General features: G+C 45.4%; 56 protein-coding genes and 1 tRNA gene (2 of these 57 cut by a window edge). 25 read left to right on the forward strand and 32 right to left on the reverse strand.

The genetic code is table 11. The features are described 5' to 3' along the window. On the forward strand, nucleotides 1-15 hold the end of the coding sequence (locus HGH91_RS21580; RefSeq protein WP_168740874.1) for an RICIN domain-containing protein. The gene continues 1,305 nt to the left of window position 1, outside the view; only the last 15 of its 1,320 coding nucleotides appear in the window; the start codon falls outside the window, past its left edge; its stop codon occupies nucleotides 13-15. A 174-nt stretch (nucleotides 16-189) separates the two neighbouring features. On the opposite strand, the gene HGH91_RS21585 is transcribed toward HGH91_RS21580, so the two are convergent. Beyond that, nucleotides 190-263, reverse strand: a tRNA-Arg gene (locus HGH91_RS21585). A gap of 137 nt (nucleotides 264-400) precedes the next feature. Between HGH91_RS21585 and ung the strand changes: the two genes are divergently transcribed. Next, on the forward strand, nucleotides 401-1,072 hold the full coding sequence (ung, locus tag HGH91_RS21590; RefSeq protein ID WP_168740875.1) for a uracil-DNA glycosylase: 672 nt from the start codon (nucleotides 401-403) through the stop codon (nucleotides 1,070-1,072). Between the two features lie 13 nt (nucleotides 1,073-1,085). Continuing rightward, on the forward strand, nucleotides 1,086-1,823 hold the full coding sequence (locus HGH91_RS21595; protein ID WP_168740876.1) for a lysophospholipid acyltransferase family protein: 738 nt from the start codon (nucleotides 1,086-1,088) through the stop codon (nucleotides 1,821-1,823). Nucleotides 1,824-1,892: 69 nt separating this feature from the next. On the opposite strand, the gene HGH91_RS21600 is transcribed toward HGH91_RS21595, so the two are convergent. Next, nucleotides 1,893-4,526: a putative LPS assembly protein LptD gene (locus HGH91_RS21600; RefSeq protein WP_168740877.1), complete on the reverse strand. Its 2,634-nt coding sequence runs from the start codon at nucleotides 4,524-4,526 to the stop codon at nucleotides 1,893-1,895. Between the two features lie 329 nt (nucleotides 4,527-4,855). Here HGH91_RS21600 and HGH91_RS21605 point away from each other — a divergent pair, with 329 nt between their 5' ends. The 8 genes from HGH91_RS21605 (at nucleotide 4,856) to HGH91_RS21640 (ending at nucleotide 15,959) form a co-directional block, all read left to right on the forward strand. Continuing rightward, the gene (locus HGH91_RS21605; RefSeq protein ID WP_168740878.1) at nucleotides 4,856-6,082 is read left to right on the forward strand and encodes an N-acetylmuramoyl-L-alanine amidase; all 1,227 of its coding nucleotides are present in this window, start codon (nucleotides 4,856-4,858) and stop codon (nucleotides 6,080-6,082) included. A 128-nt stretch (nucleotides 6,083-6,210) separates the two neighbouring features. Next, nucleotides 6,211-7,209: an MlaD family protein gene (locus HGH91_RS21610; RefSeq protein WP_168740879.1), complete on the forward strand. Its 999-nt coding sequence runs from the start codon at nucleotides 6,211-6,213 to the stop codon at nucleotides 7,207-7,209. 9 nt (nucleotides 7,210-7,218) lie between these two features. Further along, on the forward strand, nucleotides 7,219-9,108 hold the full coding sequence (locus tag HGH91_RS21615; protein WP_168740880.1) for an OstA-like protein: 1,890 nt from the start codon (nucleotides 7,219-7,221) through the stop codon (nucleotides 9,106-9,108). A gap of 73 nt (nucleotides 9,109-9,181) precedes the next feature. Further along, complete coding sequence (gene nhaA / locus HGH91_RS21620) at nucleotides 9,182-10,393, forward strand: Na+/H+ antiporter NhaA (RefSeq protein ID WP_317166847.1); 1,212 nt, start codon at nucleotides 9,182-9,184, stop codon at nucleotides 10,391-10,393. Between the two features lie 82 nt (nucleotides 10,394-10,475). After that, entirely contained in the window at nucleotides 10,476-11,000 is a 525-nt protein-coding gene (locus tag HGH91_RS21625; RefSeq protein ID WP_145674966.1) for a hypothetical protein, read from the forward strand. 86 nt (nucleotides 11,001-11,086) lie between these two features. After that, entirely contained in the window at nucleotides 11,087-12,604 is a 1,518-nt protein-coding gene (locus HGH91_RS21630; protein WP_168740881.1) for an NAD(P)H-hydrate dehydratase, read from the forward strand. Between the two features lie 247 nt (nucleotides 12,605-12,851). Beyond that, nucleotides 12,852-15,062 (forward strand): sodium-translocating pyrophosphatase, encoded by a 2,211-nt coding sequence (locus tag HGH91_RS21635; RefSeq protein ID WP_168740882.1) that lies wholly within the window; start codon nucleotides 12,852-12,854, stop codon nucleotides 15,060-15,062. Between the two features lie 267 nt (nucleotides 15,063-15,329). Next, a complete protein-coding gene (locus tag HGH91_RS21640) occupies nucleotides 15,330-15,959 on the forward strand; it encodes an NAD(P)-dependent oxidoreductase (protein WP_168740883.1) in 630 nt (209 codons plus the stop codon). Between the two features lie 33 nt (nucleotides 15,960-15,992). Here the strand turns inward: HGH91_RS21640 and HGH91_RS21645 are convergent, their stop codons facing one another. Then, complete coding sequence (locus tag HGH91_RS21645; RefSeq protein ID WP_168740884.1) at nucleotides 15,993-16,991, reverse strand: helix-turn-helix transcriptional regulator; 999 nt, start codon at nucleotides 16,989-16,991, stop codon at nucleotides 15,993-15,995. Between the two features lie 108 nt (nucleotides 16,992-17,099). Between HGH91_RS21645 and HGH91_RS21650 the strand changes: the two genes are divergently transcribed. The 7 genes from HGH91_RS21650 to HGH91_RS21680 all read left to right on the forward strand — a co-directional run bounded on the left by HGH91_RS21650 (nucleotide 17,100) and on the right by HGH91_RS21680 (nucleotide 25,965). Next, complete coding sequence (locus tag HGH91_RS21650) at nucleotides 17,100-17,312, forward strand: hypothetical protein (protein WP_145674960.1); 213 nt, start codon at nucleotides 17,100-17,102, stop codon at nucleotides 17,310-17,312. A gap of 183 nt (nucleotides 17,313-17,495) precedes the next feature. Continuing rightward, on the forward strand, nucleotides 17,496-19,877 hold the full coding sequence (locus HGH91_RS21655) for a TonB-dependent receptor (RefSeq protein WP_168740885.1): 2,382 nt from the start codon (nucleotides 17,496-17,498) through the stop codon (nucleotides 19,875-19,877). Between the two features lie 21 nt (nucleotides 19,878-19,898). Next, nucleotides 19,899-20,765, forward strand: a complete 867-nt coding sequence (locus HGH91_RS21660) for a DUF4249 domain-containing protein (RefSeq protein ID WP_168740886.1) — start codon at nucleotides 19,899-19,901, stop codon at nucleotides 20,763-20,765. A 101-nt stretch (nucleotides 20,766-20,866) separates the two neighbouring features. Next, the gene (locus HGH91_RS21665; RefSeq protein ID WP_168740887.1) at nucleotides 20,867-21,739 is read left to right on the forward strand and encodes a sterol desaturase family protein; all 873 of its coding nucleotides are present in this window, start codon (nucleotides 20,867-20,869) and stop codon (nucleotides 21,737-21,739) included. 97 nt (nucleotides 21,740-21,836) lie between these two features. Further along, nucleotides 21,837-22,226, forward strand: coding sequence for a BlaI/MecI/CopY family transcriptional regulator (locus HGH91_RS21670; RefSeq protein WP_211092384.1), 390 nt, complete (start codon nucleotides 21,837-21,839; stop codon nucleotides 22,224-22,226). A 10-nt stretch (nucleotides 22,227-22,236) separates the two neighbouring features. Further along, nucleotides 22,237-24,702 (forward strand): M56 family metallopeptidase, encoded by a 2,466-nt coding sequence (locus HGH91_RS21675; protein WP_168740888.1) that lies wholly within the window; start codon nucleotides 22,237-22,239, stop codon nucleotides 24,700-24,702. A 132-nt stretch (nucleotides 24,703-24,834) separates the two neighbouring features. Next, nucleotides 24,835-25,965 (forward strand): C1 family peptidase, encoded by a 1,131-nt coding sequence (locus HGH91_RS21680; protein WP_168740889.1) that lies wholly within the window; start codon nucleotides 24,835-24,837, stop codon nucleotides 25,963-25,965. A 166-nt stretch (nucleotides 25,966-26,131) separates the two neighbouring features. Here the strand turns inward: HGH91_RS21680 and HGH91_RS21685 are convergent, their stop codons facing one another. The 15 genes from HGH91_RS21685 to HGH91_RS21755 form a co-directional block, all read right to left on the reverse strand. Further along, nucleotides 26,132-26,419, reverse strand: a complete 288-nt coding sequence (locus HGH91_RS21685) for an acylphosphatase (protein ID WP_247651805.1) — start codon at nucleotides 26,417-26,419, stop codon at nucleotides 26,132-26,134. 524 nt (nucleotides 26,420-26,943) lie between these two features. Further along, on the reverse strand, nucleotides 26,944-27,540 hold the full coding sequence (locus HGH91_RS21690; RefSeq protein ID WP_168740890.1) for a 2'-5' RNA ligase family protein: 597 nt from the start codon (nucleotides 27,538-27,540) through the stop codon (nucleotides 26,944-26,946). Between the two features lie 135 nt (nucleotides 27,541-27,675). Then, on the reverse strand, nucleotides 27,676-28,437 hold the full coding sequence (gene tpiA / locus HGH91_RS21695; protein WP_168740891.1) for a triose-phosphate isomerase: 762 nt from the start codon (nucleotides 28,435-28,437) through the stop codon (nucleotides 27,676-27,678). A gap of 13 nt (nucleotides 28,438-28,450) precedes the next feature. Beyond that, nucleotides 28,451-29,629: a putative sugar nucleotidyl transferase gene (locus HGH91_RS21700; protein WP_168740892.1), complete on the reverse strand. Its 1,179-nt coding sequence runs from the start codon at nucleotides 29,627-29,629 to the stop codon at nucleotides 28,451-28,453. A 69-nt stretch (nucleotides 29,630-29,698) separates the two neighbouring features. Then, entirely contained in the window at nucleotides 29,699-29,950 is a 252-nt protein-coding gene (locus HGH91_RS21705; protein WP_145674946.1) for a type B 50S ribosomal protein L31, read from the reverse strand. Between the two features lie 73 nt (nucleotides 29,951-30,023). Then, the gene (locus HGH91_RS21710; protein WP_168740893.1) at nucleotides 30,024-30,515 is read right to left on the reverse strand and encodes a YajQ family cyclic di-GMP-binding protein; all 492 of its coding nucleotides are present in this window, start codon (nucleotides 30,513-30,515) and stop codon (nucleotides 30,024-30,026) included. Between the two features lie 93 nt (nucleotides 30,516-30,608). Then, entirely contained in the window at nucleotides 30,609-31,343 is a 735-nt protein-coding gene (locus tag HGH91_RS21715) for a head GIN domain-containing protein (protein WP_168740894.1), read from the reverse strand. A gap of 43 nt (nucleotides 31,344-31,386) precedes the next feature. After that, entirely contained in the window at nucleotides 31,387-32,469 is a 1,083-nt protein-coding gene (locus HGH91_RS21720; RefSeq protein WP_168740895.1) for a DUF4097 family beta strand repeat-containing protein, read from the reverse strand. Then, nucleotides 32,453-33,010: a hypothetical protein gene (locus HGH91_RS21725; protein WP_168740896.1), complete on the reverse strand. Its 558-nt coding sequence runs from the start codon at nucleotides 33,008-33,010 to the stop codon at nucleotides 32,453-32,455. The genes HGH91_RS21720 and HGH91_RS21725 overlap by 17 nt, the downstream gene beginning before the upstream one ends. After that, nucleotides 33,010-33,576 (reverse strand): RNA polymerase sigma factor, encoded by a 567-nt coding sequence (locus HGH91_RS21730; RefSeq protein ID WP_168740897.1) that lies wholly within the window; start codon nucleotides 33,574-33,576, stop codon nucleotides 33,010-33,012. The genes HGH91_RS21725 and HGH91_RS21730 overlap by 1 nt, the downstream gene beginning before the upstream one ends. Nucleotides 33,577-33,895: 319 nt before the next feature. Then, nucleotides 33,896-36,370, reverse strand: coding sequence for an outer membrane beta-barrel family protein (locus tag HGH91_RS21735; RefSeq protein WP_168740898.1), 2,475 nt, complete (start codon nucleotides 36,368-36,370; stop codon nucleotides 33,896-33,898). A gap of 342 nt (nucleotides 36,371-36,712) precedes the next feature. Then, nucleotides 36,713-37,645, reverse strand: coding sequence for a DUF2167 domain-containing protein (locus HGH91_RS21740; protein ID WP_168740899.1), 933 nt, complete (start codon nucleotides 37,643-37,645; stop codon nucleotides 36,713-36,715). A gap of 166 nt (nucleotides 37,646-37,811) precedes the next feature. Beyond that, nucleotides 37,812-38,243: a hemerythrin domain-containing protein gene (locus tag HGH91_RS21745; RefSeq protein ID WP_168740900.1), complete on the reverse strand. Its 432-nt coding sequence runs from the start codon at nucleotides 38,241-38,243 to the stop codon at nucleotides 37,812-37,814. A gap of 9 nt (nucleotides 38,244-38,252) precedes the next feature. Next, nucleotides 38,253-39,554 carry a prolipoprotein diacylglyceryl transferase gene (locus HGH91_RS21750; RefSeq protein WP_168740901.1) on the reverse strand — a complete coding sequence of 434 codons (1,302 nt, stop codon included), beginning with the start codon at nucleotides 39,552-39,554 and terminating at the stop codon, nucleotides 38,253-38,255. Between the two features lie 127 nt (nucleotides 39,555-39,681). Further along, nucleotides 39,682-40,095, reverse strand: coding sequence for a BrxA/BrxB family bacilliredoxin (locus HGH91_RS21755; RefSeq protein ID WP_168740902.1), 414 nt, complete (start codon nucleotides 40,093-40,095; stop codon nucleotides 39,682-39,684). Nucleotides 40,096-40,334: 239 nt separating this feature from the next. Here HGH91_RS21755 and HGH91_RS21760 point away from each other — a divergent pair, with 239 nt between their 5' ends. Further along, entirely contained in the window at nucleotides 40,335-40,787 is a 453-nt protein-coding gene (locus tag HGH91_RS21760; protein WP_168740903.1) for an Hsp20/alpha crystallin family protein, read from the forward strand. Between the two features lie 184 nt (nucleotides 40,788-40,971). After that, complete coding sequence (locus HGH91_RS21765) at nucleotides 40,972-41,805, forward strand: hypothetical protein (RefSeq protein WP_168740904.1); 834 nt, start codon at nucleotides 40,972-40,974, stop codon at nucleotides 41,803-41,805. 377 nt (nucleotides 41,806-42,182) lie between these two features. On the opposite strand, the gene HGH91_RS21770 is transcribed toward HGH91_RS21765, so the two are convergent. Together HGH91_RS21770 and HGH91_RS21775 are read right to left on the reverse strand one after the other, a co-directional pair. Then, the gene (locus HGH91_RS21770) at nucleotides 42,183-43,589 is read right to left on the reverse strand and encodes an arginine decarboxylase (protein WP_145674920.1); all 1,407 of its coding nucleotides are present in this window, start codon (nucleotides 43,587-43,589) and stop codon (nucleotides 42,183-42,185) included. Between the two features lie 252 nt (nucleotides 43,590-43,841). Beyond that, nucleotides 43,842-44,480: a WbqC family protein gene (locus HGH91_RS21775; RefSeq protein WP_168740905.1), complete on the reverse strand. Its 639-nt coding sequence runs from the start codon at nucleotides 44,478-44,480 to the stop codon at nucleotides 43,842-43,844. A gap of 414 nt (nucleotides 44,481-44,894) precedes the next feature. Here HGH91_RS21775 and HGH91_RS21780 point away from each other — a divergent pair, with 414 nt between their 5' ends. Further along, nucleotides 44,895-45,350, forward strand: coding sequence for an LEA type 2 family protein (locus tag HGH91_RS21780; protein ID WP_168740906.1), 456 nt, complete (start codon nucleotides 44,895-44,897; stop codon nucleotides 45,348-45,350). On the opposite strand, the gene HGH91_RS21785 is transcribed toward HGH91_RS21780, so the two are convergent. Genes HGH91_RS21785 through pyrE form a run of 3 tightly spaced genes read right to left on the reverse strand, consistent with a single transcriptional unit; the run spans nucleotide 45,336 to nucleotide 47,020 of the window. Then, the gene (locus tag HGH91_RS21785; protein ID WP_168740907.1) at nucleotides 45,336-46,028 is read right to left on the reverse strand and encodes a hypothetical protein; all 693 of its coding nucleotides are present in this window, start codon (nucleotides 46,026-46,028) and stop codon (nucleotides 45,336-45,338) included. The genes HGH91_RS21780 and HGH91_RS21785 overlap by 15 nt on opposite strands. Further along, a complete protein-coding gene (locus tag HGH91_RS21790) occupies nucleotides 45,958-46,335 on the reverse strand; it encodes a heavy-metal-associated domain-containing protein (RefSeq protein WP_145674912.1) in 378 nt (125 codons plus the stop codon). The genes HGH91_RS21785 and HGH91_RS21790 overlap by 71 nt, the downstream gene beginning before the upstream one ends. Before the next feature lie 49 nt (nucleotides 46,336-46,384). Continuing rightward, complete coding sequence (pyrE, locus tag HGH91_RS21795; protein WP_168740908.1) at nucleotides 46,385-47,020, reverse strand: orotate phosphoribosyltransferase; 636 nt, start codon at nucleotides 47,018-47,020, stop codon at nucleotides 46,385-46,387. Between the two features lie 256 nt (nucleotides 47,021-47,276). Between pyrE and HGH91_RS21800 the strand changes: the two genes are divergently transcribed. After that, entirely contained in the window at nucleotides 47,277-47,894 is a 618-nt protein-coding gene (locus HGH91_RS21800; protein WP_168740909.1) for an NUDIX hydrolase, read from the forward strand. Between the two features lie 50 nt (nucleotides 47,895-47,944). On the opposite strand, the gene HGH91_RS21805 is transcribed toward HGH91_RS21800, so the two are convergent. The 4 genes from HGH91_RS21805 to HGH91_RS21820 are packed head-to-tail and all read right to left on the reverse strand — an operon-like array spanning nucleotide 47,945 to nucleotide 50,319. Beyond that, nucleotides 47,945-48,376, reverse strand: coding sequence for a hotdog fold thioesterase (locus tag HGH91_RS21805; RefSeq protein WP_168740910.1), 432 nt, complete (start codon nucleotides 48,374-48,376; stop codon nucleotides 47,945-47,947). A gap of 16 nt (nucleotides 48,377-48,392) precedes the next feature. Then, complete coding sequence (gene coaD / locus HGH91_RS21810) at nucleotides 48,393-48,869, reverse strand: pantetheine-phosphate adenylyltransferase (protein WP_168740911.1); 477 nt, start codon at nucleotides 48,867-48,869, stop codon at nucleotides 48,393-48,395. 29 nt (nucleotides 48,870-48,898) lie between these two features. Continuing rightward, a complete protein-coding gene (locus HGH91_RS21815) occupies nucleotides 48,899-49,453 on the reverse strand; it encodes an RsmD family RNA methyltransferase (protein WP_168740912.1) in 555 nt (184 codons plus the stop codon). Beyond that, nucleotides 49,444-50,319 (reverse strand): DUF3822 family protein, encoded by an 876-nt coding sequence (locus HGH91_RS21820; RefSeq protein WP_168740913.1) that lies wholly within the window; start codon nucleotides 50,317-50,319, stop codon nucleotides 49,444-49,446. Before HGH91_RS21820 ends, HGH91_RS21815 begins: the two co-directional genes overlap by 10 nt. A gap of 133 nt (nucleotides 50,320-50,452) precedes the next feature. Between HGH91_RS21820 and HGH91_RS21825 the strand changes: the two genes are divergently transcribed. Further along, nucleotides 50,453-51,784 (forward strand): MATE family efflux transporter, encoded by a 1,332-nt coding sequence (locus tag HGH91_RS21825; RefSeq protein WP_168740914.1) that lies wholly within the window; start codon nucleotides 50,453-50,455, stop codon nucleotides 51,782-51,784. Nucleotides 51,785-51,791: 7 nt separating this feature from the next. Here HGH91_RS21825 and HGH91_RS21830 read toward each other — a convergent pair whose 3' ends face one another. From HGH91_RS21830 to HGH91_RS21850, 5 genes are all read right to left on the reverse strand, one after another. Continuing rightward, on the reverse strand, nucleotides 51,792-52,547 hold the full coding sequence (locus tag HGH91_RS21830) for a hypothetical protein (RefSeq protein WP_168740915.1): 756 nt from the start codon (nucleotides 52,545-52,547) through the stop codon (nucleotides 51,792-51,794). A 91-nt stretch (nucleotides 52,548-52,638) separates the two neighbouring features. Then, a complete protein-coding gene (locus tag HGH91_RS21835) occupies nucleotides 52,639-52,989 on the reverse strand; it encodes a dihydroneopterin aldolase (RefSeq protein ID WP_168740916.1) in 351 nt (116 codons plus the stop codon). An 89-nt stretch (nucleotides 52,990-53,078) separates the two neighbouring features. Then, nucleotides 53,079-54,029, reverse strand: a complete 951-nt coding sequence (gene trxB, locus HGH91_RS21840) for a thioredoxin-disulfide reductase (RefSeq protein WP_168740917.1) — start codon at nucleotides 54,027-54,029, stop codon at nucleotides 53,079-53,081. An 18-nt stretch (nucleotides 54,030-54,047) separates the two neighbouring features. Continuing rightward, nucleotides 54,048-54,929 (reverse strand): DUF4249 domain-containing protein, encoded by an 882-nt coding sequence (locus tag HGH91_RS21845; RefSeq protein ID WP_168740918.1) that lies wholly within the window; start codon nucleotides 54,927-54,929, stop codon nucleotides 54,048-54,050. A gap of 147 nt (nucleotides 54,930-55,076) precedes the next feature. Then, complete coding sequence (locus tag HGH91_RS21850) at nucleotides 55,077-55,934, reverse strand: RNA polymerase sigma factor RpoD/SigA (protein WP_012793808.1); 858 nt, start codon at nucleotides 55,932-55,934, stop codon at nucleotides 55,077-55,079. A gap of 330 nt (nucleotides 55,935-56,264) precedes the next feature. On the opposite strand from HGH91_RS21850, the gene HGH91_RS21855 reads away from it, so the two are divergent. Together HGH91_RS21855 and HGH91_RS21860 are read left to right on the forward strand one after the other, a co-directional pair. Next, nucleotides 56,265-57,281: a threonine aldolase family protein gene (locus HGH91_RS21855; RefSeq protein WP_168740919.1), complete on the forward strand. Its 1,017-nt coding sequence runs from the start codon at nucleotides 56,265-56,267 to the stop codon at nucleotides 57,279-57,281. 80 nt (nucleotides 57,282-57,361) lie between these two features. Continuing rightward, nucleotides 57,362-57,671 carry the start of a valine--tRNA ligase gene (locus HGH91_RS21860; protein WP_168740920.1) on the forward strand. 2,342 nt of this gene lie beyond the right edge of the window, so only the first 310 of its 2,652 coding nucleotides appear in the window; the start codon lies at nucleotides 57,362-57,364; its stop codon lies off the right edge, out of view.

Raw genomic sequence — 57,671 nt, forward strand, 5'->3', positions numbered from 1 at the left:
ATTAGTCAGCAGTAATATTGCTGCAACTGGTATTGATAGATCGGCCGCCTCAGATTGAGGCGGCCGATTTGTTTGTTAAGTCTTTATTGATGGTAACATTAACGGATATACGAAAACAAACAGAAGGCAACGATATTCCTCAAAAAACAAAAAGGGAAAATTGCATACTGCAATTCTCCCTTTCCTTCGTGTCCCGGATTGGATTCGAACCAATGACCTACTGCTTAGAAGGCAGTTGCTCTATCCAGCTGAGCTACCGAGACTTATATGTTTCATTTTCCCTTGAAATGTGAAATAAATTGTTATATTTATCTCTCGTTTTGGGAGTGCAAATTTATGTAAATTTCTCTCAATAAATCAAATTTAATTTTAAATTTCTTTAAATATAGTTTTGATCACCATGGATGTACAAATTGAACCAAGTTGGAAGGAAGCGCTGAAAGATGAATTTACAAAATCGTATTTTGACCAGGTCGTCATGTTCCTCAAACATGAAAAAGCACTGGGAAAAGTGATCTATCCTGCAGGAAACCTCATCTTTAACGCCTTCGATAAAACCCCGATCGACAAAGTAAAAGTAGTGATCCTCGGGCAGGATCCCTATCACGGCGAAGGCCAGGCGCATGGACTCAGCTTCTCTGTACCAGATGGTGTAAAACCACCTCCTTCGCTGGTCAACATTTACAAGGAAATGAAAACGGACCTCGGCCTGGACATCCCTACCAGCGGCAATCTTACTAAATGGGCAGACCATGGCGTATTATTGCTCAACGCCTTTCTGACGGTAAGAGCCAGTGAACCTGCCTCCCATAGCAAAATAGGTTGGGGAGATTTTACCGATGCCGTTATCAAAACGATCTCCGAAAAAAGACAGGACGTTGTATTCCTGCTCTGGGGCCGCTTTGCACAGGATAAACAATACCTGATAGATGCTACTAAACATCATATATTGCAGGCAGCGCATCCCTCTCCCTTTAGCGCAGATAAAGGATTTTTCGGATGCAGGCATTTCTCAAGAACCAATGAAATATTAACGAAAGCAGGGATTGAGCCGGTAGACTGGAGACTCTAAAAGTGAACTACCTATGTTAAAAAATATACTCGGCCGGATGTTCGCGTTATGGTGCCTGCTGCTATTTGCCGGCACCATGTTGATCGTGTTTATTCCTATCTGGATTTTCTCCTTCTGGCCAGACCCCATAAAATCCAAAGGCTTCCTGGCCATTGGCAGGATATGGATGATCGTATATATGCCGCTGATAGGATGTCCTGTGAGAAGAAGAGGAACGGAATATTTTGCGCTGGGACAAACCTATGTGATCGTCTGCAACCACAACTCGCTGATCGATGTGCCAGTGACCACCGCTAAAATTCCCGGCGCCAACAAAACACTGGCAAAGTCTTCTATGGGCAAAATACCGCTCTTCGGCGTACTATACCGCATCGGCGGCATCATGGTAGACCGCAGCAGCGAAGCCAGCAGGAAGCAAAGTGTGATAGAAATGAAACATGCGCTGAGCCTGGGACTGCACATCCTGCTCTACCCGGAAGGTACCCGCAACCGTACCAAAGAACCACTGAAAGCCTTCTACGACGGCGCCTTCGCGCTGGCCATAGATACCCAGCTCCCACTGATGCCGTCTGTATTATTACATACCAGGAAAATAGTACCGGCAGAGAAAAAATTCTTTGCATGGCCGCACCGCATCGACTACCATTTCTTACCGCCCATCCCTACACAAGGGCTTACCCGGGATGATTTGCCGGCATTGAAAGAAAAAGTATTTAAACAGATGTGGGACTTTTATACCACGAATGAATAAAAGAAGAAAGCGAAGCAGGCACCTGCTTCGCTTTCTTCTTTTATCATACCGGCAGGATGAAATCCTGCCCTACAAATCGTAAAACTGCCTCGATCGGTTGATACGCAGATCCCGCAGGATACCGGCCTTGGGATTGATCGTAATACTGAACTGCCGGAAAGTACCAAACGGTATCAGGTTGATCGACATCTGCCAGCAGTGCAGGTCTCTCGATATATACATATTCGTATAGGCGATCTGCATATTGGTAAAGTCAAAGCCACTGTTCAAACCTATCTTCCATTTGGGCGTGAGACTAAAATCGCCGTTGAAACTAACATATTGGGTAATTCTCCTTACTACCCCACCGGAATCCGGAATAATAGTGTTCGTGTAGGCAAGGCTATAGGAGAGATCCACCCGCCACGGAATATCAAAATCCACGTACTCGCCGGGATTTGCACGTACCATGGCCAGCTGCCGCTGTTGCGCAGCAAACGCAGCGTCCTTGCTCTGTGCATTCTCTATAGAGTCGATGGTTTGTTCTTTCGCTTTGCTCTTCTTATCCTTCGACTGGAATGAAGTACTCATCGATATACTGGCGTTGGTTAAACGACCCAGGCTGATCTTCCCCTGCTGCCAGATGAGTTTATCGATCCGGCGGCCGCGGGCATCAGTCTGATAAGGATCCAGGTTACCGCTGGCGGAGATATTCAGTTTGTCGAACAGGTTAGTCCGGGCGTAAATAGCGAACGTTGACAGTTTAAAAGAATCGGCTACCAGGTTGTAGTTACCGTTGATACCGAAACCATCCAGCAACTTAACCTTCTTTTCGTGGTTGCCTGTAGTGTCTTTCCGGGAAAATACCTTCATCTCCAGGTTATTGTCCAACCCGAAGTTGATACCTCCAAAGGTTCCGGGACTCGGTACGCCTATGATTGCTCCATCGAAGTCTGACATCGGGGTTTTATCTCCCTGTTTATTATACTGTACCTGGCGGTAATAGCCGCTGGACAAGTCCGGGCGGTAGCTGGCACTCAGCGTAGGACGCATCACATGGCGGATGGCCTTCACCTTGGAATGCTTGGCAAACGTGTACATACCATACAGGGCAGTCGATAAAGACATACTGGCACTTACGTCTCGTGCGGTGAAGAAGCCGGCTTGGTAAGTGGTATCCAGGGCGCCCTTATCCCCCGTGCCCAGGTTAGGTTTGTTGGGATTCCAGTTACGGATAAATTTCTTGGCGTACCAGTATTCAGAATAGTTGATACCTGGCGATAAAGTAAATGTCTTAAATACAGGGATGGAGAACGAGATAGGCACGCTGTGCTGTATACCCGTTTGCATCGCATCGAACATCTGTTGCCGGCCAAACAGCGAATCCTTGAAGTTGGCCTGGTTGCGCAGCACGCCATTATAGGAAATCCCTATTTTCTCATACCACTTAGGCTTACCTACCATTTCCTTTGGTTGAAACGGATAGATGGTATTCACGGTGAAAGTCGCATCCGGGAAGGAAATCGACACATCACGGGTGCTCAGGTTCTGCGAATGGTTCAACCCCATCGTCAGGTTATAAGGCTTGCCTATCCAGCTTTTGGAGAAAGTGATGGAAGATCCGATGTTGTTATTTACACGCGTATTATAGTCGTATACGTTATAGCGGTTATAGGACGAGGTCCCAAAGTTAACAGCCGCGCCAAAGTTCACGCCAGGGCGGGCTTTACTATCCATACTATGATTCCAGGTAACCCGGAAGTCTTTGGAGGTGCTGAACTCCGACTTTACTGCCGGGTCGCCAAAGCGGGTGTTGGCGAAGCTGAGGTTCAGTCCACCATTGTATTTGTACCTTTTCCGGTACGTGGGGCTGGCCGTAAGGGCCCAGCTGCCGTACGAGTATACATCCCCCCGCATAGTAAGATCAAAATGCTCACCCAGGCCTATATAATATCCACCGTTTTCCAGCCCAATCCCTTTCTGCTGGTTCACCACATACTGCGGAGGCAGGATACCGGAGCGTTGCCCCTGGGTAATCGGGAAAATGGCAAAAGGGATGAATAATGGGGTGGGAATCCCTTCAATTTCCAGGTTTGCCGGCCCGGAAATCACTAATTTATCAGGGATAACCTTTATTTTACGTGCGCGAAAGCTAAAGTGGGGCGTATCCAGGTTACAGGTAGTATACCCGTTTTTAAACCCAAAAATGGTATTATCTGCCGCTTTTTTGGTTTGTGCACTGTGGATATAGCCTTCTCCGTATTGAGAACGGGTATTGTAGATCTTTGCCTTCTGGGAAGTAAAACTATATTTGAGGGTGTCCGACTCGAAGCTCTGTCCTCCATCGTTCATGATAGGGCCGCCAAACAGCTTACCAGCAGTATCTTTGGCGTTGGTAGCCTCGAGAATGCCGGTCTCCTGGTCGAAATTCATCTTTTCGGCCGTCAGGTCGATCGATTTATATTTGGTATTGGCGCTACCATATAAATAAAAGCGCTTATCCGGCACCATCAGGATGATAGAGTCCTTGGCCTTATAATGTACCGGGGCATCCAATGTATCCTTTGAAATCTTCGGTACAAACAGGGTATCTACCGTTGTCCCTTTACTGGTATCCGCATCCGGCGACAAGATGTTGGTATCTGCTCCAGGGGCCGTCACCGGAACAGGGCGTTTCACTTTGGAGCTATCCTTACGGACAACCGGCTGGATGGTATCTGCCAAATTTTTGTTAAAAAATGAAATAGCTTGCGGCCTGGAGCCTGCAACTGCATCTATAATAAAAGGAATGGCAATCAACATACCGGCAAAAACCAGGTATGTCTGTCGGAAAAACTTTTTATAATTATTTTTGTAGCTAGCGTTCATGTGTTACGGCGGCCACAAACCTACAAGATTTTATACAATTTATTACAAAAGGTAACTTGTAATGTTTGAAAACACTTATATTGAAAGGTAGTCGAAACTCGCATGGAGAGAGAAGATGATTAATTTAACAGATAAACTTATTTTTTTATTTTTTGTGAAAAACAGCACCCATTAAAATGAGAATCATGCGCTGGAACCGATTTTGGATTTTAGGACTGGGAACACTATTCACCTGTACCTTTTTTATTCAGGCCAAAAATAATCCCGTTACCAGGAAACAGGATAAGCCTATACGAACAATTATAATAGATGCCGGCCACGGCGGTGAAGACCCCGGCGCCAAAGGCAGCTATTCCACTGAAAAACAAGTCACCCTCGAAGTAGCCCTCAAACTGGGGAAAATCCTGGAGGAAAATATGCCCGATGTAAAGGTGGTGTATACACGAAAAACCGACCGTTTCGACGATCCCCGCAAAAAAGCCCAGATCGCCAACGACAACAAAGGGGAACTATTTGTATCCATCCACTGTAACTCTACCGGCAAAATCCGTAAAGTAACCGGGTATAAAACCGTATACCATAGAAAAGGGAAAAGGAAAATTGCATCCAAACAACCTATCTACGCCTATTATCCCAGCAATGCCAAAGGTACTGAAACCTATATCTGGGCTACCAGTAAAAACAACGCCAAAATGGAATCCCTCAAACAGAATTCCGTTATCGTACTGGATGCCAACTCCGAAGAAACAAAGCAGCTGATGGATGATACCGATCCTGAAACCTTTATCCTCTTAAATACCCTGAGAAACGCCTACTTCGACCAAAGCCTCCGCCTCTCTACCCTCATTGAAGATGAATTTACCAGGGTAGGCCGCATCAGCCGCGGCGCCAGGCAGAGAAATGAAAAAGGCATCTGGGTACTCTCCGCTACCGCCATGCCCAGCGTACTCGTGGAACTCGGCTTTATCAGCAACCCGGAAGAGGAAGACTACCTCAATTCCGGCAGCGGTCAGCAGGAACTGGCTAACTGCATCTATAAAGCTATTAAACGTTACCGCGAGGAACTCGACAGGTTTACTAACAACCGGAACAGCTCACCCGCTACCTCCCGGATCAATACCAGGAGCAACAGCAACGCCGCCATGCTGAAACCAGGTAAACCCACAAAGAACCAACCGGTTCCCAGCGATAGCTATTGCGTACAACTCATGATCACCGACAAACTTTATAAACCAGGAGCTTCCATTTTCAGGAAGCTCCCTGGTGATATCAACCGGCAGTCGGTTGTCATGAATAAAAAAAAAATGAACAAATATATGTGGGGACGCTTCAAAACAGATCAGCAAGCCTCCAACGCCCTGCGCAAAGCCCGCAAGCTAGGATTTAAAGGCGCTTTCGTGACCAACTGCTAATTATCCCCTTCTCCCCCATCCCCCACTATCATTTACCCCTTCCCCTACTTTTTTATTACCAACATTTTTACCCGACTACGCCCCGTGCATGCTTTTTGATTATTTTTGCGTGAACGTATACGAATCTCATGCTCAAATTATCTAATGAAACCAAAGTGGGTATACTGACGGTGCTGGGTATAACCTTACTTGTGCTGGGCTTTAATTTATTGAAAGGAAAAAGCCTGTTTTCACATAATAAAACCATTTATGCCGTATATAAGCAGGTGAATGGACTACAACCAGCCAATGCGGTACAGGTAAATGGACTGGTGGTAGGTAGCGTCACCAACCTCGAAGTAATGGGCAAAGATGCCTCCAGGATATTGGTTACCATTACCATCACCAAAAAAATTGATCTCCCGCGCAACTCTGTAGCCCGTATCAGCAGCGACCTGCTGGGGACCAAAACAGTACAGCTCGACCTGGGTAACGCCAGCGAATATCTGAAAAGCGGCGATACCCTCTACGCCGCAGTAGACGGCTCCATCACAGACGCTGTAAAAGAACAGCTCAGCCCCCTGGTTAAAAAACTGCAAGGGACCCTGTCCAATATGGACTCCGTATTGATGAACGTAAACGGTATCCTCGATACTACTGCTAAAGGCAACCTCCAGGAAGCCATCCGTGGCCTCAACACCACCATGCGCAACTTCTCACATACCTCCGCCTCCCTCAATAATATGCTGGATGCTGATAAAGGGAGTGTGTCCAAAACTTTCAATAACCTGGCATCCATTTCCGGTAACCTGAAAGACAATAACGCGAAAATTACCGGTATCCTCGACAACGCCCAGAAAGCTACCGACGCTCTGGCGAAAGGGAATATCGATAACACACTGCAACAACTGCAGCAAACCGTGAATCGCCTGAACCAGACCATCGGGAAACTCAATACCACCGACGGCACCGCTGGCCTGTTGCTCAATGATAAAAAGGTGTACAATAACCTCCAGTACTCACTGGGCAACCTGAATAAGCTGCTGGAAGACCTCCGCGTCAATCCAAAACGCTATGTTCATTTCTCCCTGTTTGGCAAAAAAGATAAAACGAAACCGCTTCCTTCTGATACAGCAGCGGCACAATAATAAGAATCAATGCATCGATACATAAAATCAGGGATCTTCCTGGCCGTCATCTGCTTCTTCGCAATGTCGGCCAGTGCCCAGTTTCCGGCTAAACCAGCGCCGAAAACCGGGTCCGTTATTGAAATTATTCACGCGGACACACTCATCATGTATGAACGCGACTCCGTAAGCCTCACCCGCTTCGTAGGCAGCGCCGTATTCAAACAGGGAACTACCCTTTTCAACTGCGACAGCGCCGTAAAAAATAATAAAACCAACATTATCGATGCTTATGGCAATATTCATATCAACCAGGCAGACAGCATCCACATCTACGGTAATTACCTGAACTATGATGCCAATACCCGCATCGCACTGCTTCGGGATAACGCCAGGCTCACAGATGGTAAAGTAACCATCACCGGCCCCGAACTGCAATATGATATGAACGCCAAAATTGGTTCGTATACACAGGGCGGACGCCTCGTGAACGGTAAAAGTGTACTCACCAGCGAACAAGGTTACTACTACACGGAAACAAAAGAGATGCATTTCATGCAGAATGTTTTGCTGGTAGACCCGGAATATACCCTCAGCACCAGCGAACTTCTCTATAACACCGGTACCAAAATAGCCACCATCATTGCCCCCACCACTATCAACAACAACGATAAAAGTACCATGTATGCCACCAGCGGCTACTATGATACCGATAAAGGATATGGCAATTTTGGTAACCGTCCTACAATCGAAGACAGCACCGGCACTATTACCGCCGACAACATAGAAATGGATAAACTCACCGGCATGGCCTACGCCACCGGTAACATGGTGTATAAGGATACTGCCCGCAAAATGTCGCTACTGGCCAACAGGGGCGTGGTAAACCAACGCGAAAAAACCATACTGGCTACCCAGAAGCCCCTGCTCATCATGGAAAAAAATAAAGATACGCTGTACATGGCCGCCGATACGCTGTTCTCCGGCGTAATCAAACCCGACGACAGCCTCTCTATTCCATCTGTGGCAGGTTTAAAACGGATTCCCGAATCACCCACCAAAAATCTGAGAAGCCTGCAAACAATCAGGCCTCCCGATAAATTTACCGCCACCATCTCCCCGCTCACAAAAGGCGATGCCATCGCCCGGAAACAGGAAAACAACAATATTGCACCCAACGTATCCGTGTTCATGGCCGACAGCGCACTTGCCAAAACCAAACAGACATTCGATTCGGTGAAGATGAAAATGGTGAAAGTAGCTCCCCCGGCTAATGTAGTGATGCACGATTCCCTGCCGGGCATCAAGCATCACGCCGACAGCATGGCGTTAAACGCACCAAAGGATACCAGCGAACAACGCTATATCCTCGCGTATCACCACGTAAAAATATTTTCCGATTCCCTGCAGGGCGTAGCCGACAGCGTATTCTACTCCTCCAGGGATTCTATATTCCGCTTCTATGGCAAACCCGTTTTCTGGTCTAACAACACCACCCAGCTGAGCGGCGACACCATCCTGATGTTTACCAAAAATCAGACAGCAGATAAAATGTTGCTGAAAAACAACGGCTTCATTATCAATGAAGCAGGCCCAGGTATGTATAACCAGATTAAAGGCAGCATCATCACCGGCTACATCCTTGGCGAAACACTCGACTGGATGCACGTGGAAGGGAATGCCGAAACCATCAACTATATCAAAGACCAAGCTGGCGCCTATATGAGCGTGAATAAAGCTCAATGCGCCATTATCAATATCTACTTTAAGAAAAGTGAAGTAAACAAAGTAGTCCTCATTAAAGACCCTGAAGGGGTCGTATATCCATTTACCCAACGTCCGTTAGACCAGCTGCAACTGGAAAATTTCAAATGGGACATTAAACGGCAACCCAAGAACAAATACGAGCTAATGCAATAATTTCCAGGTATAGTAGGCAGGCATCATACTGCCTGCTATACCCGGAAATATTTCCTCACCAAAACCATACACTGTGCTAAAGAGCTCTATCAAATTAATCCGCAAAACCCTGTTGTCGCCACTCTATGTGTTTTTCAAAGACAGTCGCGCAGTAGGTATTGTACTCATTGCCTGCACCATTATTTCCATGGTACTGGCCAATTCAGGGGTACAAACGGATTATGTGGGGTTCTGGAACAATTTGTTTGATCCCAACACCGGGCATCACTATCAATACCGCGCGCTCCATCTGCCCAACTCCTACCTGTTATGGATAAACGATGGCATGATGGTTTTATTCTTTTTTCTCGTTGGCATGGAAATCAAACGGGAGCTAACCGTAGGTGAGCTGTCTTCCCTCCGTAAATCTATTCTGCCGGTACTGGCGGCTGTTGGTGGTATGCTATTTCCTGCTGTCATTTTCGCCGTTATCAATAAAAATACATCCTTCACCCATGGCTGGGGCATCCCTATGGCCACTGATATCGCCTTCTCCCTGGGTATCTTATCCCTGCTCGGCAGAAGAGTGCCGGTAGGTCTTAAAATCTTCCTGATGGCGTTGGCCATCATCGACGACCTCGGCGCCATTCTTACTATCGCCATATTTTATACGCCCCACCTGGACGTAAAATACCTGTTGATAGGAGGCGGTGTATTCTTAATTCCACTGTTGCTGAATTTCCTGAAAGTACAACGGCTCATCCTATATTTTATCCCCGGAATTGTGCTGTGGTACTGCCTCTTCAATTCAGGGGTACATGCTACCATCGCCGGGGTATTACTGGCGTTCTGTATCCCACTGGATAAGATATCCGACCTGGTACATGGCTTACATGACCCGGTCAACTTTATCATCATGCCCATCTTTGCACTCGCTAACACCGCCATACAGCTTCCCGCCGATATTGGCGCGGCGCTGCACAACGAAATCAGTTATGGCATCATGGCAGGTCTGGTACTGGGCAAACCATTAGGAATTTTCACCCTGTCGTTTATTGCCGTTAAATGCAAATGGGCGTCCCTGCCCTCCAAAGCCGGATGGCCACAATTATTGGGCGTCGGGCTCATCGCAGGAATAGGTTTTACTATGTCTATTTTTATCTCTTCCCTGGCTTACGGGGAACGTGATTTACAGATCATTGCGATCATTTCTGTGATTGCCGCTTCCCTGCTGGCAGGCATAGCCGGCTTCATTTTTCTCCGCCTCACTAAACCGGTTGGCACTGTTCTTGTAAAGCAACCTTGAGTTAATTTTCGTCGTGCATACTTTGGAAAAAAAGCCAACGTTTCTAAACGTGTATTTTACAGACCATTCAAAAAACACATCTATGAAAAAAGTCGTGTTACTTTTCAGCATGATCGCTGTACTCGCGATACAGGCTAACGCGCAAAAAAGAAGCTACAAAAGCAGCGATCCTTCCAACTATAATACCGCTTTAGGTATTCGTCTGAATCCATGGATAGTCGGATTTACTGTTAAACATTTTATCCAGGGCCCTCATGCCATTGAAGGACTGGTAACTACTAACCACGAACACAGGAATAATGTGACCGTTACCGGGTTATACGAATACAACTGGAATATTGGTGTACCTCAACTCGTGATGTATGCCGGTGGTGGCGCACATATCGGCTTCTACGACCGTCGCGATTATGACTGGGATCGTTATGTAGAAAAAGGTAAAGGTACCTATGTATCACCCGGACTGGATGGTATCATTGGTATTGAATATACCTTCAAGAAATTTCCTTTAAACATCAGTGCTGATCTGAAACCTTACGTACAGTTTGTTGGACCTACCAACTACATGGGTGAGGAGATCGGCGGTGTGTCTGCCCGGTTTGCTTTCTAAACCCGCTGACCACTTCATTACAAACGGATCATGAGGCAAGCATGGTCCGTTTTTTTATGTTCCCTATTTTGAAGTAATTTTATTACATGAAAATCTTCTCTGCCGCCCAAATCCGCGAGGCCGATGCCTTCACGATCGCCCACGAGCCTGTCAGCAGCGCTCAACTGATGGAAAGGGCCGCCGGCAAATGCGCGGCGTGGCTGGAAGAACATTATGCTCCCCGTTACCCTATATATATTTTTTGCGGAAAAGGAAATAATGGGGGAGATGGATTAGTAATAGCCCGCCTGTTGCTCGATCGTGGCTATAAGGTCAGCACCGGCATATTGCAATACAGTGCTCAGGCCAGCGCCGACCACCAGCTGAACCTGGAAGCCCTGCAACAGCAATACCCTGCCAGCTTGTATGCCATAGGCGATGTGTCAGATATCCCTGCCCTCCCCCCCGATGCGATCATCATAGATGCTATTTTCGGTACTGGTATGAGCCGGCCCATAGAAGGATGGCTGGCGGGTGTGGTACATCATATCAACGGACAGCGCGGCAAACACACCATCGTTGCAATAGATATGCCTTCCGGGCTCCAGGCCGATGAAAGCAGCGTACAACAAACGGTGATACAAGCACATCACACGTTGAGCTTTGAGTGTTATAAACTCGCATTCCTGCTCCCGGAAAATGCACCGTATACAGGAGAAGTACATATACTCCCGATAGGGCTGCATCCGGACTATATAACGCATACGCCTACACGCTATTTACTCACCGATCCGGATATTATCCAAACTATTTATCAGCCCCGTAATCCCTTTGCCCATAAGGGTACTTACGGACATGCGCTGCTTATAGCCGGGAGCTATGGTAAAATGGGCGCCGCGGTGTTGAGCGCCAGGGCGTGCCTGCGCGCCGGGGTGGGACTGCTTACCTGCTATGTGCCGCAATGCGGCTATAACATCATGCAGCTCAGCGAGCCCTGTGCCATGTGTATCACGGATGACGATCCGCATTACAGCCTTCATTTTCATCGCAGCATTAACACCGCCACTTACAAAGCGATTGGTATAGGCCCCGGGCTGGATACCCAACCGGGTACTGCCAAAGCGCTGGAACATTTGCTGGATAACTGTCAGCGGCCAATGGTCATTGATGCCGATGCACTCAATCTACTTTCCGTATATCCGTACCTGTTATACAAGGTGCCGGCAGGCTCTATACTTACGCCTCACCCCAAAGAATTTGAGCGGCTGTTTGGCGCTACTCCCAACGAAGTAGCACGCCTGGAATTGTTATCTCAACAGGCAGTCAAACTACAGGTGTATATCCTGCTCAAAGGCCGGTATTCCGCCATCGCCTGCCCGGATGGCGCTGTCTATTTCAATAACACCGGCAATCCCGGCATGGCCACCGGTGGCAGCGGTGATGTGCTCACCGGTATACTTACCGGCTTGCTGGCACAGGACTATAGCCCTAAAGCCGCTGCTATCCTAGGCGCCTGGCTGCATGGGTTTGCAGGCGACCTCGCCGCTGCCCACCTGTCGCAGGAAGCCATGACCGCCGCCGACATCATACAATGGCTCGGAAAAGCTTTCCTGGAAGGCATTTGACCCATTCCCTGCTGTCACCATAGCAATATGGTCCGACGGATCCCCATCATATAATCATTTTTCCCACTCCAAGGTTATTTTTTACGCCCAAATCCTTGCTCATGGCGAAGGTGTTTAATATTTTTTCGGACGCTCTACACAATTAATAATTTATGTTTTATATTCATTTGAAATATTTTTTTGAGAATCCTATAATTTTTTAATTCCTAAACTTTTTTGTCAACCAGTATTAATAAATTTCGCGTACATGAGTATAGTTTATCTCGTTCCATGTTTTGGATTATTGGCTTTGCTATTTACGGCTGTTAAAAGCGCCTGGGTTACACGACAGGAGGCTGGCAATGAAAAAATGAAAGAGATAGCGCAGCATATTGCTGAAGGGGCTATGGCATTTCTGAAAGCTGAGTATAAAGTCCTTATTTACTTTGTTATCATCGCGGCCCTACTGTTAGGCTATATGGGCGCAACGCATGAAAATTCACACTGGTTTATTGCCCTCGCCTTTGTGGTAGGCGCCGTATTTTCGGCTACTGCCGGCTTCATAGGCATGAGGATCGCTACCAAAGCCAATGTGCGCACTGCGCATGCGGCCCGTACCAGTCTCGCCAAAGCACTGCAGGTATCCTTTACCGGCGGTTCTGTAATGGGTATGGGTGTGGCCGGCCTGGCAGTACTGGGGCTCGGATCATTATTTATTATATTGAAATCATACTTTGGCGCTGCTGCCAATACAGCTGAAATGATTAAAACCATTGAAGTACTCACCGGGTTTTCACTGGGGGCCGAAAGTATCGCCCTGTTTGCCCGCGTAGGTGGTGGTATTTATACCAAAGCAGCCGATGTGGGCGCCGACCTGGTAGGTAAAGTAGAAGCAGGCATTCCTGAAGACGATCCCCGCAACCCTGCTACCATTGCCGATAACGTAGGCGACAACGTGGGAGACGTAGCTGGTATGGGCGCCGATTTGTTCGGTTCCTATGTGGCTACAGTGCTGGCTACCATGGTGCTTGGCTCTGAAACCGTATCACATGACTCCTTCGGAGGCATCGCTCCCATACTCCTGCCGATGATAATTGCCGGCGCCGGTATCATCTTCTCTATTATCGGTACCCTGTTTGTAAGAATCAGCGATAGTGCCGGCCTAAATACCGGCGTGGTGCAGAAAGCATTGAATATGGGCAACTGGGGCTCCATCGTCTTAACGGCGATCGTTTCCTACTTCCTGGTAAACTGGATCCTGCCCGATAGTATCATGACGCTGCGTCATCACGAATTTACCCGCGGACAGGTGTTCGGCGCCATTATGATAGGTCTCACGGTTGGTACTTTGATCAGTATCATTACCGAATATTATACCGCCATGGGTAAACGCCCGGTAAAATCTATCATCCGTCAATCCGCCACAGGTGCTGCTACCAATATCATTGGTGGTTTATCGGTAGGTATGGAATCTACCATGCTGCCTATCCTGGTACTGGCCGCAGGCATTGCCAGCTCCTTCTCTATGGCAGGTTTATACGGTGTAGCCATTGCAGCTGCGGGTATGATGGCCACCACAGCTATGCAGCTGGCTATCGATGCCTTCGGTCCTATTGCGGATAATGCTGGTGGTATTGCCGAAATGAGCGAATTACCGAAAGATGTAAGGGAAAAAACAGATATCCTCGATGCCGTAGGTAACACCACTGCCGCTACCGGTAAAGGTTTTGCCATTGCTTCCGCAGCCCTCACCGCACTGGCGCTCTTTGCTGCCTTTGTGGGTGTGGCAGGCATTCCGGGTATCGATATCTATAAAGCGAATGTACTGGCCGGCTTATTTGTAGGCGGTATGATTCCATTTATTTTCTCCTCCCTCGCCATTGCCGCTGTAGGTCGTGCTGCAATGTCCATGGTAGAAGAAGTACGCCGCCAGTTCCGCGAAATTCCCGGTATTATGGAAGGTACCGGCAAACCGGAATACGACAAATGCGTGGCCATTTCAACCAAAGCCTCCATTCGCGAAATGATGCTGCCCGGCGCTATTGCCCTCATCGCTCCCCTGCTGGTAGGTTTCCTGGCCGGCCCGGAAGTGTTGGGCGGATTCCTGGCCGGTGCTACCGTAAGCGGTGTACTGATGGGCCTCTTCCAGAACAATGCCGGTGGCGCCTGGGACAACGCTAAAAAATCGTTCGAAAAAGGCGTGGAAATCAACGGCGAAACCCATTACAAAAAATCTGAGCCACATAAAGCCTCGGTTACCGGCGATACGGTAGGTGATCCGTTTAAAGATACCTCCGGTCCTTCCATGAACATCCTCATCAAATTGATGTCGATTGTGTCTCTCGTGATTGCCCCTACCCTGGCAGAGTTGTACCATACCAAGGTACCCCCGGTACCTGTTACCACTAAAACTGAAACGGTAAAACCAGCTGCTAAAGCGCCCGACGCCAAAGCCACTGCCTACCTCCTGAAGAAATAAGGTGTCATTACGCACAGAAAAGCCCGTCAGCTGAACACTGACGGGCTTTTTATTTAAACCCTTTGCCTCCCGGAATCCCCCTTTCTTTTTAAAAACAAAAAATTCATTTGGTAGTTAATATTATTCGTTTACCTTTGTACTGTAATTAATTTTATTACAGATTAAGCATCTGTATTTTTTATCTCCATAACTGTAATATTTATTATAACAATTTAAACAATCGGCTGTTAAAAGCTGTAATAACTAATCATCCTAAAATAAAAAGTCATGAAAGTAGCGATTATCGGAGCATCTGGATTTATAGGTACTGCTATCTTAAACGAAGCCCTGAACAGGGGACACGAAGTAACGGCCATCGTTCGTAACCCGGAAAAAATCACGGTAAAAAATGCACATCTTACTGTAAAAGCCGCGGATGCAACAGATGAAGCAGCACTGGTGCCACTCTTCACCGGTAACCAGGCGGTTATTTCTGCCTATAGCGCACATGATACGGATACTTATGTGAAAGCCATCAACGCCATTATCGGCGCTACTAAAAAAGCAGGTATTAAACGCCTGATCGCTGTTAGCGGAGCAGGTAGCCTGGAAATCGCCCCCGGCGTACAATTACTGGATACCCCCCAGTTTCCGGCCGAATGGAAAGCGGGTGCTACCGCCACCCGTGAAGCTTTTTATGTAATCAGGCAGCAAAATGACCTCGACTGGACCGTTATAAGTCCCGCAATGATGATCGCTCCCGGCGAACGTACCGGTAAATTCCGTTTGGGCAAAGATCAGGTGGTATTCGATGAGAAAGGGGAAAGCAACATCTCTACAGCTGACTATGCGGTTGCCCTCATAAACGAACTGGAACAACCTCAACATATCAAACAACGCTTTACTTTAGCGTATTAACAGGCTGGCCCAACAGGACTTCCTCCTGTTGGGCTATTGATGAATCTTACTGGGACTTATCCCAAACTTCTTACGGAAGGCACTACTGAAATGCTGGGGAGAGGAATATCCTGCTTCCAGGGCAATGGCCGACAATGGCAACCTGCCCTCCCTTATCAGCTCCCTCGCCAGCTCCAGCCGGCGGTCATTGAGATAACCGAATACGGTATTATCAAAAACGGCTTTAAAGCCCGACTTCAGCTTAAATTCATTTAATCCCGATTTACGGGCCAGGTCTCCCAGGCTCAACGGCTGCTGTAAATGCTGTACCAGCAAGTCCTTCGCAAAATGTAACTTCTCTACATCAGACACAGATACTTTAGGACGCGCCGGAACAGACCGCAACTCCGCCGACTCTATCTGCTCACATTGCAAAGCCAGCAACTCCAGCGCCTTCGACTGCAGGAAAAGTTTCTTCAATCCGCCCTGAAAGCGGCATTGCCGCACCTCTTCCATAATCAGTTGCATACGCGGCGTAATGCGGGGATTAAACTTGTCGGTCAACGTAGTAGTGCGATTGCCCGCAATATTGTTTGCCAACCCATCCAGCACCCGCCCATTATTTTCCGCCAGCTGCAGGAACTTCTCCGGCAAAAAGGATAACCCGAAAAACAACATATCCCGCTGCTTCTTTACCCCGGCCGATTCCGCCTCACAGGGACTATACATCAGGTTATGCTCCAGGCTCCGGAACTTGAAATTATTGGAAAATCCATCCAGGGTAGTGGTAATATCTCCCCGTTCCATGAACAACATCATCACCCTTGGCTCATGGAAATCCGACAAAATATGAATGTTCTCATACACATCGGCAGTACAGGCGGCAATTGCAATGCCATCAAAACAAAACTCCTGGAAATTGGCAGCCCCAAAAGGATGCCTCACTTCCTGGGTTTGTTCTACGATTGCCTGGTTACGGTATTTCTTGAAATCAAAGGGCGTTTTCTCTGATAACAGTACCTGGTTGGCATCATCCGTAATAACTATGCCCATAAAATAATCCGTTTCGTATAAGTATTTATCCGTTTCGTGTAACAGTCATATGGGATAACTAGCGCAAATTTGCGTAAAAATATTCCGAATATTTAAAATAAGTACTTTATGCTGGGAATATTCCGTACCAATATTACAACTGTTCAGGATAGAAACCATGTGATTAGCGCCATTTCCTCACAATTCAATGTTAAAGATTGTACGCTGGACCTGGAAGACTGTGACCGGGTATTACGGGTGGTAAGCCTTCAGTCAATGGCTGAACAGACCATCATTGATTTCGTTACCAGGCTTGGATTTTACTGCGATATACTCGACTGATCATACCAGGCAAGTTACCTTGCTACACTGCCGGCGACCGGATAAATAGCTTATCCGCGCCGGCAGCTTTTTTCTATTATAAAAAAAATAATTTATTGCCGTAGGGGTACAATATTTTTGCCACGTCTTATTTACGTGCTGGAAAATCAGCACGCATATTTTACCAAACCGGACTTAATTTTTATGAAAACTAAGGCGACCCTGTTGCTGTCACTGCTGCTGCTAATGCTGGCGGGACAAACAACGACTGCTCAGCAGCAACGATATACCGTAAGCGGCTATGTTAAAGACAAACAAAACGGAGAAAGCCTGGTAGGCATCTCCATCGGTAAAAGCGGTACCACCATCGGTACTGTTACCAACCAGTACGGCTTTTATTCATTGACGCTTCCTGCCGGAGAACATGAAATACAATTCTCCTATATGGGCTACGCTCCTTATAAAGCTACCGTTAAACTGACAAAAAACACGACTATCGATGTAAGCATGGAAGCTACCAGCAGCCAGCTCAACGTGGTAACGGTAAACGGCCAGAAACAGGAAAGAACAGTGAATACACTTAATACCAGTATCAATAAACTGGATATTCAGCAAATGAAGAAAATGCCCACCTTCATGGGTGAAGTAGACGTACTCAGGGCTATCCAGACCCTCCCCGGCGTAAATACCGTAGGAGAAGGCTCTTCGGGGTTCAACGTTCGCGGCGGTAACAGCGATGAAAACCTTATCCTGCTCGATGAAGCCCCCGTATATAATTCTACCCACATGCTCGGGTTCTTCTCCGTATTCAACCCGGATGCTGTGAAAAGCCTCAACCTCATCAAAGGTGGGTTCCCGGCGGAATATGGCGGCCGGACTTCCTCTGTACTCGATATCCGCATGAAAGATGGTAATAACCAAAACCTCACCCTCAACGGCGGTATCGGTAACATCTTTAGTCGCCTTTCGGTAGAAGCTCCCATTGTAAAAGATAAAGGCTCCTTCATCGTGGCCGGCAGAAGATCCTATATCGACCTGCTTATGAAACCCTTTGTAAAAGGAGATATGAAGGATACCAAACTCAATTTCTACGACCTTACCGCCAAAGCCAATTATAAATTCGATAAAAATAACTCCCTCTTCGTAAGTGGTTATTTCGGGAGAGATGTATTCGGCTTCGGGAAAGACGTAAATATGAACTGGGGCAACAGTACTGCCACCGTACGTTGGAACCACGTTTTCACCAACCGCCTGTTCCTCAACCTCACCACCTACTATAGCAAATACGACTATAGCCTGAAGTTTACCAACGACTCCAAGAAAAAACCAGGAGAAGTGGAACAAGCTTACGACTGGACTTCCAACATCATCAACTACGGACTGAAACCTTCCTTTACTTACTATATCAATTCCTCCAACAGCCTGCATTTCGGCGTACAGGGCATTTACTATACCTTCAAACCAGGTACAGGTACCAGCACCAACGATGGCGATGTGCATGTGAAGAAAATCACGGATCAGCATGCCTTGGAATCAGCCGTATACATCGATCATGAATACAAGCCTTCTAAGAAATTTGGTATCCAGTACGGCGGAAGATTATCAGCCTATCAATTTGTTGGTACCGGTAACGCTTACATGTATGCTGATACCACGCCTGGCATCCGCAAAAGACTGGTCGACATCAAACAATATGGCTCCAATGAACTGATAAAAGGCTACTACTATTTCGAACCCAGGATCAGCGCCAGGTATGCATTCTCCGATGAGCATGCCGTAAAGGTGGCCTATAGCAGAACAACGCAGTTCATGCACCAGCTCTCCAATACCGCTTCTCCTACCCCACTGGACATCTGGACGCCCAGCACCAACAATATCAAACCAATGGTAGCTGATCAGTATACTGCCGGATACTTCTACAATGCGCCCAACGATGCCTACGAACTGTCGGCCGAAGTATTCTATAAAACCACCGATAACCAGGTAGATTATATCGATAATGCCAACCTCCAACTCAACCCGTTGATTGAAGCAGACCTGCTGCCTTCACAGGGACGTGCCTACGGCCTGGAGCTTTATGCGAAAAAAGATATTGGTAAAACCACCGGTTGGGTAAGCTATACACTGTCACGCACCGAAAGAAAAACACCCGGTATCAGCATGAATGAATGGTTCCTGAATCGCTATGATCGTACACATAACCTGAACCTCGTGTTAACGCATACCTTCACCAAACGGACTTCCCTGTCGGCCAACTGGGTATTTGCCTCCGGCACTCCAGGCACTTTCGCCGACAACAGGCTGGAATTCCAGGGCTGGGATATCCCTTACAACAGTACCGAAAAACGTAACAATTACCGCTTACCTGCATACCATCGCCTCGACCTGTCTATGACGCTTAAAGGCAAACAACTCAAGCGCTGGAAAGGTGAATGGGTGTTCTCCCTGTACAACGTATATGGCCGCAGAAATGCATATACCATCTACTTTAAACAGAATGAAGACGATCCTACCAAACGCGAAGCTACCCGCCTCTCTATCATAGGATCTATCATTCCTGGTATCACGTACAACTTTAAGTTCTAATTGTCCAAAAAATTCAATCAGATGAAAAAATCATTGTTGTTTATATTGTCGGCAGTCGTAGCAGGATTAACCGCCTGCGAAGACAAAATCGATCTGAACATCGCCAAAGGCACCTCTTACCCCGTGCTCGACGCCTGGATTACCACCGAAACCGGCCAGCAAAACATCCGGTTTACGATGTCTGTTCCTTACACAGATGATAACCCAGCTCCCATCATTGATGACGCTACTATCACACTAACAGACCTCACCACTGGTACTTCCTACCCGTTTGTATTTAAAGATAAAATGTATAGCTACGACGCTACCAGCAAGCCTATCGGCGTAGTTGGACATGCCTATAAACTGCACATTCAATATAAAAATGAAACCTTCGATGCTTACGACAGTATCAAGAGAGTACCGCAAATAGATTCTATCACCTACGAGTTCAAGAAAAAAGAAGAAGCGCTCAGCGGTAAAGAAGGCTACTACGCAAAGTTCTATGCCAAAGATCTGGCCGGTGGCACCGACTACTACTGGATTCGCTCCTATCGCAATGATACGCTCAAACGGCTGGAAGACAACTTCTCCGTAGACGGATCTTTCGATGATGGCGTAGCAGATGGTATCCCCTTTATCCTTCCCCTCCAGGAAGGTATAACGGACTACAAGAAACCATTCCTGGCGAATGAAAAAGTAATTGTCCGGTTATCTTCTCTCACTTATGCCAGCTACGAATTCCTCAAACAGGTAAACGACCAGGTAAATGCTGGTGGCTTGTTTGCCAAAGTGCTGGAAAATGTGAAAAGCAATGTGGAAAATACAACAGCTAACGGCAAGGTAAGGATACTGGGCCGCTTTGGTACCTCCGCTGTAAGTAAGGCAGAGAAAACGATTATTAAGTGATTTTTTGACACAGAAAACAGAAAGCCCCCCACGCTTACCGCCTGGGGGGCTTTCTGTTTTCTGCTTTATTCCTTATCTTCAGTAGCACAAACCTGCTACGTATGCCTCCCGACCTGATTTCATATGCCATCCCTGGATTTGTGCTCCTGATATTGCTGGAGATTATCTTTACCACCATCGATAAAAAGCACCTGTACCAGCCCAAAGATGCCCTGAGCAGCATTGCCATGGGACTTGGCAACGTATTCATCGGATTGTTTACCAAGGCCGTTATTTTTAGCATTTACCTGGCAATTTACCAGTTACGGCTTTTTACCCTGGGTTTTACCTGGTGGGCATGGATACTCTGCTTGTTTGCGGATGATTTCAGCTATTACTGGTTCCACCGGTCCAGTCACACCATCCGTTTCTTCTGGGCTTCTCATGTTATCCACCATTCCTCCCAAAAGTATAACCTGGCTACTGCGCTGCGGCAAAATTGGACCGGCAATCTCACAGGTACCTTCGTTTTCTGGCTGTGGATGCCGCTCATAGGCTTCCACCCGGTGATGGTGATGAGCATGCAGGCTATCAGCCTTATTTATCAGTTCTGGATACACACGGAAGTTATCAACAAACTTCCTGCACCTATCGAGTACATTTTTAATACACCCTCTCACCACCGCGTTCACCATGGCTCCGACCTCGATTACCTCGATCGTAATCATGCCGGCATCCTGATTATCTGGGACCGTATGTTTGGTACGTTTACTGCCGAAAAACAGCGGCCCGTGTACGGTCTTACTAAAAATATACATACTTACAACCCCTTCCGGATCGCTACGCACGAATGGATAGATATCTGGAAAGACCTGCGACAGTCCCATTCCCCACGGGAAGCCTGGCATTATATCTTTGATGCACCAGGTTGGAGTGCCGATGGTAGCCGCAAAACCACGCGGCAACTGCGCCAACAGCCACCGCCTGCGGAATAAGAAAAAAATGCAGAAATATTTGGCATTTACGAAAACTATCGTACATTTGATTACGAAGATATTCGTACAACAATAATCATCTTTAATTATCATCGTTTTGAAACAGATCCGGCCTACAGAAAGTGAATTGGAAATTCTGGGTATACTTTGGGAAAAAGGCCCCAGCACCGTTCGTGAGGTACATGATATCTTATCTCAAACGAAAGATGCCGGTTATACCACTACCCTGAAACTGATGCAGATTATGCATGAGAAAGAACTGCTGCAGCGCGATACCAGCAGTAAAACCCATGTATACACTGCCGCCATTTCACAACAAACAACGCAGCAACAGCTATTGAATAAAATGATAGATACTGTTTTTGGCGGTTCGGCCTCCCAGCTGGTTATGCAGGCCCTGGGCCAGCATAAATCATCTGAAGAAGAACTGGATAAAATCCGTCAGTATCTGTCGGACATGGAAAAACAACAAAAGAAAAACAGGTAAATCTATTACCATGCAATTACTACCTATTACGGGCGATTTTGTACGCGCCCTGGGATGGACGATCCTTCATTCCATGTGGCAGGCATGCCTCATCTATGCCTGCCTGCGGATAGTGTTTAAATTGTGGCCTCAGGCAGGGGCAAAGATCAAGTACAACTTATCGCTGCTGTCGCTCTCGGGCATTTTTACCTGGTTTCTGGCGACCCTGTTCATGCATATTCAACGCATTGCGGAAGCAAGAGAAGCAGCTACGCAAATGGTGGATACAGTATACATCGCAACGCCAAACCCGGCGGTATACCATAGCCAGGAACCGCTGGTATGGCTGTTTCCCAACCTCGAAGGTTATTTTCCCTTCCTTGTTACGCTCTATGTTGCCGGGATCGCTATTATGACCATCAAATTGTTGTCTGACCTATTTCATTTACAGCGCATCCGCACCACTCATATCGAATCGATGGGCAGCGCCTGGGATAAACACCTGGACAAACTTGCCGCCCGGTTACAGATTCCCCGCAAGGTGAAAGTGCTGATTTCTCAGCATGTACAGGTGCCGGTAATGCTCGGCTTTTTAAAACCACTCATCCTCCTGCCTATAGCGATGGTGAATAACCTAAGTGAAGAACAGCTGGAAGCGGTGTTGCTACACGAGCTCGCTCATATCAAACGTAATGATTATCTGTTGAATATCTTCCAATCAATAGTTGAAACCATCCTCTTCTTCAATCCCTTTGTATGGCTGATTTCTAAAGCCATCCGCATTGAAAGAGAACACTGCTGCGATGACCTCGTTATTGCCAGTACCGTTCAACCGTTGCAATATGCTCATGCCCTCGTAGCCCTGGAAGAATACCGGTTAACCGCCAACCGGCTTACTATGGCTGCGGCAAACAGCAAACAACATCTGTTTCACCGCATTAAACGCATCATGGAAATGAAGACAAAAAATCTTAATTATAGCCAAAAATTTCTTGCTGTCTTAATCATTGCTACTGGCCTCGTATCCATTGCATGGTTCAATCCCGCTAAAGGAAAAGAACATAAAACAGCTACACATCCTGCAGATACTACCGTTCCCAAAAGCAATGCTGCGCGGGAAACAGGTAAATCCACGTCAGGTACTACCAATACTTTCCGTCAACAAATGGATGTAGCCAGTCCTGCACCAGCCACTAATGCTGTAGAGATGAAGGATGTTGTGTTGCCTGAACCAGCCAGTCCCATGGGCCCTTTAGCCCCTCTGCAAACAGGACTTTCTCCATTGCCCAGTCCAATGACCAGCCAGGCTCACGATCAGTCAATGGACATCCGAATAGAAGATTTGAAAATGGATGACTTGAAAGACGTGAAAATACAAGACCTGAAAATAGATGATATCGTTAATCAAAACGTTGCCGCCAACGTTAACGTCAATACCAAAAACCACCTCTCCACCCGTAACCACGTCTTTTACAACGATACCACTGTAGACCGGGAAGAAATACGCAAACAGATAGTAGCTGCCCAGAAAAGCGTCGATGCCGCTATGAAGCAGCTGAAAAATGTGGATATGAAAAAAGTACAGGAAGATATCCGCAATGCTACCCAAAATATCAATATGGCCAACCTGTCTGCCGAAGTAAAGAAGGCACAAGCAGAAAGCATGGCCGCCCTGAAAGACATTGACTGGGACAAGCTCACCAACGCTCAACAGGAAGCCGCCAAGGCGCTGAAAAATATTGATTTCGATGCTATTAACCGCGATGTCAACCGGAGCCTCAACAATGCTTTCAGGAGCATACAGACTGATAAATTCCACTTCGATACCACCATCGATAAGGAGGAAGTTCGCAGGCAACGCGAGGAAGGTCTGGCCAATGCTGCCAGAACCAGGGAAGCAGCCCGCAGAACACGGGAAGGCATCGGTCGCACCAGGGAAGGCGCTCAGCACAACGCAGAAGCCGCCCAAAGGGAAAAAGAAGCAAAGATGAGGGATGTACAGGCAAGAATCAGGGAAAAAGAAGCAAGAAACAGGGAAATACAAGCCAAAAAAAGAAATAAGGACGCCGCGCAACGTGAACAGGACGCCCAGAAAAGAGCTGCCGAAGCTGAACAGCGCGAAAAAGACGCAAAAAACAGGGATATACAAGCGGAGAAAAGGAACAAAGAGGCAGCACAACGCGAGCTAGACGCTCAGAAAAGAGCCGCCGAAGCCGACCAACGCGCTAAAGATGCAGAGAAACGCTCCCAGGAAGCTGCAGAAAGGGCCAAACAGGCAGAAAAAAGATCAGCAGAAGCCACCGAAAGAGCTAAAAAAAACCAGGAAATGATTGAAATGATGGCAGCCGACAAGCTAATCGATCCATCAAAAAAATATACCATAGAAAAAAATAGTCAGGGCCTGTTCATTAACGGGGTTAAGCAACCAGAAAGCGTTTACTCCAAATATGAACAATATCTCCAGGGCGGCCGGCATGTGACAATACAAAAATCATAATGCTCCCCTAAAAAGCCGACTACTGCCATTCTATTGCGGATAAAACAGGTACCATTACCGTTCATACGGTAATGGTATTTTTTTTCAAGTGGGTTCGCTTACCTTTAGAGATATAACTTAATGAAATAGTTTATGAAAGCGTTTTGTATTACACTTGCCATGCTTGCCGCCACCGCAGTCAATGCACAGGAAAAGGGCATGGTGATTAAGAACCTTGAAACAGGCAGGATCAACGCTGCCACTCCCGTGAAAAACCAGGGCATGACAGGCACCTGCTGGGACTTCTCCTCCACTTCCATGATAGAATCGGAAAGTTTGCGTAAAGGATTACCCGAGCTTGATCTGTCTGAAATGTTTACCGCCCGTAACGTTTATATAGAAAAAGCCAAGAACTATGTACGGCGCCAGGGCTTTGCCCGCTTCGACGAAGGAGGATTGGCGCATGACGTCATTCGCTCTATTGCAGCTTATGGCATAGAGCCGGAAAGCGTTTACAGCGGCTTAAAAAATAATGCCACCATACACGACCACGGTCAAATGGTGATAGCTATGAAAAAATACCTGGATAGTATCATTAAAGTATCCCCCGTTCCTGATAATTGGGTAAGCGAATTTACCGGTATCCTCGATACTTACATGGGTAAGCCTCCTGCTACCTTTGAATACAATGGAAAAACCTATACACCGCAAAGCTTTGCCAAAGAAGTGGTACAGTTTAACGAAGACGACTATATTTTCCTGACCTCCTTTACTCATCATCCTTTTTATAAGTCTTTTATTATAGAGGTGCCGGATAATTTCTCTAATGGTGCTTACTTCAATGTACCGTTGAAAGAGCTCACCAGCATTACTGAAACCGCTCTACAAAAAGGCTATACTGTATTATGGGATGCAGACGTAAGCAATAAAGGATTTGCCGGCAGCCGCGGTTATGCACTGCTTACTTCCACTAATGTTCCCCTGCCCAAGGATAGCATAGACCCTGAAATGCAGGAACCCAGCTATACACAGGATTCACGTCAACAACTATACGAAGAATTGATTACACAAGATGACCACCTGATGCATATCACCGGTATAGAAAAAACGCCTAAAGGCAAAACTTTTTTCCTGGTGAAAAATTCCTGGGGTAAGAATGCCAGCCCATTTGGTGGCTACCTGAATGTTTCTGAAGCTTATTTTGCAATAAACACCATTACCATTGTAGTACCTAAAGCTGCACTGGACAAGTCTTTACAAAAGAAATATACCAGTCTCAACTAACGCTATCATATGACAAAAGTGCAAAGAAATTTATACGGTGGTATTCAGTTGCGATGCTCCGTAAATTTCTTTGCACCTCTTGTCAACCCGTCACGGTTAACTTTTTTCACTACAATTGATGATGGCATAGGTAACTGAACACCTGCTGTTACCGTACCGGGAGGATTTATGAATAAAGGATAGTAAACCCTTTGATATGTTGTACTTCACCTGTGGTAATGTCTAATTCTTTCACCGCCGCCATCGCCGGACCTGACTTACACCAGTCGATAAAAGCCTCCATTACATCTTCCGGCGCCTCTGCCAGGATCCACACGTTTCCATCCAACAGATTTTTTACCTGCCCCTGTACATTCATCGAATCCGCTACGCGTTTAGCATTAGCTCTGAATCCTACCCCCTGCACACGACCTTTCACAATAATTTCCTTGTGTACCATTGTTCCTGTTGCCATAAATATTTATAAAATTAGCTAGTATTGGCTTGATGTTGAATATGTTATATAACAACAATCGCTACATAAATAGCTGTTTTAAAAGCCAATTTTCCGGCAAAGATACAAACAACCCAAAGTTTATTCCAAAAGCTGAAGAGGGATTGAACATTAACAAGGCATTTAACGAACAATTTATCCGAATGAACAAATAGCCTACTGATCTATTCAGGATCTATTTATATCAAAATATCTGAACCAGGCATTACCAGACAGCAGATACGAAGCACCGCAGGAAACCGGGGGAACAACGGATCTAATAACATGTTGCATGCTTCGCTTCCATCAGCAGACAGCAGCTTAAGACTGCAACAGCAACAGTATGAAAGGTGGCTAACTTGAGGGAATCAAACACTGATGAAAATTGATATAGGGGTAATATAGGGGTAAACAAATTATTACATCCGCTTACTATATCCGTCCAATTTCATCCATGCTGCGGATCTGCTATCCGCTAATGCCCTGGTCAGATAATCATGAGCTGACTATGCAGCATAATTAAACAATGAACTAACCATATGTTCAATATCTCCAAATACAAAATCTCTTACACGTTCATATTTACCACCGCTTGCAGGACGTTTCAGCAAACTGAAGCAATGACAATTGAAACTGCGCACAAATACCTGCTGGGCCAGCGATGGCATAATCATATTTACCTCCGCATCATGTAATCCCCGGGCCAGCATAATATGCGGACGGAAAGACTGCGGCTTCAGCTCGAAAGCCTGCATAATGCTCCGGTGCAATTCCACCAGCGGTTTGGGGTTAGCCACATTAATGAAAACACTATTGTTGCCATCAGCATGACGGTAGGCATCCATCTTGGCCGTATATACCGCAAACCCCGATTGCTTACGTGCTACCCCTTCCAGCATCATCACAAAGTCTTCCTGGAAACGCTCAGGAAAAGCAGACCTGAACAACGCCACATGAACCGGCGCACCAGACATCCCCGGATCACCCAACTCCGCTGCTACAAACTGACGAACCCGGGTCACATCCTTAGCGACCGAAGCATCCGGATTCACCACCAACAAATAATCAAATAACTCTTCCGAAATCTCATAATTCGTATTCATAACCTGATATTTTAATTCTCCCTGTTAGAATGACAATACGAATATACAACCTTTTTTCGGAAATGCTAATTTTTTTAGCATTTTTTACTAAAAAAATACGCAGCTTTACTAACTGCGTATTGCTCAATTATTTACTTATGACAGCTTTTCTATAATAGCCACAAAATCTGCTGCTATCAAAGAAGCGCCACCAATGAGGCCTCCATCTACATCGGCTTCGGCAAACAGCTCTGCTGCATTTCCTGGCTTAGCGCTGCCTCCGTACAAAATAGTCGTATGCAATGCTGCCTCCCGGCCAAATTTATTAGCAATCTGTGACCGGATAAAAGCATGCATATCCTGCGCCTGCGCCGCACTGGCGGTTAAACCTGTACCAATCGCCCAGATAGGCTCATATGCAATCACTACCTGCTTCAACTGCTCTACGGTCAGATGAAACAAACTTTCCTCCAGCTGCTTCGCTACAAAAGCATTCTGTGTTGCTGCCTGCCGTATTTCCAGCGGCTCGCCACAACAGAAAATAGGCTTTAATCCATTCGCCAGTGCCTGGTCAATCTTCTTTGCCAGCATCGCATTGCCCTCCTGGAAATATTCCCTTCTCTCGGAGTGACCCAGGATCACGTAATCCACGCCAATTGATTGCAGCATCTCGGCAGATACTTCACCGGTATAAGCACCGGATTTTTCACTGTAACAGTTCTGCGCCGCCACGTAAAAACCAGGATAGTTCTTCAGCAAAGACTTCGCCTTCTGCAGATAAGGAAACGGCGTAGCTACTACTACTTCCTGCCCTTCTTTCAACCGGAGCCCAGCCTGCAGAATGTCGTTGATCAACTGCTCGCCCTGCGCCAGCGTAAGATTCATTTTCCAGTTACCTGCAACAATTTTTTTTCTCATAAATACTGTGATATTAAGTTTTAAGGTCTTTCTGATAAATTAATTCATATACCGCCTCCAATACACTACTATCTTTTGCTGTTAGCGTCTGTCCTTTCAAAGCCATCCATTTACCGGCGTCTTTAAGCGCCTCCGGCAAACGATACTGCCCTTCATCCCCCCAACTGAAAGAAGGCACAAATTTGGCCGGGAAATGCCCCCCAAATACATTGCAGGACACTCCAATCACGGTACCGGTATTCAGCATGGTATTAATGCCACAGCGGCTATAATCTCCCATCAATACACCACATTTGGTACCCGCTGCCATAGGCCGTCCCAGACCCTCCATCCAAACATTCACAGCCGATACATTATTCTTCAGGTTGGAACACGATGTATTGGCGCCCAGGTTACACCATTCCCCAATCACTGCATCTCCCAGGTAACCATCATGCCCTTTATTGGAATAACCAAAGAACACACTATTTTTAATCTCCCCTCCGCCAGTACAATAAGGCCCCAGTGTGGTAGCCCCATACACCTTCGTTCCCATCTTCAATACCGCCCCCTCATTCATCGCCAAAGCCCCCCTGATCAAACACCCCTCCATCACCTGCGCATCCTTCCCGATATATATCGGCCCCGTAGCCGCATTCAGCACACTACATTCTACTGTAGCCCCGGGCTCCAGGAAAATGTCTGCAGGATGTATGATCTGATTGGTGGATGATATGGGAGCAGAGGTTCTGCCCGCCGTTAGCAGCTTAAAATCTGCCCTGATTGCTTTGTCGTTGAGCGCAAAGATATCCCAAGGCTTATAAATTCCCAGTACTTCCCCTGGATAATTTTTACGATGACCATTGGCCAATGCCGGTACCTCCGCTCCCAATACCGCTTTCGCCAGCAAATGGTTGTCTTTATACAATTCCTGCTCCGGCTCCAATGCCTGGATCGCTGCCAGTAAATCAGCGTCCGGCAACAGGTGCCCACAGATTAAAATATCAATAGTATCGGGTAACTTATGCTGCAAGGGAAACTTATCCTGCAGGTGCGGTACGGTAAAATGGCTCACTCCTGTACCCAGCCAACGCTCCCATTTTTCCTGTATGGTAAGTATTCCTACTCTGCAGGTGGCAACGGGTCTTGTATGTGTAAAGGGGAATAACAGTTCACGTACGGGCGTGTCAATAAGAATGTAATTACGCTCCATAGGGAACTAAAATAAAAAATCCCATCGATAAGCCGATGGGATTTTCCTAAAAAATATTTTACTTAGCAACTAAGCTTTCTTAGCGTAACGTTTGTTGAATTTATCAATACGTCCTGCGGTATCCACCAATACGTTCTTACCAGTATAGAAAGGGTGAGAAGTATTGGAAATTTCCAACTTAATCAACGGATATTCGTTACCATCTTCCCACTTTGCAGTTTCTTTGGAAGGCGCGGTAGAACGGCTTAAAAAGCTATCTCCGTTTGACATATCTTTAAATATCACAAATCTGTAACTTTCTGGATGGATTCCCTGTTTCATATCAAAATTATTGTAAATACAGGGTGCAAAGTTAACTAAATTTCTTTAACACCCAAAGATTATTATTAAAAAATCAGGATTTCATATTTATATACTGCAACGGAATACCCAGGTTGGCTTCCCGGCACTTTTGTATAACATCCTGTAAATCATCTATTTTCTTAGCTGTTACCCGTACAATATCATCCATAATGGCGGCCTGTACTTTCAAGCCAGAATCTTTAATCAGCTTCACAATCTTCTTGGCATCCTCCTGTTTGATCCCATTACGTACCATCACATCTTTCTTAAATACCTTCCCGCTCTGGTATGGCTCCTTACTCAGGTCATAAATACTAGCATCCAACCCCTGGCGCATAGTGCGGCTAACCAACACATCCAGTAACTGCCCCAGCTTCATATCACTCTCTACCTCTATATTGAGCGTCAGTTCTTTCTTATTCAATTCTATCTCCACATGTGATCCTTTGAAATCATATCGGTTCGTGATCTCTTTCTTCACCGTGTTAATAGCGTTATCCAGGGTCTGTAAATCTACTTTGCTGACAATATCAAAGGACGGCATAACTATAAATTTTATATTCGAACAGCAAATATAAAAAAGAAAAGGCAGGTAGAGAACTACCGGCCCGATATATACTCTAAATCTAACTTGTTATTAAATCTTACTGATATTACCCATACCGGATATCGATTTGGTAACGGAAGGATCTCCTTTATAGTGTACCTTCCCCATACCGGAAATGCCTACATCCAGCTTTTTCTGAACAAACACTTCCGCTTTCCCGGTACCGGAAATATCAACCTGCGCATCATCAGTTGCCAGGTCCAATGCCCTGATATCGGCCGCACCGGATATCCCATACTCAGCACGCTGAGAAGTACCGCTCAGCTTAATTTTACTGGCGCCGGATAGCCCCACCTTCAGCTTACGGGCATTGATATCCAGTTTGGCATCCGCCGCCCCGCTGAATCTCAGCTCCAGTAAATCGCTGTTCAGCGTACCCTTGCTGATAAATCCGCTGGCTCCACTGGCCGATAAAATGCCCACCTTTTCTAAGGTCACATATACTGTAATATCTTTGGTCGGTTGAATATTATAGCCCTTTTTGGTATAAATCTGCAACTCCCCACCCGATATCTCTGTCTGGATATAAGGCAACAGGTTCTCTTCCGCAGCTATACGAACACTGTGGCCACTGCCCTGTTGTATAATCACTTTATAGGCACCCGAGGTACTGATATCTTTAAATGGAGCTGCGTTCCTGGATTCCTCCTTTACCTCACCATTCCCCCTGATCCGTTCATTCCGGTTACAGGAAAAGGAAACAAGTAAAGTAGCGGTCAACAACAATGGTAATGCAAAGAGGAAATAATTGGCAAAACGTTTCATAGTGTAACTCTTTTATCAGGTTTTAGAATGGCGTTATAACAGGTTAGTAAGTATCTAATTTAGCATCTGAGTTGGTGCCCCGTATTTTTATATAGGGAGATGATTCATTGGCCCCCCCTGCTTGCGCAGCGTAATCATGGTTCGCGTTTTTCTTGTTGGAAACAACATTCTTCAGTTCAAATCCGTCCACTTTTATATTGCCATACACCATGTTGGCAACGATAGAGAGCGGCTGGCGACGGGAAAAAGTCATCTTGATATCAGAATAGGTAAGCTGGAAATCGCCTGATTTAAAACCAGTGCCTACCTTGCCTACTTTCACATCCCCATAGGTCATGTTCATATTAATAGCCTGTTGCAGTTCCTCCATACGTACATCGGAATAGGTGCATCTGCCGCTTGCCTGCTCTACATGATCTATCTTATAATTATCATAGTTGGCGGAGATCTTCAATTCACCAACCCTGTCCACGGCATACTCACTGTAGTTGGAGCTGGTACTCAGGCTACCGAGCTGGTCGGCACGCACATTGGAATAGCTTCCTCTTACCTCTACTTTATCCGCTTTGCCGATTTTGCCTTTATCACAGTAATTGATCCGGAAACTCAGGTCTTCCGCTTCCCGGATATCAAACGTACAATAGTTCAATTCCATTACCACCGGGAAACTAAACTTATCTGCTATCACATCTCCAAACTGGTTAGCAACCATCAGTTTTCTTAAACTCTCCGGGATATATACATCGTAATCGATATTTACATAATCCTTGGAGTCCATTTTACCCCCCCAGGAAAACCAGCCGGAGCTACTTTTACCAGGGTTGTAGGCAGTACGCATCGATACGCTGCTGTTACTCTGATCGGCGTCAATATCTACCATTTCTGCAATGGAACGCGCCTGTTCATCGTTCTTTCCAAAGCCCGTAATGGTAATAGTAGCTTTGATTTCGTTCTTGTTCCAGGCGTGAAAAATAATCTTACCGTATTTATTGGAAAGATTTAATGCCGCATTATCACCAACCGGAAACGTTTTCACAATTGTTTTCTTGTACACCGTAGATCCGTTGTGAGCTTGCGCCAGTAGCGGCAGTAGCAGAAATAATAAGCATCTAAATCTCAACTTCATATTGTTTTTTTGTATGACCGGGAACTGCATGTCTATCTTGCAGTTCTTCCAATATTTTGTCCAGGAGATCCAGCTTCAGCTGGTAATATCGTATGAGTGCGGCACGGATTCTTTCATTGCCCGGGTTATTTTTTAACTCTTTCTCCAGTGCTTTATAGGTATCATTACGCAATTGCAGTTCCTGCCGGGCGGCACTGTCCAGTCCCAGTTCATTGGCAGGGTAAGCATCTATTAATTGTAGTTTGGCGTTTATCCGTGTGGTATAGTAAGCCCGGGCTTCCTGCAAATCAGGCGATATAGCCGAAAGCTCCTGCTGCTGGTGCCGTTTATGCCCGGTAAAATAGAATATAGCGGCAGCATTAATCATCAACACGGCTATCACTGCGGCTTTAAACCAGTTTTTCCGTAAAAGCTGTACTACCCTCCCCTGGCGCTGTTCCGTAAGATCTTTTTCCAATGCAGCCCAAACCCGTGGCGATGGCCCCGGTCCCTCAAATTCATCCCGGTGCTGCTGGATAAAACTTTCAAAATTGTCTGGCATCAACGAGTTACATTTTGCTGTTTTACAATCTGTCTTACCTTCTCCTTTGCACGCATGTACTGCGTTTTAACGGTCGACTCCGTGATACCCAGCATTTCTGCTATCTCCCGGTGTGAATACGATTCAAAAAGATAAAGATTCAACACCGTACGGTACCCATGTGGTAAGCCATGGATGGCAGACTTCACAGCGGCAACGGTCCAGCTAAACTGAGCCTCATCAATGCCGTCTTCCGCCATTACTTCCACCTCTTCCACTTCTTCAAAATACACTTTCTTTTTACGCAAGGTATTTAAACAGTGGTTTACCACAATCCGTTTTATCCAGGCACTGATGCTGGCGTCCCGCTCCAGCTTCCCAATATGCTTGTGTACCTGGATAAATGCTTCCTGCAAAGTATCCTCCGCATCGCTCACATTGTTGGTCATACGCAGGCAGATATTATACATAGCAGCTGAATAGGCGTTGTACAATTCATGGAATGCGCGTACATCCCCCTTCTTGCAGCGGTCTATTACATTCTCTGCTATTTGCGTTTGATTCAAGTTAGTGGCTGATGCTTTCATTATAAAGACAGTAATTGTAAAAAAGGTTGCACGGCGGCAATTAGTTTTTTCCCGCTTAATGTGATACGATACCCGTATTCAGTAACTCCAATGCGCCTATCTGATTAATTATTAGACATTTATAAAAAATGGATGAAAGGGGCCGGGGTAAAAAAGTTTTTCAAAATTAGCGGAATCACCTACCCTACGTCATCAAATTATACCAAACCGTCATTTCCTGTGATGAAACCTGTACATCTTCATGTTGGAAAGCGTGAAAGGAAAACGCAGCCAGCTAACTGACTACGTTTTTCCATCCTTATATACCTAAAAAACCATCTTAATTACCTCCTTTTACGCGGCTCTGTTCTGCTTCCAGCCCGGTTTGACGAGTACGGGCTGCTTTTACATTAGTGTTCCCAAAGCGATAGTTGAAGCTTAAACGCACCTGTCGTGAATCCCATCTGCTGGCAATCGCAGTATATCTGCCTGCATTGCTAAAATCGCCCCGGAAGTAGTTGGTCCTGAAAATATCACTCACATTCAGTTTCACCGATCCTTTGTTGTTCAATACTTTCATAGAGGCGCCCAGGTCCAGTGAACTCATCGCCTTCATTTTAAATAACCCTTCGTCGGTCACCTGCGGAGATACATAGAAGAAGGTAGCTTCCGCAGCAACTTTTTTAGTGATGGTAAAGGTGTGCTGGGTACGGCCAAAGAAGGCAGCAGAAGCGGTTTTCACGTTATTGTTATTCACAACTGTCTGGAAATTGGAGTAGGAAACAGATAAGGTGGTAAAGCTCGTCCACCATTTAGTAACAGGCATTGGCATAGACACATTCAGGTTGAAATTATCCGATTTTGCTACGTTCATATACTTGTAACGCAGAATGGAACTATCGCCGGTGGACTTATCGACATCTGCTTCCAGCAACCGGGTCATCATGTCTTTCGTATGTGAATAACCAATGGAAGTGATCAGGAATTGTTTAAATGTATGGGTAATTTCAAAGTTGTTGGAGTATTGTGGCTTCAGATAAGGGTTACCAGCTTGTTTGGTATACCTGTCGAGATAAAATTCAAACGGATTAAGATCGTCGTAACTCGGGCGCTGAATGCGACGGCTATACGTTAAACCGAATGTATTGTTCTTATTCATATTATACGTCAATGCCATGCTGGGAAACAGGTTGAAATAGGTAGAATCATTTTTTACCAGCACCGGCTGTTGCGCTTTCTGTGATGCAGAACTACCGGAAATGTGCGTCTGTTCTCCGCGGAGCCCCACCTGCACACCCACCTTTTTAAACTGCCTGTTGTAATTGATGTAAGCGGCATTGATATTTTCTTTATAGATAAAGTGGTTGGTACGGTTTTCATCCAGCATCCAGTTACCCATTCTGAGAGAATCGAAGCGGGCATTATTATCGCTGGTCACAAAACTTACTTTCGCACCAACTTCCAGTTTAGCCTGGTTCTTCAGTGGTTGGGTATAATCTATTTTTGCTGTTTTGATGTCAATTGTAGATGGCTGGTTAGAACGGGAAGTATCGCTGCCCAGCAGTACTTTCTCATTGGTGCCACGTGAAAAGGCGTATAAGTCGGTCAGCTGACGGTTGGTATTCCGGGCATAGTCCAGGTCCACATTCAGTTCCCTGCCGGTAGAATCCAATACACCGCGGTAGTTGATATTATAAGCACCTCTCTTCCATTTCCCGTCATAGTCAGTATTGGTACTCAGGGTAGAATCCACCCGTTGACCGTTACCAATAAGGGTATTGGCATAAGTTGGGAAAAACCGGTGATTTGCGCTCATATCTACCATCACGCCGATAGTATGTCCTTTACTGATAAAGTAATCTGCCCCAATTTTTCCGCCCTGGTAGTTCGATTTTTGCGCCATATTGTTGGACTGATCATATACTTTCGGTTGGCCATTTTCCATATAAGAACGGTAAACAGTAAGTTCCTGCTGGTTTTCCCAATGGCTATAATTATAGGAACCAAATACGTTCACTTTAGCAGTGCGATGGTTCAGATTGAGGCCACCATTATAGCGGGCCCGTTCCCCTTGTATACCGCCCAGATTTACACTACCATTGGTACCGTAACTGGAGTTCTTCTTTAGTTTTATGTTGATGATTCCCGCGTTGCCGGCTGCATCATACCTGGCGGAAGGATTCGCAATCAGCTCAATCTGGTCGAGATTGGCAGCTGGCATGCTTTTGAGCAGCTCGGCAACGTCCTGGGAGGTCATATTGGTTGGTTTGCCATCTATCATAATCACTACGCCTGCCTTACCCTTCATGGAAATATTACCATCTTTGTCGACAGTAATGGTAGGCGACTTCTCCAGTACTTCCATCGCGGAACCGCCGGAAGCGGTAATGCTGTTTTCCACGTTCACTACCATTTTGTCAGCTTTCTGCTCTATAAAAGGCCGGCGGGCGGTTACATCTACTCCTTTTAAAGCTTTGGAAACTGCCTGTAAGGTAACAGCAGGTACACTTACACGGCCGTTTCCTACTTCAAAGGCGCTGCTATAGGCTTTATTCATACCTACTGATACTGCCGCTACCAGGTATTGGCCCTGTTTCACCTGTTCAAATTCATATTTACCATTTATATCTGCAATCGCTCCTTTTACCAGCGATGAATCTTTTGCTTTTAATAAAGTCACTGTAGCAAACTCTACCGGCTTGTTTCCATTTTGGGTGATTTGCCCTCCTACGCCGGGAGCATTTTGGGCAACTGTAGTTAAAGCTGTGGTTAACATACTCATTGATAACGCGAGAGCTTTAAAACCTGGTTTCATATAAGGGTGATTTAGAGTGTTTTAGATGTTGTTTGGTTGGGTAGTTTGTTTCTTTAGAACCTTAGCTAATATACTACAGTGGTTTAACCACTACATTAGATTAACTACTACGATGTAAAAATAGGTATTATGTATTACACAGTACATAGCATTACACAAACGGTTTATAGAAAGGGATGAATGGTAAATGTTGATGGAACGATAAAAAGACGACTGGGAAACGGTTATGTTACAGGAAATTCTTGAAAAACATTGGGATATAAAAAGCTGTAAAAGCGAATAACCCGGGAAACTTTCCCGGGTTATTCACTTTTACAGCTTTATCGTTGTTGATTTTTGACTTTAGTTCAAACGTTCATCTATCATCTTCCGATAGGTAGGTTTACGACGGTGGTGATGATAGTACTGCATAATATATACAAACAATACCATACATAAGGATACCAATACTGTTAATAATATACTCCGTAATCCCGCCAGAAGTTTATCGACAGACAATATACTGGTGCTCACCATCGTAATTTCCGGAGTCCATTGGGCAGCTACGTCTGTCCTGGGATTAAAATCAGTGTAGCTATTTCCCGCGGAAAACCGGGCTGCCGCAGTCACCAGCTCCATCTGTTTCCGCAAACGAGCCATATCTGTGGGTTTGCCAACAGCAGTAAAACATAATGCCCCACTTCTGCTCAGAAACCGGACCTCATAATTAAGTATAGCAGGTCGTTTGTCGGCAAAATGCAATACCCTGGCCCAGTGAAGGGAATGATTCTTTTTATCAAAATAAGGAGGAAAAGCCCAGTCCATACTGTGGATAGCCCCTTCTCCATGCCGGCTGCGTAACACATTATAGGTTTTCAGCTCCTCCTTCATGGTATATAACAACCGGCTATAATTGATCTTTCCCGCCTCCTGTTCGTCCAGGTGGCCAGAAGGCTCAAACGAAATCACAAATCCGCTGAAATCTTTGTCTGTAGGGGCGGTCTTGGGAGGCAACAGCACCCCCAGCATATTTGGATCCTCCGGATTACCCCATATGTTTTCCACCAATAACCGGCTTTGCCGGGCATCCAGCAAGCGATATCCATCAGGGACACACAAAATAGCGCCCTGACCTAGCTCTTGTTCACCTACCTTATAAGTAAAAGAAGCTGCAATTATTTCCGATGAGTCCAGCTTGTCATATTTACTAAGACTGTCTTCCCTTGATAATCCCAACACCTGGAGGCTTACAGATAAGCAGCAACACATGATGAAGCTGTAATATAACGTACGCATAAAACCATTTAAATAGCCACAGGTTATTTACCAGCTCAACAAACAAGGAGAAACAATAAATATCAGGATAGCAGACAGACCAATATTAGGGATTCTCAGTGCGATTATAACTCTAATGAAAAATTAATGCTTCTCGTAAAGTTGTACAATAACACGTTCAATACATTTATTGATTTTCCAGCTGTAATGTATCCAGGAGTTGCGGTAGTTCACGTTGCAATAATTCGAAAAACTCCCGTTCTTCTTTCCGTATATGTGCTTCCAGGCTCCTGGCCAACGCATCCATAGCGGTGTCCAGGTCAGTGCTATCAGTAAGTGTGCTGTACATCCGGGATATTACCAGGTGCTCTTCCTGTAATTCCTTTATCATGGCGTCAATAGCCACATTTTTCCCCACGCATTTTTCAAAAAGATATTCTTCCTTCTGTATATGAGGTACCATCAGTTCCTGGAATACCTTAACGATATATTCAAATCTGGCTTGGGTTTCCAGGGGAAACCCTTCATAGGGTGCAGCATCTTTTTTCAGATAACGGCATACGAATAAGAGACGCTTGTGTTCGTGCGACAGAGGTAATAGAGAAGAGTGACGTTGCATATATTAATATCAGGAAAGCTTATTGGACGCAGCATTATTTTTACGGTAGATGGTAATCAGTACGATACCACCAATAACCAGGAGCGTAGAAATAATTTCCGCCTGTGTGGGATGATAACCGAAAATATCATAGCGGGTATCTACCCGGATCTTTTCAATAAAGAACCGCTCAATGCCATTTAATATCAGGTATATACCAAACAGCACACCTGGTATTTTTATTTTTTTACGAATGGCCCAAAGCACAAAGAATAAAATCAGGCATCCCAGTATTTCATATAACGGTGTGGGATACACGGCGAGGGGTAGCACTTTACAGTACTGTCCCTCACAACCGGCCAATTGTACACCTTCTTTAATCACGTTATGAGGATAGCCATAGGCAAAAAACCAGTCTGGTAAAAAGCCCAGGGCAGCTGGCTTCTCAAAAGCGGCATGCGGGATTTTATCAATGCTGGGATACTGTTGCTGGAAGAACGCAGCGTTCTTTTGTAGGGCATCGTTGAAATTGGCGGGCGCCATCTTTACGGTATGCCCTGTATTGGTATCAATAGTATAGGCGCTGTTATAAATTCCCCAGTCGCCATCTCCGGAAAAATGACAGCCCATTCTTCCAATCGCATACGCCAGCATCAATGCGGGCGCCGCACTGTCGATCAGGGCACGTATATTTATCTTCCTTTTTTTAGCATAGCTGAGAATTACGATGGTGGCTACAATCAATCCTCCATAAAAGGTTAGTCCACTGAACGATAACAAGGCGCCTACCGGGTCTTGCACGAAGTCGTTCCAGTTTTCGAGATTGTGAAAAATTTTAGCGCCCAGCAAACCGGCAATGGCGGCCATTACAATAATATCCGGCACCCGCTGGTGTGGCATTACCAATACAGTATGCTCTTCCGGCTTGGCTTTCGCCGTTTTCTTTTTGGAATAGTATTTATACCCGCCCATAGCTGCTGCCAGCAATATACCGGCAAACAGGCTCCCCTGGCCGGAAAACACGAAACCTTGTAAGTCCTGGGAAGCAGTGTCCCAATTAAAGAATATACCGAGAATCTTGTATCCTAACAGAAAGCCTACCACGGCATTGCCAATAATCTCCCCCTGGGAAGCCGGTAACCCGGTCACTATCTTTTCGGAGATGCCGGTCAGCATCCCCAGTTGTTCACGGCGTTTTAACTCACGCGTTAAAATATAAGCCCCCGCCAGGAAAGCGATGGCCACAAAAAAACCAAACGTCTGGAAAATCTTTAAAAATGGTAGTTCTAAGCCAAGCAGATCTCTGAACGCGTAATATAAATTAGGATACATAGCCGTAAAAAAATTGGTGATCTGAGTTTTCCTATGAACAAAGCCGAATTTAATCAAAAGGAAAATCAAACCACCAAAGTACGATGCAATTTCGAATTTCTAAGTTGGATTTTAGAAATGTGAATATTTAGCAATACTGTTCGAATGCGTCCAGCAGGTTGGCTGCAATCATTTGTGCAGACCGGCCTTCAATCATATGGCGCTCAATCATGTGCACCAACTCACCATTCTTAAATAAAGCAATCGCTGGAGACGAAGGAGGATAAGGCATCAGGTGGGTACGGATTTGTTTAACCGCCTCACCATCAAAACCGGCAAAACTGGTAGTCAGTCTGTCTGGTTTCTTTTCGCTGTGCGCTACCGCCATCAATACCCCCGGACGGGCAGTACCTGCCGAACAACCACATACGGAATTGATAACCACCAGGGTAGTTCCGTCTTTCTGTAATGTAGTGTCAACACTTTCCGGCGTGAGCATTTCTTCAAAGCCGTTATCTGTCAATTCTGCCTTCATGGGCATTACTAGTTCCGCTGGATACATATAATTAGAGTTTTTTCTGTTTGTATTTTTCACAAAGTTAAATATATACCCGCAGAAAGTAAAAAAATGGATACCCTTATAGACTTTTTGACATAAAAAATACAATACAAACGACATTATGTCGCAATCTGTAACGTTTTTACTAACAAAATAGCAGTTTTCCTGGCATGGTATCCCATTTGATCTGTACCCGGTATCAAAACAAAAAATTGATTTCACTAAAAAAATTTATAGCAACTATGACACACATTAAATTTAACCACAGCCCGCTTCCCAAAACATTTGGTGGATTTGTAGAAGACATTCTCAATGGAGGATTGAATAAATATGTAAAAGACGATTTTCTGACCAACGATTATTTTACCACCCATCCTCCGGTAAACATCGTGGAAACACCGGAAGCTTTCCTGCTTGATGTAGTAGCCCCCGGATTTTCTAAAGAAGATTTTAAGATCAGCGCCGACGATAAAGCGATTACCATCAGTGCAGAAAAGAAGACCGAAGCGAAGAATGAAACCGACAAACAGGTACGCCGGGAATTCAACTTCAAGTCCTTCAAACGCTCCTTCACTATCGGTGAACTGGTAGACGCTGGCAAGATCAATGCAAAATATGACAACGGTATCCTGAAAGTAACCCTTGGCAAAAAGGAAAACAAACAGGACGCTCCTAAAGAAATAGTAGTGGAATAAGGGAAGCAGGTTCCCGCAAGGGAACTTCGTAGCAGTAGGGTTTAAAAGGTTGCTCTGTATAGGGCAACCTTTTTTATTGTCTATCGGAAGCTCATATTACATTTTTCTATTGTGTAGAATTCACACAAACGTTGAATCTCTCCTAGCTGATTAAAGAATAATTTGCCTGCCTAAGCACCTACTAATGGCAAAACGCTTCCGACAAGGCTGGTCATTTATTAAAAATATCTACTTCAACGCAGAAAAGGCAGTAATTGGCAATGTGATCCTTCACACCCCAAATACTTACGAACAGGCAAAGATCAAACTCATCTTTGATTATGCTTTCTTCTACGCCGTACTGCTCTTGTTCATACTGTTTATCAATATGCTCAGTATGAACCGGGTGAATATGATACTCATCCCAATAATGATTGGCATCCTCATAGGCTGCCTGCTCCTGCTCAGGAAGGGCATGGCGGCAAAGAAAGTGGGATTGATGACCTCGATGACCACGCTCATCATTCCCATCATTTCATCTTTCCTCAACAACCAGGACCTGAGCCCCAAGTACACGCTGATATGGATTATGAGTATCCTGCTCTGCTATATTACGGCCAACCTGGTAGCCACACTCGTATGGAGTCTTATTCTCTGCGCCTACCTGGTAACCATCGCCTACGTTAAACTCAATAATATTGCGGTGTATGTAAGCCCGGGCTATTCACCCGCCTTTCAATACCTGGCCAATCCGCTGATTGTGGGCATGTACCTGCTGTTTCTTATCAGGGCGCTCGGACAATACTACCGGAACATCATTTCCCTGGAACAAAAAAGGACAGCAGAACAACAACAACAACACCTCTCCCTGATTAATCAACATTTAACCAAACAGTTTCTGTTGGTAAAAGGGTTTTCCCGCTCAGGCAAATCTGCTTTCCTGAAAGGAGAAACCGAATTCCTGGAAGCTTGTTTTACAGAAATCGAAAAACAATGTGGTACCGCCATTGATTTCCTGAATGAACCCGGAGAAATATAGCCTTACACATCTGTGTTATGCTATGGGAAATGCTATTGAAACCTTTCAATGGATATGGATAAGTAAATATTACCATTTGTCTGATTTTCGCCCAACATGATAATAAATTATTGCTTTAGCAAGTAGTTTGATCAAAAAGAGCTTAGAAAAAATTACAACTTTCGGGGCTTATCAGTGCTAATTGATAGCACTATCTTCGCGCTATCAAATTCATCACCTATTTTCCTTATGCCGGTGAATATTATTTATAACCTATGCCATGATGGGCTTTCAATAAAATGAAGGCCTTTTTTTTATTATACTGAGAGAAAAAAATGGAAAAAAATAAGCCCCCCGAATAATCGGGGGGCTTTCAGCAGGATTACTAACCCATTTTTTTAATAACCCAAAATCTTCAGCATACTCTGAGAAGTTTGTTCTTTCGCATATAACCAATCTTTCAACTGGCCATTTTTATCGTATCCCACAATCACATGCTTAGGAGAAGGAATCAGGCAGTGCTTGATACCACCATAGCCGCTTAATTGGTCCTGGTAAGCGCCTGTATGGAAAAATCCGATATACAGTGGCTCCCCGGATGCCTGTTGCTTAGGCAGGAATACAGCGTTAATATGTTCTTCAGATGTATAAAAATCGTATCCATCACAGGTAAGTCCACCGAGATGTACTTCCTGGTATTCCTGGTCCCATTTATTAATTGGCAACATCAGGAATTTCTCCCCGATACCCCAGGTATCAGGCAATGTAGTAATGAAGGAGCTGTCGATCATGTACCAGGACTCACGGTCGTTCTGCATTTTCTCTCCTACTACACTATAGATAACAGCGCCACTTTCACCTACTGTAAATGAGCCAAACTCTGTGTAAATATTCGGTACAGGTACCTTATTCTTTTTACACATGCTTTTGATATTGGCCACAATCTCGTTTACGATATAATTATAATCATAGTCGAAACCAAGAGAGTGCTTGATGGGAAAACCACCGCCTATATTAATGCTATCCAGCTCAGGACAGATCTTTTTCAGCTGGCAGTAGAGATTCATTACACGGTTAAACTGGCTCCAGTAATAAATGTCATCCTTAATCCCCTTATTCATAAAGAAGTGCAGCATTTTCAGCTCAAACTTCTCATTACCTTTTATTTTATCCACGTAATATTCCAGGATATCACGGGGAGGAATGCCCAGACGGGAAGTATAAAAGTCAAAGCTAGGCTCTTCCTCTGCCGCCACACGTATTCCCAGCTTCACTTTATCTTTATCCTTGATCCGGACGTTTCTCTTATAATCTTCCAGCTCTTCCTTGTTATCCAGGATAGGCAGCACATTCTTGAATCCACTGTTGATCAACCTGGAGATAGCCCGGGTATAGGCCTTGGTCTTAAACCCGTTGCAGATAATGTAAGTATCCTTACTGATCTTCTTACGCTCATACAACTTATTGACAATGTCGATATCGTAGGCAAACGAAGTTTCAATATGAACACCATGTTTCAACGTTTCCTCCATAATGAAGGAGAAATGCGAACTTTTAGTACAATAGCAATAAAAGTATTCTCCATCGTACCTGTTCTTCTTAATGGCGTCCTGGAACATCTTCTTAGCCTTGTTGATCTGCATCCCGATCTTAGGAAGGAAGGTCAACTTAAATGGAGTTCCGTACTTGTCAATCAATGCCTTAATATCCAGACCATTAAATTCCAGGTAGTTGTCTTTTACTTCAAAGCCCTCCTGGGGAAATTCAAAAGTCTGCTTAACCAGGTCTGTGTAGGTGTTGTTCATTTAGTACTGCAAATGAATTTTAGGAATTAGTAATAGAAAAAAATATCAGGATAACAATCCATTTTTCCCTCACTGGGAAACTCCTGGTTTACACACCTACGTCAGTTCGAACCCCAGCAAAATAGGTTGCAAATCTAAATATTTTGTTGATTGCCACCCTAATTTTTTTCGGGAGGTATTGATTTTACGGGCATCATTACCCCTGCAAATATACAGACAATTACAAATCAATAAGTTAAATAATATTAAACACTATTTTTCGCTGTCTTCCAACAGCACTTTTAACGCCTGTTTTCCTTCACAAAAAAGCAAGTCGAGGCAGCTTAATCCGGGAAGAAATCCTATACGTTCCTGGAACACCTGGGTGTAAGAAGCAGGCGCTCCCGTAACTACTGGTCCCGGCAGTATGGTATCGCGGGCATCCGTTACTCCGCTCACCTCCTTCTGATAACTTTCGGTAAAGGTAACCGGCACAGCAATACCGAGTTTGCTATTCATCCATTCAAAACAGGCCAGGTTCCAATCCAGCAAATATTTAAATTCCTGCTCATACAATTCCTGCAGATCAGCTTCATAATATTCGAACCAGGGAGAGCGGCGATAAGCAGACACCAGCGTTTTCCAGTGCAAACTCTGCCATTTTTCCTCATTACTGATCCGGACATCCTTCATTACCGTCCGCTGGTTCTTCCCCCGGGTCAGGGGTACACTCAAAATCATTCGTCCATTTGGACCCGCTACATAACACCGGTTCCTGTAACTCAACTTTTGATAGTGCTCATATTTTTCAATCTGTAATATGTCGTGATTTAATAAAGCTTTATATGAATCAATGGGTGGAAAATACTGAGATTCAATTAATAACACCTTCTTTTCTGCATTCGCTGTCATAATGTCAATTTTTTAAAACCAGGTACCCGAACATTCCCTTTTTTACCCGGCAGGTACTTCAAGTCAGTCGCTTAACAATTTACTTTAAGTAATTGAGTAAGAATTCATAGCAATTATAATAATATGCTAATAAAATTAGTAGGTATTACTTTAGTTAAAAAGTTTCCGAAATGCAAAAATACTAAAGAAATTAGTCGCTTTTTCGTTCATTTTTAGCGAACACAGGAAGGAACACTAAGATAACATATTTCCATAAAGAAAGTTTTTATTTATATGTATTTAATGCATCATTCTTTTAAGCTACTCCTGCCGTTAAAAATGGGGATCGTTAAAAGTTTCCCAATTCAGCCATGCCGTTTTGAGAACTAAAAGCTTTGCAGTAGGTTTGACGTAAATTAAATTACCGGCTTACTGATGAAACTGCTTAGATTAATATTGGCCATTTTTATTGTTTGGGGACTAGCAAGCTCTTGCGAAAAAAACAAAGATATCCAATTTGTAAGGGTAGCCGGTGTGAGTATGGACGAGTTCGGTATGTCTAAAAGTATTGTACGGCTAACACTGGCATATTACAACCCGAATAATTACCGGCTTCAATTAAAAGATGCCGACTTCGATCTGTTTTTTGATGATACCCAGGTTGGCCATTCTATCCAGGATTCTACCATCGCTATACCAGCCAGGGATACTTTTTATTTCCCGGTAAAGCTGGAAGTAAATATGGGGAACGTTTTCAAAAATGCCATGTCCGCCTTCTCCAACAAGGAAGTAACCATCCGGGCCAACGGCCGCTGTAAAGTAGGTAAAGGCGGCATCTTCCTGCCCTTCCCGATTAAATGCGAAACCAAACAAGCCTTAAATTTCTTCTGATCCGGTTCGCTTCAATAAGTCAATAATTTCCATAATATGACTGCTTTCTGTGGCGCTTCTCAAAGGCGACAGTTGCAGGTCTTTCCGCAATACATTCAGATCCCGCAGCAAGTCACCCGTCAATAACCGGTGCCGTTCCGCTACCCGGTAAGCGAGGGCCGTTTTGAGCGCAGTAGCTTTTACCCGGAAGGTATGGGGACTATAACGCCCCGGATGCAGATGGATATACAACTGCTGATCGGCCGCCATCTGTAATATCCAGCGGGAAGTATCCGACAATACCACTGTGACATACCCATGTTGCTGCAACAGGAAAGCAGCATAGGCCGTTCGTTCATAGATCCCTCTTTCCTGTAACCAGTTTCTGACTTCGTTAAAAATAGCAGTGGTATCCAGTTCCCCGGCATACATATCCATCTGGGAATTGCCCAGCGCCAGTAATTTTTGGTGGATTTCGGACGACTCCGATTGTAAAAGCGTATGCTGGAGCGCAGCGAGATGGTGCTTCAGCGGGTTAAACAGTATGGGAATAGGAGTAGGTTTTAAAAACGGATAAGTATATAACACAACAGCCTTTAACTGGGTTAAAGGCTGTTGTGGTTGTTCATTAGTGCTTTTTCTTGGGATCCATACCTCCGCCATCTTCCGGCTTCTTGCAGCAGGTGGGCAGTTTGGCATAAGATTCAGGATTAGCCGTTACGTTATCTGCATCGTATCCCGCATTGGCAATACCTGTCTTGATATTCTCAATATTGGTACGGTCTGTCCAGTATTTTACCGTGGTGATATGTTTTTTGAAGTCTACTTTCACGGCCTGTACGCCTTCTTCATGCGACATATACCTTTCAATACGGTTTTTGCAGGATTCACATTGCACGGTAGGTGTGCTGATCTTTACAGTTTCGATCGACTTCTGTTTCTGTTGTGCCATGGCCATGCCCACACTGGCAAACAGGAACAACACGACTAATTTTAGGATACGCATAGTTGTAATATTATACCCGAATATACAAAAAAAGTGATATACCATTAAACTAACGGCCCCACTGATCCGGAGCGGCTCTCCAGGCTTGCAGGGTGCTGATTTCGTCGGCAGAAACAATGCCCTTTTCTTCTGCCAGTGCAATCATTGCATTGTAGTTACTGAGCGAATGGAAAGGAACACCGGCCGTTTCAAAAGCCTTTACCGCTACATCAAATCCGTAATTGAAGATAGACACCATGCCAATTACTTCGCCACCAGCTGCACGAATAGCCTGTACTGCTTCCAGGCTGCTTTTACCGGTAGAAATCAGGTCCTCTACCACCACTACCGGCTGACCAGGTTGCAATACGCCTTCAATCTGGTTACCCATGCCATGTTCTTTAGGCTTGGATCTTACATAAATAAAAGGAAGTTTCAGTTGATCAGCTACCAGCGCTCCGTGCGGAATCCCCGCCGTAGCTACGCCGGCAATTACTGCCGCATCAGGAAAGGTTTCAAATACCAGGTTGCACAACTCAGATTTAATATAGTCACGCACGTAAGGATAAGATAAAATCTTCCTGTTATCGCAATAGATCGGCGATTTCCAGCCGGAAGCCCATGTAAAGGGTTGAGCAGGACTTAACTTTACGGCCTGCACCTGCAGTAATTTTTCTGCAACTTGTTTTTCGCTTACTTTATTCATACAATCGCCAAAAGTACAGCCTTTGTACTTAATAATTTATACTATATCGATAATAGTTGTCCTATATGGATAATATTCATACTATATGGATAATATTATACTTTATCGATAATATTTATCCCCTGTAAGATTTATATCAGCTATCTGACATTTCTACCCGTCACCGGCAATCTATATAATATAGCCTGTTACAAGATTCACCCAAAATTTCCGTAGGCTACGTACTATTTTTAAAACATCCTCTTACATTTGCGGCATGCAAGAAAACATTACGATCTATCTCAACGAGCGGCCTCTTCTACTAACTGCGGATACGGCGATACCAGCACACTTTACCCATGCGAAAGCGTATAATAATCCCGACCCTGAGAAAATGGAAAGTGTGTTACAGAAACTGGAAAATGGGAAAAAAGACGCTGCGGTTTTCATCGCGCCGGATGTAAAAAAACTCTTTAAAAAGGTGTCCCTCCATTTTACTACCCTGGTGGCAGCCGGCGGATTAATTACCAATCCTGCCGGCGAAGTGCTAATGATGTTCCGCAGGGGAAAGTGGGATTTGCCAAAAGGTAAACGCGATCCGGGGGAAGAACTGGAAACCTGTGCCCTGCGTGAAGTAGCGGAGGAAACCGGTTTACATACCGTTTCCCTGGAAAAGAAAATCACGGAAACATTTCACTATTACCCGATGAAGAATAAGAAGGTATTGAAACATACCTATTGGTACCGGATGCACTTTACCGGTACAGAACTCACGGTACCCCAGATTGAAGAAGACATCCAGGACCTGCAATGGATCAAGCCTGAAAACGTAGATAAATACCTGAAATACTCCTACGAAAACATCAGAGAAGTTTTCAGGGCAGCTCATATATAAGCTCCAGGTTCATTTGGAAAGATGATTCCAAATGAACCTGTACGGCCTGTTTATTTTTTGGCCAGGATGGCTACAGTAAGCCGGCTCACACAAACTAACTGGTGCTGATCGTCTGTAATACGAATATCCCATACATGGCTGTTGGCCCCGATGTGCAAAGGACGGGCGCAGGCATGTACATACCCGCTTCTTACCCCTCTCACATGGTTGGCATTAATTTCCATTCCAACGCAGATCTGTTTTTCCGGGTCAATAATGAGCCCTGATGCCATGCTGCCCACGGTTTCCGCCAACGCAGCGGAGGCACCGCCATGCAACAGGCCATAAGGTTGTACGGTTCTATGATCTACCGGCATCATCATTCTCAGGTAATCCGGTCCTATCTCGGTAAACTCCATTCCTAAAACAGTGGCCATGGTAGCTTCTCCCATCTCATTCAGATCATCCAGCGAAATCTTGGTATTGTGCCAGATCGTTTTCATATCTACTGCTTTAAAGTTATTGCTTAATACGCCTGATGCCTTCCATTACTACTTCCGGCAGGAAAGGAGCCACATCTCCGCCATAGCGGTGAATATCCCTTACCAGCGTGGAGGCAATACTGGAATACTGTGGTACAGTAGTCAGGAAAATGGTTTCTATACCCGGGGCTATCGTCCGGTTCACATCTGCAATCGCCTTTTCATACTCGAAATCACTGACATAACGGATCCCCCGGAGAATAAAACGGGCGCCCAACTGCTTACAAAAGTCAATAGTTAACCCTGAATAGGAAGACACTTCCACCCGGGGATCATCTTTATATATTTCTTTAATCCAGGCTATCCGCTCTTCCAACGCAAACATCGGCGTTTTGCTGCTGTTTACACCAATGCCGATCACCAGGCGGTCAAACAAATCGAGCCCACGGTTAATTACATCCGTATGTCCCAATGTTATGGGATCGAATGTACCCGGGAATAAACAAATCCTCATGATAGTGGTATTGATTTAAATAATATCTGTCAACGTTTGAGCGCTTCCCGGTTGATAAAAATAGAGAAAACCGTAGCCCCATAATTTCTTTCAGAACGGTAATAGGAGTAATCCTTGAATTTCCCATGCTGCGTATGTTCCACCACCAGCCAACCTTCCAGATGCAGTAATTCCCTTTCAAATACCAGCAATGGTAACTGATCCAGCGTTTCCATCATGTAAGGCGGGTCTGCAAAAATCAGATCAAATTGCTCTGTACACTGCTGGAGGTATTTAAAAACGTCCATTTTTACCGTTTTCAGGGTGGTAATGCCCAGCGACTGCGCCGTTTTGCCGATAAAAGCCGCCATGGCCGGATCTTTTTCCACCACGGTAATATCAGTAGCTCCCCTGGAAGCCAGTTCATAGCTGATACTCCCGGTACCGCCAAACAGGTCCAGTGCTTTCAGCGCCGAAATATCCAGGTTGTTTTCGAGAATATTAAATAAACCGCCCTTGGCAATATCTGTAGTAGGACGGGTATGCGGCATTTTTGCCGGTGGTTGTATCCTTCTTCCTCCACTCGCTCCTCCAATTATACGCATAACGCTAACGCATATAGATTATGAAAATAATAACCAGGTATTTCCTGCATTTTAGTGATATAGTGGAAACCCGGTAATCGTTGCATCCATTCCAGGCGTGGAATGAACTTGTACATTTCCTGGTATACACCTGTATCGGCGGCCAGTACCCCTCCCAGTTTTACCTTCACCTGTTGTTCATCCAATCCTAATTGGCGCAGGGTACTTACCAGGGTGTATACTACATCCAATCCTGTTTCATAGTCCGACTCCTGTTGGATCAGGAGTTTTCCTTTCTCGTAAATAGTGAGTGTAAAGCTCTGCTGTTGTACTTCTACAAAAGCAACGCCTTCGCTGGCATGAAAATCCAGGTCCAGCGGGTAGGCTTGCAACAGGGCAGAATTGGCATGGATCACCAGGTCTGTTGAAAATTCTTTTCTCAGGAAGCCCAGCAGGTCTTTATCAACGCTGTAAACATTGACCATGGGTAATCCGGGAAGAAGATCCGATAAGATGGCTTCCTGCATCTTTTCCGGCATGGCCAGGTGCAGGTATTCTTTCTTCATAGATGGCATATAATACAGGTGGGGCACTAATACGCCACTACCGGTATTAAAGGCCAGCAGTATAGATTTAAAAGCAGTAAACAACAGTTTGTCCGTATCAAACACATTCTCTATCATCTCCAGGTCGGCCAGGGCCATTTTCCGGGGGGTAAAATGATAGGACTTCAATGCCAGGAATTTCCTTACAGCCGGATCATATACCACATAACTAAAGGTGCCGCTTCCTACCAGTACAAATAAATAGCAGGCCGTCAGGTCAGTTTCCAGCAGGGTTTCATCGTCTACTGTAAATGCGGGATGGATGTTATAAGCCACGGGCATAATTTACCTTTCAAATGAATTACAATAATAGTCTTTTTAGTTAATTGGTGAGGGCGTTTTGTTGTTTTATCAGGGGAGATGATCACCAGATTCCCATATATTTGTTTTTATACCCACAATCAGCAGAAGATACATGCAACTGGAAGTAACCACCCGGCAGATTATAAAGATAGCAGGACCTATATGCCTTGCCCTGATTATTCCACAGATCAATCATATTACCAATACCGCATTCCTGGGACGATTGGGCGAATTTGAACTGGCAGCCAACGGGATCGCCGGTATTTATTACCTGGTGATGTATATGATTGTATATGGCCTCAACAATGGACTACAGGTGCTGATTGCCCGTAGAGCAGGACAAGGCCAGTATGCGGGTATTGGGCAATTGTTTTCCAATGGGATACAGGTGGGCCTTGTCTTCTCCCTGATCGCTATCCTGATTACGCTGCTGGCTGCTCCCTGGTTCTTTGCCAAAAGTTTGCACGATCAACATATCCTGTCAGCAGCAGTATCGTTTATCCGCATCCGTATCTGGGGACTCCCTTTCCTGATGCTGCTCAATATGGCCGATGCCTTTTATATTGGCAGCGGGCATCCTAAAATATTGATTGTGATTTCCCTCTTCCAGGAAATGATGAATATCTTCTTTGACTACACCCTTATTTTCGGTAAGCTGGGATTACCCGCGATTGGACTGAATGGCGCCGCCATAGCATCGATCATCGCTGAATTCACCGGCTGCCTGGTGGCCTGCAGTATGCTGTTTATCAGAGGCTACTACCGGAAATACAGCCTGTTCGGCTATTTGCGGGTCAATTGGGCTATTGTCCGGAATATCCTGGATGTATCAGCGCCCCTGATTATACAATTCCTGTTTAGCATCGGCAGCTGGTTTGTGTTTTTTATATTTATTGAACACCTGGGAGAAAGACCACTGGCCGTATCTAATATGCTCCGCAGTATTTTCGGGTTTTTCGGGATTTTTACATGGTCGCTGGCCGCGGCCTGTAATACGATGGTCAGCAATGTGATCGGACAAGGGAAATCTGAACTCGTATTCAAAGCCATCCGGAAAATAGTAGGTATCAGCGTGATTTGCGCTACTACCGTATGTATCCTGGTCAACCTGTTTCCTTACACACTGTTGCATATCTATACCAATAATGCCGACCTGATTACAGTGGCTATTCCTTCCATACGGATCATTACTTTAAGTACCATTCTCATGGCGGTATCGGCGGTAACCATGAGTGGCGTGATTGGTACGGGCAATACCCGTATGAACCTCGTTACAGAAATTACGGCGGTAATAGGCTATATGCTCTATTGCGATATTGTGATAGAACGTATGCGCAGTGAGCTGCAATGGGCCTGGGGAGCCGATTTCATCTACTGGACTATCATCTTTGGTCTGAGTTACTGGTACCTGCGCAGCGGCAGATGGAAAGGGAAAGAGATCTGACCGGTGTCTACTGGAGGTCGTCCAGCATTTTCCGGCAATCAACTTTGATACCGGCATCGTCCTGGGCGATATTGCGCAGTGTTAATGCCTTTTTAAGCACGTCTATGGCTTTATCCTGCTGATCATTTTCTTTATAGGCGCGGGCCAGTTCGTAATAATTGAGAATAAATGCGGGGTCCAACTGCCGGCACTTCTCGTAATTAGTGATGGCGTTTTGCAGGGAGCCATCCGGCAGTCCACCAAACAGCATTTTGGCAGCGCCCCTTTCAAAGGCATTCAAATTGGCTACTTCAAAATTCCATTTACCCAATACGTGATAACCCTGTGCCAGGGAAGGGTTGAATTTAATGGCCAACTCGGCATATTTCTTTACATCTTTGGAGGCGGCCACTTTATCTTTGGCGCCGGAGATCAGGGCCATGCGTCCCATAGCGATGGCCATCGATAAATTAGCGTCCGGGCTGTTGGGATCTGCTTTCAGGGCCTGTAGTGCATAACTTTTTGCCTGGTTATAATAGTTGACTTTATCTTCCTTATTTTTTTGCCGGTTGCCTATACGGGAACATAACTGGCTGGCCTGGTTCAGGGCTTCCAGTTGCGTAGGTTGTATTTTCAGGATATCTTTATCTTTCTCGAATGCTTCACTTTCCTTCATTTGCTTTTCCAGCTGTTTGGCTTCTTCCACCATATCACTAACACTCTGAGCCTTTACCAATAAGGCTGTTGATAACAAAAAGCAAACTGCCATGATCCTCTTAAACATAGGACAGGTTTTTTCGTTGTTGAATAACTTAATGCTATAAATCTACGAAAATTACAAATGAGAAACATCATTCATATCCCAAAAACGGGAACTAATAATCTTTCTCCAACGATACGAGAGAGTTACGGATACTGGCGCCCATGGGGGGATTCATTTTGCGCAGGGTAACAATACTATGTTGAATAGCGGGGTAACGTTGTTTGAGTGCAGCCGACAACTCATATACCACTTCCTCCAGCAATGGACGGGGAATCGCCATCACCGTTTGAGCGATTTCATAAACACCCTGGTAGTTCACCGTTTCAGACAAGTCATCTACTGGCACGGTGCCGGGTATACGAACGGCTACATCCAGCATAAAGTAATTGCCAATAATGGTTTCTTCCGGATATAAGCCATGGTAGGCATAAAAGCTTGCCTGTTCGAGTGCAATGGTGAGCATTCAAAAAAATTAGTGCTGTTATTGGCAGGTTATCCGGACAACTGGTTATCATGGTAACTGGTTATCCGGATAACGTTATAAAGTTAAAATCAGGCGTGATGTTCTTTCGCTGACAGGTATCTTTCAGCATCCAGGGCAGCCATACATCCGCTTCCGGCTGCTGTTACCGCCTGACGGTAGATCTTATCCTGTACGTCGCCGCAGGCAAATACACCTTCTACAGTAGTACGGCTGGAGCCAGGTACTGTTACAATGTAATCCTGTTCGTCCAGCTCCAGGTAATCTTTGAAGATGGCAGAATTAGGCTGGTGACCGATAGCCACAAAGAACGCGCTTACCGGAACGTCTTTCTTTTCCTGTGTTTTATTATTGAGGATCCGGATGGCTTCTACTTTGTTATCGCCCAATACTTCGTCTGTTTCTGAGTTCCAGTAAACGATGATATTGGATGTTTTCAGTACGCGGTCCTGCATTACTTTAGAGGCGCGCATTTCATGGCGGCGTACCAGCATATGTACCGTACTGCACATTTTAGAAAGGTACAAAGCTTCTTCTGCAGCGGTGTCGCCAGCTCCAACGATCGCTACTTCTTTCCCACGGAAGAAGAAGCCATCACATACGGCGCAGGCAGAAACGCCACTACCATTGAGGCGCTGTTCTGACGGGAGTCCCAGCCATTTAGCGGAAGCACCGGTAGCGATAATGATCGCATCTGCGGTAATTTCTTTTTCTTCGTCGATGGTTACTTTATAAGGTTGTTTGCTGAAATCCACGGAGGTAGCTAAACCGTAACGGATATCAGCCCCCATACGGGTAGCCTGTTTTTCGAAATCTACCATCATTTCAGGGCCCTGGATACCTTCGGGGTAGCCAGGGTAGTTTTCTACTTCTGTGGTGATGGTTAATTGTCCTCCAGGTTGAATACCCTGGTATAATACTGGTTTAAGGTTGGCTCTTGCAGCATAAATGGCAGCGGTATAGCCGGCAGGTCCGGAACCGATGATCAATAAATGTACATGCTCTTGTTGCTTGTTTTCCATACTTTTTTTGCTGTATAATTACTTGCTTATAATAATTGTTTTATAGGTTGCCTGGTATCCGCCCCAGTAGCCTAATGCGCCGGGAATATTTCCCAATATTTTTATGGGTGATGAAAATGGATTCCCGTTACTGTTAAATGCAAAGTCGAGTGTTCGCCAGAAGTCCCACGTTGCTTTGTCAATATTACAAAACTTGAGGGTTACTGTATCACCCGTGTTGAATAATGCATAAGTAGCAGCATCCAGCCGTTCATTTTTATTCACGCCGGCGTCCAGGGGAATTTCAAATGTTGTGCCGTTCACCAGCTTATCATCCAGTACAGAAGTGAGTCCGGGTAGAAATGTTTCGCTATTCCGGCTGGTAAAGTAGCGGGCATAGTTGCCAAATGCCGGCGCATCGGTGATTTTCACCCAGAGGCGCACCTTGTTATCGTAACCGTCTACCATAACTGAGTGGTACCACATAGAGTCCAGTTTCATACCAGCAGTTGGTATGGTTGTCACGGCCTGGTATGTCTTATTGTCAGCACTAATCGTTAAAGTATAGGTGCCTGACACTTTTCCTGTAAAGAGATTGGCAGCCGGCTGGTTGGTATTCGGCACATATGCAAAGAGCTTTAAGTTACCAGTATCTACGGATTGTTCTACCAGTTTCATGGTTTTGCTGCCGTTGGAAACGGAGACGGTAGCATTATGCACGAAGGAGTTTTGCAGGGTAGCCTGATCTATCCGGGAAAAATAGCCGAGGCTATTGGTGAGTATTACCAGGGGATAGGTCCCATCTTCGATCCGGCCTTCCACTACCAGTTGCGGCGCCTGCTGCGGCAGGTGAACGCTGATATCTTTTTCACAGGCGGAAAAGATCAGTGTAAGCAACAGGAAGAAGAGCCAGTTACGCATAGACTGCAAAAATAAGGGGTGTGTAGTAAAATAAGAACACCGGCCATGTATTTACAAGGCCGGTGTTCTTATAGAATAAAGAGGATTAGTAGATTTATTCAACCAGTCATTCCGCGATGCAGCGGTATGGCCAATGGAGCAAAAGGATTATCCCAGATACGATTTCAGAGCGCCGCTATAGCGAGCTTTTTGCAGCCTTTTGATAGCACGTTCTTTAATCTGCCTGATTCTTTCTTTTGTCAGATCGTATTTCTGACCGATTTGTTCGATTGTTGCGCCGTTTTCACCATCCAGACCAAAGTAAGCATTCACGATTTCAGCTTCGCGGGGGCTCAGGGATTTCAGGACCCTACGGATTTCCTCACGGAGTGAATCTCTCATAACGTCATCGTCAGTAATATCTCCACCTTCCAGCAGATCGCCCATGGCAACGTCTTCGGCCTCGTGCACAGGTGCATCCAGTGACATGTGGCGGGTATTGCTTTGGAAGATATTGTTAATTTCTGATTCAGACATTTCCAGGATTTCTGCGAGTTCCTCGGTAGAAGGTTCACGCTCGTTTTCCTGTTCAAATGCCATATAAGCTTTGTTAGCTTTATTATATGTGCCAATTTTGTTCTGCGGTAACCTCACAAGACGACCTTGTTCTGCTAACGCCTGCAGGATGGACTGGCGAATCCACCATACTGCATAAGAAATGAATTTGAAACCTTTCGTTTCATCGAAACGTTGTGCTGCCTTGATCAAGCCAAGATTACCTTCGTTAATAAGGTCACTGAGGCTAAGCCCCTGGTGCTGATACTGTTTTGCAACAGATACAACGAAACGTAAGTTTCCTGTAGTCAATCTTTCAAGAGCCTTTTGATCGCCCATTTTAATGCGCTGCGCCAAAACGGTCTCCTCTTCGGGTGTTAACAAAGGGATCTTCGAGATTTCCTGCAGGTATTTTTCTACCGCCTGCGAATCACGATTGGTGATCTGGGTGGCAATTTTAAGTTGCCTCATATGAAAAATTGTATTGGTTTATAAATAAAATAACAGCGAAAGAAAATTTTTGTTCGAATTTTTAAAAATTATTAACTTACAAAGTTTCCCGCGCTTTTATCGTTTTCTTCAAAAATAAGTCTGCAAAGATCGTGCTAACCAATCACTCTACCAAATCCTTCTTATATTTGTCAGCCTTATAACAAAATACAGTTTTAAAACGGAATTTTATAATGCTTTAGTCCCCATAAAAGGCTGCTTTATACAAATTTTAACAATTGATAAAGAATCATTATCAAATTAACATCTTAACTAATTTATTGGTTAAGGCGTTGCAAATTTTTCAATAAAATGATTGACTTTAGAAGCGACACTTTTACACGTCCCGGCCCTGGCATGTTACAGGCCATGTTACAGGCAGAAACCGGTGATGACGTTTTTGGTGAAGATCCCAGCATCAACAAGCTGGAAGCCATGATGGCAGCTTATTTTGGCAAAGCGGCAGCCTTGTACTGCCCTTCCGGCACAATGAGTAACCAGATTGCTATTAAAGTACATACGTTGCCAGGGGATGAAGTGGTTTGCAGTAATCTTGCACATGTATATATTTATGAAGGAGGTGGTATTGCCTTCAACTCCGGCGCCCAGGTACACGCCATTATTGGCGACCGCGGCATGATCCGCGCTGCCCAGGTGGAAGCTGCCATTAACCCCGATGATGTGCATAAAGCCAGTACCAGCCTGGTATGCCTGGAAAATACCTCCAACCGGGGCGGCGGATGTTGCTACGATTGGGAGGAAATGAAAAAAATCAAAGCCGTATGCGAGGAGCATGGCCTGGCACTCCACCTCGATGGAGCCAGGCTCTTTAACGCGCTGGTAGCCACGGGACAGGATCCGGCGCAATACGGACAACTATTTGACAGCATCTCTGTATGCCTCAATAAGGGCATGGGCTGCCCGATGGGTTCCGTATTACTTGGTAGTGAAGCATTTATCAAATCTGCCCGGCGCATCCGCAAAAAGTTCGGGGGCGGCCTGCGGCAGGCCGGCTACATGGCTGCTACCGGCATCTATGCCATGGAAAACAATATCGCCCGGCTCGCCGACGATCACCTCCACGCCAAACAGATAGCCCAGGCGCTGTTGGAAAAATCTTTTGTTGGCCATATGCTGCCGGTAGAAACCAATATTCTCATCTTTGAAGTTACCGGCGACTGGACACCGCAATACTTTACCGACTATCTTAAACAAGAAGATATCCTGGTGATACCCATCTCTCCTACACAGGTCAGAATGGTCACTCATCTCGATATCACACCGGAAATGGTAGCGCGCACCTGCGAAATAATCGCAGAAATGGCGTAGTGCCGGGAGAGATCCTTGTTCTTTAAATTTTCATCTCTCCCTAATCTCTGTTATTTTTGCAACCTTATATTATGAATAGCATGGAACTCTCGAAAAATTACCTGCCGGCATCGGTGGAGGAAAAATGGTACCAACAATGGATGGACAAAGGCTACTTCCGATCTAAACCGGATGGCCGTCAACCTTTTACTGTCGTCATCCCCCCTCCCAATGTGACCGGGGTATTGCATCTTGGCCATACGCTCAATGAAACCGTACAGGACATCCTGGTACGCCGTGCCCGTATGAGCGGATTCAATGCCTGCTGGGTACCGGGCTCCGATCACGCGTCCATTGCTACTGAAGCGAAAGTGGTAAATATGCTCAAGCAGGAAAAAGGAATTGAAAAAT

The sequence above is a fragment of the Chitinophaga eiseniae genome (assembly GCF_012641265.1).
Taxonomy (GTDB): domain Bacteria; phylum Bacteroidota; class Bacteroidia; order Chitinophagales; family Chitinophagaceae; genus Chitinophaga; species Chitinophaga eiseniae_A.

What these genes read in the sequence shown, in the direction of transcription:
- HGH91_RS21765 (WP_168740904.1), top strand. Translation starts at nt 40,972, where the DNA reads ATGGCAAAACGCTTCCGACAAGGCTGGTCATTTATTAAAAATATCTAC.
- ung (WP_168740875.1), top strand. Translation starts at nt 401, where the DNA reads ATGGATGTACAAATTGAACCAAGTTGGAAGGAAGCGCTGAAAGATGAA.
- HGH91_RS21605 (WP_168740878.1), top strand. Translation starts at nt 4,856, where the DNA reads ATGCGCTGGAACCGATTTTGGATTTTAGGACTGGGAACACTATTCACC.
- HGH91_RS21635 (WP_168740882.1), top strand. Translation starts at nt 12,852, where the DNA reads ATGAGTATAGTTTATCTCGTTCCATGTTTTGGATTATTGGCTTTGCTA.
- HGH91_RS21660 (WP_168740886.1), top strand. Translation starts at nt 19,899, where the DNA reads ATGAAAAAATCATTGTTGTTTATATTGTCGGCAGTCGTAGCAGGATTA.
- HGH91_RS21655 (WP_168740885.1), top strand. Translation starts at nt 17,496, where the DNA reads ATGAAAACTAAGGCGACCCTGTTGCTGTCACTGCTGCTGCTAATGCTG.
- HGH91_RS21805 (WP_168740910.1), bottom strand. Translation starts at nt 48,376, where the DNA reads ATGAAAACGATCTGGCACAATACCAAGATTTCGCTGGATGATCTGAAT.
- trxB (WP_168740917.1), bottom strand. Translation starts at nt 54,029, where the DNA reads ATGGAAAACAAGCAACAAGAGCATGTACATTTATTGATCATCGGTTCC.
- HGH91_RS21780 (WP_168740906.1), top strand. Translation starts at nt 44,895, where the DNA reads ATGAAACTGCTTAGATTAATATTGGCCATTTTTATTGTTTGGGGACTA.
- HGH91_RS21775 (WP_168740905.1), bottom strand. Translation starts at nt 44,480, where the DNA reads ATGACAGCGAATGCAGAAAAGAAGGTGTTATTAATTGAATCTCAGTAT.
- HGH91_RS21730 (WP_168740897.1), bottom strand. Translation starts at nt 33,576, where the DNA reads ATGAAAGCATCAGCCACTAACTTGAATCAAACGCAAATAGCAGAGAAT.
- HGH91_RS21710 (WP_168740893.1), bottom strand. Translation starts at nt 30,515, where the DNA reads ATGCCGTCCTTTGATATTGTCAGCAAAGTAGATTTACAGACCCTGGAT.
- HGH91_RS21755 (WP_168740902.1), bottom strand. Translation starts at nt 40,095, where the DNA reads ATGTATCCAGCGGAACTAGTAATGCCCATGAAGGCAGAATTGACAGAT.
- HGH91_RS21630 (WP_168740881.1), top strand. Translation starts at nt 11,087, where the DNA reads ATGAAAATCTTCTCTGCCGCCCAAATCCGCGAGGCCGATGCCTTCACG.
- HGH91_RS21645 (WP_168740884.1), bottom strand. Translation starts at nt 16,991, where the DNA reads ATGGGCATAGTTATTACGGATGATGCCAACCAGGTACTGTTATCAGAG.
- HGH91_RS21680 (WP_168740889.1), top strand. Translation starts at nt 24,835, where the DNA reads ATGAAAGCGTTTTGTATTACACTTGCCATGCTTGCCGCCACCGCAGTC.
- HGH91_RS21790 (WP_145674912.1), bottom strand. Translation starts at nt 46,335, where the DNA reads ATGCGTATCCTAAAATTAGTCGTGTTGTTCCTGTTTGCCAGTGTGGGC.
- HGH91_RS21625 (WP_145674966.1), top strand. Translation starts at nt 10,476, where the DNA reads ATGAAAAAAGTCGTGTTACTTTTCAGCATGATCGCTGTACTCGCGATA.
- HGH91_RS21700 (WP_168740892.1), bottom strand. Translation starts at nt 29,629, where the DNA reads ATGGAGCGTAATTACATTCTTATTGACACGCCCGTACGTGAACTGTTA.
- HGH91_RS21735 (WP_168740898.1), bottom strand. Translation starts at nt 36,370, where the DNA reads ATGAAACCAGGTTTTAAAGCTCTCGCGTTATCAATGAGTATGTTAACC.
- HGH91_RS21845 (WP_168740918.1), bottom strand. Translation starts at nt 54,929, where the DNA reads ATGCGTAACTGGCTCTTCTTCCTGTTGCTTACACTGATCTTTTCCGCC.
- HGH91_RS21830 (WP_168740915.1), bottom strand. Translation starts at nt 52,547, where the DNA reads ATGTTTAAGAGGATCATGGCAGTTTGCTTTTTGTTATCAACAGCCTTA.
- HGH91_RS21750 (WP_168740901.1), bottom strand. Translation starts at nt 39,554, where the DNA reads ATGTATCCTAATTTATATTACGCGTTCAGAGATCTGCTTGGCTTAGAA.
- HGH91_RS21740 (WP_168740899.1), bottom strand. Translation starts at nt 37,645, where the DNA reads ATGCGTACGTTATATTACAGCTTCATCATGTGTTGCTGCTTATCTGTA.
- HGH91_RS21690 (WP_168740890.1), bottom strand. Translation starts at nt 27,540, where the DNA reads ATGAATACGAATTATGAGATTTCGGAAGAGTTATTTGATTATTTGTTG.
- HGH91_RS21800 (WP_168740909.1), top strand. Translation starts at nt 47,277, where the DNA reads ATGCAAGAAAACATTACGATCTATCTCAACGAGCGGCCTCTTCTACTA.
- HGH91_RS21855 (WP_168740919.1), top strand. Translation starts at nt 56,265, where the DNA reads ATGATTGACTTTAGAAGCGACACTTTTACACGTCCCGGCCCTGGCATG.
- HGH91_RS21665 (WP_168740887.1), top strand. Translation starts at nt 20,867, where the DNA reads ATGCCTCCCGACCTGATTTCATATGCCATCCCTGGATTTGTGCTCCTG.
- HGH91_RS21595 (WP_168740876.1), top strand. Translation starts at nt 1,086, where the DNA reads ATGTTAAAAAATATACTCGGCCGGATGTTCGCGTTATGGTGCCTGCTG.
- HGH91_RS21640 (WP_168740883.1), top strand. Translation starts at nt 15,330, where the DNA reads ATGAAAGTAGCGATTATCGGAGCATCTGGATTTATAGGTACTGCTATC.
- HGH91_RS21610 (WP_168740879.1), top strand. Translation starts at nt 6,211, where the DNA reads ATGCTCAAATTATCTAATGAAACCAAAGTGGGTATACTGACGGTGCTG.
- HGH91_RS21650 (WP_145674960.1), top strand. Translation starts at nt 17,100, where the DNA reads ATGCTGGGAATATTCCGTACCAATATTACAACTGTTCAGGATAGAAAC.
- coaD (WP_168740911.1), bottom strand. Translation starts at nt 48,869, where the DNA reads ATGAGGATTTGTTTATTCCCGGGTACATTCGATCCCATAACATTGGGA.
- HGH91_RS21615 (WP_168740880.1), top strand. Translation starts at nt 7,219, where the DNA reads ATGCATCGATACATAAAATCAGGGATCTTCCTGGCCGTCATCTGCTTC.
- HGH91_RS21760 (WP_168740903.1), top strand. Translation starts at nt 40,335, where the DNA reads ATGACACACATTAAATTTAACCACAGCCCGCTTCCCAAAACATTTGGT.
- HGH91_RS21825 (WP_168740914.1), top strand. Translation starts at nt 50,453, where the DNA reads ATGCAACTGGAAGTAACCACCCGGCAGATTATAAAGATAGCAGGACCT.
- HGH91_RS21685 (WP_247651805.1), bottom strand. Translation starts at nt 26,419, where the DNA reads ATGGCAACAGGAACAATGGTACACAAGGAAATTATTGTGAAAGGTCGT.
- HGH91_RS21745 (WP_168740900.1), bottom strand. Translation starts at nt 38,243, where the DNA reads ATGCAACGTCACTCTTCTCTATTACCTCTGTCGCACGAACACAAGCGT.
- HGH91_RS21815 (WP_168740912.1), bottom strand. Translation starts at nt 49,453, where the DNA reads ATGCGTATAATTGGAGGAGCGAGTGGAGGAAGAAGGATACAACCACCG.
- HGH91_RS21705 (WP_145674946.1), bottom strand. Translation starts at nt 29,950, where the DNA reads ATGAAACAGGGAATCCATCCAGAAAGTTACAGATTTGTGATATTTAAA.
- HGH91_RS21820 (WP_168740913.1), bottom strand. Translation starts at nt 50,319, where the DNA reads ATGCCCGTGGCTTATAACATCCATCCCGCATTTACAGTAGACGATGAA.
- pyrE (WP_168740908.1), bottom strand. Translation starts at nt 47,020, where the DNA reads ATGAATAAAGTAAGCGAAAAACAAGTTGCAGAAAAATTACTGCAGGTG.
- tpiA (WP_168740891.1), bottom strand. Translation starts at nt 28,437, where the DNA reads ATGAGAAAAAAAATTGTTGCAGGTAACTGGAAAATGAATCTTACGCTG.
- HGH91_RS21850 (WP_012793808.1), bottom strand. Translation starts at nt 55,934, where the DNA reads ATGAGGCAACTTAAAATTGCCACCCAGATCACCAATCGTGATTCGCAG.
- HGH91_RS21715 (WP_168740894.1), bottom strand. Translation starts at nt 31,343, where the DNA reads ATGAAACGTTTTGCCAATTATTTCCTCTTTGCATTACCATTGTTGTTG.
- HGH91_RS21675 (WP_168740888.1), top strand. Translation starts at nt 22,237, where the DNA reads ATGCAATTACTACCTATTACGGGCGATTTTGTACGCGCCCTGGGATGG.
- HGH91_RS21725 (WP_168740896.1), bottom strand. Translation starts at nt 33,010, where the DNA reads ATGCCAGACAATTTTGAAAGTTTTATCCAGCAGCACCGGGATGAATTT.
- HGH91_RS21770 (WP_145674920.1), bottom strand. Translation starts at nt 43,589, where the DNA reads ATGAACAACACCTACACAGACCTGGTTAAGCAGACTTTTGAATTTCCC.
- HGH91_RS21785 (WP_168740907.1), bottom strand. Translation starts at nt 46,028, where the DNA reads ATGCCAAACTGCCCACCTGCTGCAAGAAGCCGGAAGATGGCGGAGGTA.
- HGH91_RS21835 (WP_168740916.1), bottom strand. Translation starts at nt 52,989, where the DNA reads ATGCTCACCATTGCACTCGAACAGGCAAGCTTTTATGCCTACCATGGC.
- HGH91_RS21720 (WP_168740895.1), bottom strand. Translation starts at nt 32,469, where the DNA reads ATGAAGTTGAGATTTAGATGCTTATTATTTCTGCTACTGCCGCTACTG.